Source organism: Streptomyces sp. NPDC002845 (assembly GCF_053591955.1).
The window spans coordinates 1-57,671 of sequence record NZ_JBSFUU010000054.1 but is presented as its reverse complement, the minus strand read 5'-3'; the positions used below and the strand labels follow the sequence as shown (position 1 = coordinate 57,671).

42 protein-coding genes and 4 pseudogenes (1 of these 46 running past the window's edge) are annotated in these 57,671 nt (G+C 71.8%); 21 read left to right on the top strand and 25 right to left on the bottom strand.

The window, feature by feature from the left end:
• The 4 genes and pseudogenes from ACWD3C_RS32090 to purU form a co-directional block, all read left to right on the top strand.
• Nucleotides 1–1,836: pseudogene (locus ACWD3C_RS32090) on the top strand (sarcosine oxidase subunit delta family protein); it begins 1,349 nt to the left of the window's first position.
• Nucleotides 1,826–2,437 (top strand): sarcosine oxidase subunit gamma, encoded by a 612-nt coding sequence (locus ACWD3C_RS32085; protein ID WP_451149682.1) that lies wholly within the window; start codon nucleotides 1,826–1,828, stop codon nucleotides 2,435–2,437. The pseudogene ACWD3C_RS32090 and the gene ACWD3C_RS32085 overlap by 11 nt, the downstream one beginning before the upstream one ends.
• A complete protein-coding gene (locus ACWD3C_RS32080; RefSeq protein ID WP_451149681.1) occupies nucleotides 2,434–3,807 on the top strand; it encodes an L-serine ammonia-lyase in 1,374 nt (457 codons plus the stop codon). Before ACWD3C_RS32085 ends, ACWD3C_RS32080 begins: the two co-directional genes overlap by 4 nt.
• Before the next feature lie 10 nt (nucleotides 3,808–3,817).
• Complete coding sequence (purU, locus tag ACWD3C_RS32075; RefSeq protein ID WP_451149680.1) at nucleotides 3,818–4,672, top strand: formyltetrahydrofolate deformylase; 855 nt, start codon at nucleotides 3,818–3,820, stop codon at nucleotides 4,670–4,672.
• 893 nt (nucleotides 4,673–5,565) lie between these two features.
• On the opposite strand, the pseudogene ACWD3C_RS32070 reads toward purU, so the two are convergent.
• The 7 genes and pseudogenes from ACWD3C_RS32070 to ACWD3C_RS32040 form a co-directional block, all read right to left on the bottom strand.
• Nucleotides 5,566–5,745: pseudogene (locus ACWD3C_RS32070) on the bottom strand (non-reducing end alpha-L-arabinofuranosidase family hydrolase); the annotation flags it as partial.
• A 145-nt stretch (nucleotides 5,746–5,890) separates the two neighbouring features.
• Nucleotides 5,891–7,345 carry a glyceraldehyde-3-phosphate dehydrogenase gene (locus ACWD3C_RS32065; RefSeq protein ID WP_451149679.1) on the bottom strand — a complete coding sequence of 485 codons (1,455 nt, stop codon included), beginning with the start codon at nucleotides 7,343–7,345 and terminating at the stop codon, nucleotides 5,891–5,893.
• 164 nt (nucleotides 7,346–7,509) lie between these two features.
• On the bottom strand, nucleotides 7,510–9,975 hold the full coding sequence (locus tag ACWD3C_RS32060) for a CBM35 domain-containing protein (RefSeq protein ID WP_451149678.1): 2,466 nt from the start codon (nucleotides 9,973–9,975) through the stop codon (nucleotides 7,510–7,512).
• A gap of 88 nt (nucleotides 9,976–10,063) precedes the next feature.
• Nucleotides 10,064–10,891: a carbohydrate ABC transporter permease gene (locus ACWD3C_RS32055; RefSeq protein ID WP_451149692.1), complete on the bottom strand. Its 828-nt coding sequence runs from the start codon at nucleotides 10,889–10,891 to the stop codon at nucleotides 10,064–10,066.
• 175 nt (nucleotides 10,892–11,066) lie between these two features.
• Nucleotides 11,067–11,996, bottom strand: a complete 930-nt coding sequence (locus ACWD3C_RS32050; protein WP_451149677.1) for a carbohydrate ABC transporter permease — start codon at nucleotides 11,994–11,996, stop codon at nucleotides 11,067–11,069.
• Nucleotides 11,997–12,036: 40 nt separating this feature from the next.
• Entirely contained in the window at nucleotides 12,037–13,359 is a 1,323-nt protein-coding gene (locus tag ACWD3C_RS32045; protein WP_451149676.1) for an ABC transporter substrate-binding protein, read from the bottom strand.
• 69 nt (nucleotides 13,360–13,428) lie between these two features.
• The gene (locus ACWD3C_RS32040; protein WP_451149675.1) at nucleotides 13,429–14,460 is read right to left on the bottom strand and encodes a LacI family DNA-binding transcriptional regulator; all 1,032 of its coding nucleotides are present in this window, start codon (nucleotides 14,458–14,460) and stop codon (nucleotides 13,429–13,431) included.
• A gap of 104 nt (nucleotides 14,461–14,564) precedes the next feature.
• Between ACWD3C_RS32040 and ACWD3C_RS32035 the strand changes: the two genes are divergently transcribed.
• Both ACWD3C_RS32035 and ACWD3C_RS32030 read left to right on the top strand, forming a co-directional pair.
• Nucleotides 14,565–16,742, top strand: coding sequence for an alpha-galactosidase (locus ACWD3C_RS32035; protein ID WP_451149674.1), 2,178 nt, complete (start codon nucleotides 14,565–14,567; stop codon nucleotides 16,740–16,742).
• A gap of 31 nt (nucleotides 16,743–16,773) precedes the next feature.
• Entirely contained in the window at nucleotides 16,774–17,208 is a 435-nt protein-coding gene (locus ACWD3C_RS32030; protein WP_451149673.1) for a hypothetical protein, read from the top strand.
• On the opposite strand, the gene ACWD3C_RS32025 is transcribed toward ACWD3C_RS32030, so the two are convergent.
• Both ACWD3C_RS32025 and ACWD3C_RS32020 read right to left on the bottom strand, forming a co-directional pair.
• Nucleotides 17,198–20,971, bottom strand: a complete 3,774-nt coding sequence (locus ACWD3C_RS32025) for a tetratricopeptide repeat protein (protein ID WP_451149672.1) — start codon at nucleotides 20,969–20,971, stop codon at nucleotides 17,198–17,200. The two genes, ACWD3C_RS32030 and ACWD3C_RS32025, sit on opposite strands and share 11 nt — an antisense overlap.
• A 166-nt stretch (nucleotides 20,972–21,137) precedes the next feature.
• On the bottom strand, nucleotides 21,138–23,366 hold the full coding sequence (locus tag ACWD3C_RS32020; protein ID WP_451149671.1) for a WD40/YVTN/BNR-like repeat-containing protein: 2,229 nt from the start codon (nucleotides 23,364–23,366) through the stop codon (nucleotides 21,138–21,140).
• 297 nt (nucleotides 23,367–23,663) lie between these two features.
• Here ACWD3C_RS32020 and ACWD3C_RS32015 point away from each other — a divergent pair.
• A pseudogene (locus ACWD3C_RS32015) lies at nucleotides 23,664–24,793 on the top strand (GNAT family N-acetyltransferase).
• 176 nt (nucleotides 24,794–24,969) lie between these two features.
• Complete coding sequence (locus ACWD3C_RS32010) at nucleotides 24,970–26,442, top strand: DegT/DnrJ/EryC1/StrS family aminotransferase (protein ID WP_451149670.1); 1,473 nt, start codon at nucleotides 24,970–24,972, stop codon at nucleotides 26,440–26,442.
• Here the strand turns inward: ACWD3C_RS32010 and ACWD3C_RS32005 are convergent.
• Both ACWD3C_RS32005 and ACWD3C_RS32000 read right to left on the bottom strand, forming a co-directional pair.
• A pseudogene (locus ACWD3C_RS32005) lies at nucleotides 26,364–26,777 on the bottom strand (hypothetical protein); the annotation flags it as partial. The gene ACWD3C_RS32010 and the pseudogene ACWD3C_RS32005 overlap by 79 nt on opposite strands.
• Before the next feature lie 254 nt (nucleotides 26,778–27,031).
• Nucleotides 27,032–27,811: a DeoR/GlpR family DNA-binding transcription regulator gene (locus ACWD3C_RS32000; protein ID WP_451149669.1), complete on the bottom strand. Its 780-nt coding sequence runs from the start codon at nucleotides 27,809–27,811 to the stop codon at nucleotides 27,032–27,034.
• Nucleotides 27,812–27,980: 169 nt separating this feature from the next.
• On the opposite strand from ACWD3C_RS32000, the gene ACWD3C_RS31995 reads away from it, so the two are divergent.
• The 3 genes from ACWD3C_RS31995 to ACWD3C_RS31985 are packed head-to-tail and all read left to right on the top strand — an operon-like array spanning nucleotide 27,981 to nucleotide 30,565.
• Entirely contained in the window at nucleotides 27,981–28,874 is an 894-nt protein-coding gene (locus ACWD3C_RS31995) for an SIS domain-containing protein (RefSeq protein WP_451149668.1), read from the top strand.
• Between the two features lie 10 nt (nucleotides 28,875–28,884).
• Complete coding sequence (locus ACWD3C_RS31990) at nucleotides 28,885–29,763, top strand: class II fructose-bisphosphate aldolase (protein WP_451149667.1); 879 nt, start codon at nucleotides 28,885–28,887, stop codon at nucleotides 29,761–29,763.
• A 28-nt stretch (nucleotides 29,764–29,791) separates the two neighbouring features.
• Nucleotides 29,792–30,565 carry a helix-turn-helix domain-containing protein gene (locus tag ACWD3C_RS31985; protein ID WP_451149666.1) on the top strand — a complete coding sequence of 258 codons (774 nt, stop codon included), beginning with the start codon at nucleotides 29,792–29,794 and terminating at the stop codon, nucleotides 30,563–30,565.
• On the opposite strand, the gene ACWD3C_RS31980 is transcribed toward ACWD3C_RS31985, so the two are convergent.
• Complete coding sequence (locus tag ACWD3C_RS31980) at nucleotides 30,555–31,697, bottom strand: methyltransferase (protein WP_451149665.1); 1,143 nt, start codon at nucleotides 31,695–31,697, stop codon at nucleotides 30,555–30,557. The two genes, ACWD3C_RS31985 and ACWD3C_RS31980, sit on opposite strands and share 11 nt — an antisense overlap.
• A gap of 47 nt (nucleotides 31,698–31,744) precedes the next feature.
• On the opposite strand from ACWD3C_RS31980, the gene ACWD3C_RS31975 reads away from it, so the two are divergent.
• Both ACWD3C_RS31975 and ACWD3C_RS31970 read left to right on the top strand, forming a co-directional pair.
• A complete protein-coding gene (locus tag ACWD3C_RS31975) occupies nucleotides 31,745–32,404 on the top strand; it encodes an alpha-ketoglutarate-dependent dioxygenase AlkB family protein (protein ID WP_451149664.1) in 660 nt (219 codons plus the stop codon).
• 50 nt (nucleotides 32,405–32,454) lie between these two features.
• Nucleotides 32,455–33,690 carry an ROK family protein gene (locus tag ACWD3C_RS31970; RefSeq protein ID WP_451149663.1) on the top strand — a complete coding sequence of 412 codons (1,236 nt, stop codon included), beginning with the start codon at nucleotides 32,455–32,457 and terminating at the stop codon, nucleotides 33,688–33,690.
• A 332-nt stretch (nucleotides 33,691–34,022) separates the two neighbouring features.
• Here the strand turns inward: ACWD3C_RS31970 and ACWD3C_RS31965 are convergent, their stop codons facing one another.
• From ACWD3C_RS31965 to ACWD3C_RS31955, 3 genes are read right to left on the bottom strand one after another with little or no spacing between them, the layout of a single operon-like run.
• The gene (locus ACWD3C_RS31965) at nucleotides 34,023–34,934 is read right to left on the bottom strand and encodes a phosphotriesterase family protein (RefSeq protein ID WP_451149662.1); all 912 of its coding nucleotides are present in this window, start codon (nucleotides 34,932–34,934) and stop codon (nucleotides 34,023–34,025) included.
• Nucleotides 34,931–35,515 (bottom strand): DUF4865 family protein, encoded by a 585-nt coding sequence (locus ACWD3C_RS31960; protein ID WP_451149661.1) that lies wholly within the window; start codon nucleotides 35,513–35,515, stop codon nucleotides 34,931–34,933. Before ACWD3C_RS31960 ends, ACWD3C_RS31965 begins: the two co-directional genes overlap by 4 nt.
• A 25-nt stretch (nucleotides 35,516–35,540) precedes the next feature.
• Complete coding sequence (locus tag ACWD3C_RS31955; protein WP_451149660.1) at nucleotides 35,541–36,101, bottom strand: TetR/AcrR family transcriptional regulator; 561 nt, start codon at nucleotides 36,099–36,101, stop codon at nucleotides 35,541–35,543.
• A 194-nt stretch (nucleotides 36,102–36,295) separates the two neighbouring features.
• On the opposite strand from ACWD3C_RS31955, the gene ACWD3C_RS31950 reads away from it, so the two are divergent.
• The 3 genes from ACWD3C_RS31950 to ACWD3C_RS31940 are packed head-to-tail and all read left to right on the top strand — an operon-like array spanning nucleotide 36,296 to nucleotide 39,896.
• Complete coding sequence (locus ACWD3C_RS31950) at nucleotides 36,296–36,589, top strand: SHOCT domain-containing protein (RefSeq protein ID WP_451149691.1); 294 nt, start codon at nucleotides 36,296–36,298, stop codon at nucleotides 36,587–36,589.
• A complete protein-coding gene (locus tag ACWD3C_RS31945) occupies nucleotides 36,586–37,338 on the top strand; it encodes an ABC transporter ATP-binding protein (protein WP_451149659.1) in 753 nt (250 codons plus the stop codon). Before ACWD3C_RS31950 ends, ACWD3C_RS31945 begins: the two co-directional genes overlap by 4 nt.
• Entirely contained in the window at nucleotides 37,335–39,896 is a 2,562-nt protein-coding gene (locus ACWD3C_RS31940) for an ABC transporter permease (RefSeq protein ID WP_451149658.1), read from the top strand. Before ACWD3C_RS31945 ends, ACWD3C_RS31940 begins: the two co-directional genes overlap by 4 nt.
• Before the next feature lie 102 nt (nucleotides 39,897–39,998).
• On the opposite strand, the gene ACWD3C_RS31935 is transcribed toward ACWD3C_RS31940, so the two are convergent.
• Both ACWD3C_RS31935 and ACWD3C_RS31930 read right to left on the bottom strand, forming a co-directional pair.
• Nucleotides 39,999–40,496: an ATP-binding protein gene (locus ACWD3C_RS31935; RefSeq protein ID WP_451149657.1), complete on the bottom strand. Its 498-nt coding sequence runs from the start codon at nucleotides 40,494–40,496 to the stop codon at nucleotides 39,999–40,001.
• 251 nt (nucleotides 40,497–40,747) lie between these two features.
• On the bottom strand, nucleotides 40,748–41,071 hold the full coding sequence (locus tag ACWD3C_RS31930) for a hypothetical protein (RefSeq protein ID WP_451149656.1): 324 nt from the start codon (nucleotides 41,069–41,071) through the stop codon (nucleotides 40,748–40,750).
• Nucleotides 41,072–41,401: 330 nt separating this feature from the next.
• Between ACWD3C_RS31930 and ACWD3C_RS31925 the strand changes: the two genes are divergently transcribed.
• Nucleotides 41,402–42,544, top strand: coding sequence for a PLP-dependent cysteine synthase family protein (locus tag ACWD3C_RS31925; RefSeq protein WP_451149655.1), 1,143 nt, complete (start codon nucleotides 41,402–41,404; stop codon nucleotides 42,542–42,544).
• Nucleotides 42,545–42,551: 7 nt separating this feature from the next.
• Here the strand turns inward: ACWD3C_RS31925 and ACWD3C_RS31920 are convergent, their stop codons facing one another.
• Nucleotides 42,552–43,034 carry an SRPBCC family protein gene (locus ACWD3C_RS31920; protein WP_451149654.1) on the bottom strand — a complete coding sequence of 161 codons (483 nt, stop codon included), beginning with the start codon at nucleotides 43,032–43,034 and terminating at the stop codon, nucleotides 42,552–42,554.
• A gap of 95 nt (nucleotides 43,035–43,129) precedes the next feature.
• Nucleotides 43,130–43,960, bottom strand: a complete 831-nt coding sequence (locus ACWD3C_RS31915; RefSeq protein ID WP_451149653.1) for a DeoR/GlpR family DNA-binding transcription regulator — start codon at nucleotides 43,958–43,960, stop codon at nucleotides 43,130–43,132.
• Between the two features lie 413 nt (nucleotides 43,961–44,373).
• Between ACWD3C_RS31915 and ACWD3C_RS31910 the strand changes: the two genes are divergently transcribed.
• Nucleotides 44,374–46,662, top strand: a complete 2,289-nt coding sequence (locus ACWD3C_RS31910; RefSeq protein ID WP_451149690.1) for a hypothetical protein — start codon at nucleotides 44,374–44,376, stop codon at nucleotides 46,660–46,662.
• Between the two features lies 1 nt (nucleotide 46,663).
• Here ACWD3C_RS31910 and ACWD3C_RS31905 read toward each other — a convergent pair whose 3' ends face one another.
• The 5 genes from ACWD3C_RS31905 to ACWD3C_RS31885 form a co-directional block, all read right to left on the bottom strand.
• Complete coding sequence (locus tag ACWD3C_RS31905; RefSeq protein ID WP_451149652.1) at nucleotides 46,664–48,178, bottom strand: alpha/beta hydrolase; 1,515 nt, start codon at nucleotides 48,176–48,178, stop codon at nucleotides 46,664–46,666.
• Between the two features lie 97 nt (nucleotides 48,179–48,275).
• Complete coding sequence (locus ACWD3C_RS31900) at nucleotides 48,276–50,714, bottom strand: right-handed parallel beta-helix repeat-containing protein (protein WP_451149651.1); 2,439 nt, start codon at nucleotides 50,712–50,714, stop codon at nucleotides 48,276–48,278.
• A gap of 106 nt (nucleotides 50,715–50,820) precedes the next feature.
• On the bottom strand, nucleotides 50,821–51,426 hold the full coding sequence (locus ACWD3C_RS31895; protein ID WP_451149650.1) for an Rv1733c family protein: 606 nt from the start codon (nucleotides 51,424–51,426) through the stop codon (nucleotides 50,821–50,823).
• A 222-nt stretch (nucleotides 51,427–51,648) separates the two neighbouring features.
• Entirely contained in the window at nucleotides 51,649–52,473 is an 825-nt protein-coding gene (locus tag ACWD3C_RS31890) for an MOSC domain-containing protein (RefSeq protein ID WP_451149649.1), read from the bottom strand.
• 45 nt (nucleotides 52,474–52,518) lie between these two features.
• Nucleotides 52,519–52,974, bottom strand: coding sequence for a DUF6643 family protein (locus tag ACWD3C_RS31885; RefSeq protein WP_451149648.1), 456 nt, complete (start codon nucleotides 52,972–52,974; stop codon nucleotides 52,519–52,521).
• 294 nt (nucleotides 52,975–53,268) lie between these two features.
• On the opposite strand from ACWD3C_RS31885, the gene ACWD3C_RS31880 reads away from it, so the two are divergent.
• The gene (locus ACWD3C_RS31880) at nucleotides 53,269–54,564 is read left to right on the top strand and encodes a TerD family protein (RefSeq protein ID WP_451149647.1); all 1,296 of its coding nucleotides are present in this window, start codon (nucleotides 53,269–53,271) and stop codon (nucleotides 54,562–54,564) included.
• 4 nt (nucleotides 54,565–54,568) lie between these two features.
• On the opposite strand, the gene ACWD3C_RS31875 is transcribed toward ACWD3C_RS31880, so the two are convergent.
• Nucleotides 54,569–55,738, bottom strand: a complete 1,170-nt coding sequence (locus ACWD3C_RS31875) for a glycosyltransferase (RefSeq protein WP_451149646.1) — start codon at nucleotides 55,736–55,738, stop codon at nucleotides 54,569–54,571.
• Between the two features lie 57 nt (nucleotides 55,739–55,795).
• On the opposite strand from ACWD3C_RS31875, the gene ACWD3C_RS31870 reads away from it, so the two are divergent.
• Both ACWD3C_RS31870 and ACWD3C_RS31865 read left to right on the top strand, forming a co-directional pair.
• Nucleotides 55,796–56,611, top strand: a complete 816-nt coding sequence (locus ACWD3C_RS31870) for a glutamate racemase (RefSeq protein ID WP_451149645.1) — start codon at nucleotides 55,796–55,798, stop codon at nucleotides 56,609–56,611.
• 97 nt (nucleotides 56,612–56,708) lie between these two features.
• A complete protein-coding gene (locus ACWD3C_RS31865; RefSeq protein WP_451149644.1) occupies nucleotides 56,709–57,269 on the top strand; it encodes a hypothetical protein in 561 nt (186 codons plus the stop codon).
• Nucleotides 57,270–57,671: the final 402 nt, after the last annotated feature.

Sequence of the window (57,671 nt, the reverse complement as noted above, 5' to 3'; positions counted from 1 at the left end):
CGCGCCCACGTCGCCGCCCTCAGCCAGGGACGCCCCGGCGACCGGCGGGGAATCGACTGCGATCTGCTGCTCGTCTCCGGCGGCTGGAACCCGGCCGTGGCGCTGTTCAGCCAGGCCCGCGGCACCCTGCGCTACGACGCCGGGATCGGAGCCTTCGTGCCCGACCAGGCGCCGGACACCGTCCGTACGGCGGGAGCGGCCAGCGGTACCTTCACCCTGGCCGGCTGCCTGGCCGACGGCGCGGACGCCGCCCGGCGGGCCCTGTCGGCAATCGGCAGGACCGGCCCGACGACCCCCCTGCCGGCCGCCGCCCCGCTTCCGGACGCGGCACCCGGCCGGGTGCTGTGGCGGGTCCCGAGCCCCCAGGACAGCCCGGACGGCTCGCACCAGTTCGTCGACCTGCAGCGCGACGCCCTCGTCAGCGACGTGCTGCGGGCGACGGGGGCGGGCCTGCGGTCGGTGGAGCACGTCAAGCGCTACACCACGATCGGCACCGCCCACGACCAGGGCCGTACGTCGGGGGTGATGACCTCGGGCATCGTCGCCGAGGCGCTCGGGCTGGACGTCGCCGAGCTGGGCACCACCCGCTTCCGTCCGCCCGCCGTGCCGGTGGCCTTCGCCGCCCTCGCGGGCCGCAACCGCGGCGACCTGTTCGATCCGGTCCGGGTGACCGCGCTGCACCCCTGGCATGTCGAGCACGGCGCCCTGTTCGAGGACGTCGGCCAGTGGAAGCGTCCCTGGTACTACCCGCAGGCCGGCGAGAGCATGGAGGAGGCGGTGCTGCGCGAGTGCCGGGCGGCCCGCACAGGCGTGGCGATGATGGACGGCTCCACGCTCGGCAAGATCAATGTGCAGGGCCCGGATGCCGGCGTGCTCCTTGACCGGCTCTACACGAACATGATGAGCACCCTCAAGGTGGGCCGGGTCCGCTACGGCGTGATGTGCGGCGTCGACGGCATGGCCCTCGACGACGGCACCGTGATCCGGGTGGCCGAGCAGGAGTTCCTGCTGACCACCACCACCGGCAACGCGGCCAAGGTCCTCGAATGGATGGAGGAGTGGCTGCAGACGGAGTGGCCCGACCTGCGCGTGCATCTCACCTCCGTCACCGAGCACTGGGCGACCATTCCCCTGGTCGGCCCGCGCTCCCGCGACGTGCTGGCCCTGGTGGCTCCCGGACTGGACGTCGACAACGACGCCTTCCCGTTCATGTCCTGGCGGGACGCCACCGTCGCCGGCATCCCGGCGCGGGTGTGCCGCATCAGCTTCTCCGGTGAACTCGCCTACGAGATCAACGTGCCCGCCTGGGACGGCATCACTGTGTGGAAGGCCCTGTACGCGACCGGCGGCGCGTTCGGCATCACCCCGTACGGCACCGAGACGATGCACGTGCTGCGCGCCGAGAAGGCGTACCCGATCATCGGGCAGGACACCGACGGCACCGTCACCCCCCAGGACCTGGGCATGTCGTGGGTCGTGTCCAAGAAGAAGCCGGACTTCATCGGCAAGCGGTCCTTCTCCCGCGAAGAGAACCAGCGCGGCGACCGCAAGCAGTTGGTGGGCCTGCTGCCGGCCGACGAGCGGGTCCTCCTGCCCGAAGGCGCCCAGATCATCGCCACCAGCAGCATTCCGGAGCCACCGGTACCCATGCTGGGCCACGTCACCTCCAGCTACCGCAGCGACGCCCTGCAGCGGACGTTCGCCCTGGCCCTGGTGCGCTCGGGAACCCAGCGCATCGGCGAGACCCTCTACGTCCCGCTGGACGGCCGGACCGTCCCGGTGACCGTGACCGAACCCGTGCTCTTCGACAAGGAGGGAACTCGCCGTGACGGTTGAGACGCCCAGCCGCTTCAGCCCGCTCTCCGCGTGGCAGGACACCCTGGCGCAGCTCCCCACCGGACTTGAGGTGCGGGAACTGCCCTTCCTGACCCACCTCACTCTGCGCGTGCCGTCCGGCAGTCCCGCGGCCCAGGCCGTCGAGGCATCCTTGGGTGTCACGCTGCCGGGGCCCCTGCGCGCCGAAATGTCCGGCGACGTCAAGGCGCTGTGGATGGGCCCGGACGAATGGCTGCTGGTGGCCCCCGAGGGCCGACAGGACGACCTCGTCGCGCAGCTGCGGTCGGCCATCGGTGACAAGTTCGCCACGGTCACCGACGTCTCGGCGCAGCGCACCACGCTGGCCCTGTCCGGGCACCTCGCCCGCACGGTGCTGGCCCACGGCTGCGCCATTGACCTGCATCCGCAGGTGACGCCCGTCGGCTCATGCCTGACCACGCTGCTGGCGCAGGCCCCGATCACCCTCGTGGTGCGAGGAGAAGCGGCCTCCAGCGCCTGGCTGCTGGTCCGCTCCTCGTTCGCGTCCTACCTGGCCACCTGGCTCGTCGACGCGTGCACGGAGTACCGGGGAAGCACGGAGTACCGGGGGAGCCCCGGATGAGCATCAGCGTCTTCGACATGTTCAAGGTCGGCATCGGGCCCTCCAGCTCCCACACCGTGGGCCCGATGCGGGCGGCGCACTCCTTCGTGTACGCCCTGGAGCAGGACGGCCTGCTGGAGGAGACGAGCCGCGTCCATGTCGAGTTGTTCGGCTCGCTGGGCGCCACCGGGCACGGCCACGGCAGTGTGAAGGCCGTTGTCCTGGGGCTGGAGGGCGAGGCACCCGAGCTCGTCGACCCCGCCGTCGCGGAGCCGACGATGGACCGCGTCCGGGCGTTGCGGAGCCTGCGGCTGCTGGGCAAGCACACCATCGCTTTCCAACCCGGCGACGACGTGATCCTGCACCGCGGCAAGCGGCTGGCCTTCCACTCCAACGCCATGACCTTCGAGGCCACCGCCCACGACGGGCACCGCCTGGCGTCGCGTACGTACTACTCCGTCGGCGGCGGCTTCGTGGTGGACGACAGTACGGCCGACAGCCCGCAGATCGTCCCGGACAGCACACCGGTGCGCTACCCGTTCACCACCGGCGCCGAGTTGCTGGCGCACACCCGAGCCACCGGACTGCCGATCAGCTCGATCATGATGGAGAACGAACTGGCCCGGCGCAGCGAGGACGAAGTCCGCGCCGGCCTGATGCACATCTGGTCGGTGATGCAGGAGTGCGTGCGCCAGGGCTGCGCGCACGACGGGGTGCTGCCCGGCGGGCTGAAGGTGCGCCGCCGGGCGGCTGCCCTGCAGCGCAAGCTGCTGGCGGCCGATGCCGAGGCCGACTCCCTGCACGCCATGGAGTGGGTCACCCTGTACGCGCTGGCGGTCAATGAGGAGAACGCGGCGGGCGGCAGGGTGGTGACCGCTCCGACCAACGGGGCGGCCGGCATCGTCCCGGCGGTCCTGCACTACTACGAGCGGTTCGTGCGCGGCGCCGGCCCGGACGGCATCGTCCGCTTCCTGTTGACCGCGGCCGCCATCGGGGTGCTGTTCAAGGAGAACGCCTCGATCTCCGGGGCCGAGGTCGGATGCCAGGGCGAGGTCGGCTCCGCCTGCTCGATGGCCGCGGCGGGCCTGGCCGAAGTCCTGGGCGGAACCCCGGAACAGGTGGAGAACGCCGCGGAGATCGGAATCGAGCACAACCTCGGCCTGACGTGCGATCCCGTCGGCGGTCTGGTCCAGATCCCCTGCATCGAACGCAACGCGGTGGCCTCCCTCAAAGCCATCACCGCGGCACGGATGGCCCTGCACGGCGACGGCACTCACCACGTCTCCCTCGACAAGGCGATCAAGACCATGCGGGAAACCGGAGCCGACATGAAGGACAAGTACAAGGAGACCGCCCGCGGCGGTCTCGCCCTCAACGTCGTCGAGTGCTGAGGAGCCGTACATGAACAGCGAATTCGTCCTCACCCTCAGTTGTCCCGAGCGCCCCGGCATCCTCCACGCCGTGACGTCGTTTCTCCTCCGGCACGGGTGCGACATCACCGAGCATCAGCAGTTCGACGACGCCGAGCACGGCAGCGTGTTCCTGCGCACCAGCTTCACCGCTCCCGCCGCCGGGACCACCTTGCACCGTCTGCGGGACACCTTCGCGCCCGTAGCCGCCGACTTCGGGATGGAATGGCAGCTCAGGGACGCTGCTCTCAAGCCGCGCGTGCTGGTGATGGTGTCGAAGTTCGACCACTGCCTGGCCGACCTGCTCTACCGCTGGCGCAGCGGCGCCCTGGACGCCGAGATCGTCCTGGTGGTCTCCAACCATTCCGACCTGGAGCCGCTGGCCGCGGCCGAGGGCGTGCCGTTCGAGCACGTCCCGGTCACGGCCGACACCAAGCCGCAGGCAGAAGCGCGGCTGCTGGCTCTCGTGGAGGAACACCGCATCGATCTCGTCGTCCTCGCCCGCTACATGCAGGTGCTCTCCGACGACCTGTGCAAGCGGCTGGAAGGCCGGGCCATCAACATCCACCACTCCTTCCTGCCGAGCTTCGCCGGAGCCAAGCCGTACCACCAGGCCCACCGCCGCGGCGTGAAACTCGTCGGCGCCACCGCCCACTACGTCACCGCCGACCTGGACGAGGGCCCGATCATCGAGCAGGAAATCATCCGCGTCGATCACCGCGCCTCCCCCGACCAACTCGTCACCGTCGGCCGCGACGCCGAACGCCTGGCGCTGGCCCGGGCCGTCAACTGGCACTGCCAGGGCCGCATCCTGCTCCACGGCAACCGGACGGTGGTCTTCAACTGACGCCGTGGTCTTCAGCTGACCCTGATGCCCCCGAGCGGAGTGCGGCCCCCGGCCGAGACGCCGAGGGTCGCAGCGGGGCGGTCAGCAGGTGGAGTTGGTCTGGGTGAGCAGGCCGAGTCGCCATGGCAGGCTGTTGTAGTCGCCGCCCGCGTTGGGGTCCAGGCCTTGGTACAGGTACTGCAGCGTCTCTGGAACTCTGTGTGTGCCTGAGGGTTGCAGGCTTTTCGGGCGCGGCGTGGCCGTGTGCGGTTGCCGTCGTGGGGTCCGAACCTCGGGGTGAGGGGGTGGACCCGGTGGCGTGCGCGTGGTGGAAGCCGGTCCGCTCGGCGGCGCGGGTGCGTCGTCGACAGGTTCCGCGTGAGAGCCTCGCCCGGCAACCGGCCGGAGGTGGCTCCGGACGGTGGGGGGCGGGTAGTCCATGACCTGGCACCGGCCCGTGAGGTGCTGGTGCCTGGGTGTCATGCCCCTCCGGACGCTTGACCGCCCCGGTGGGGGTGGTGGCGGGGACCGTACGCACGTCGGGCATACGGCGGGAAGTCGGTGGCCGGCGGGCCGGGGAGGGCCGGGCCGGTGTGGGGCGGGTCTTGCCGGGGGTGGTCTTCGGCCTGGGCGGCCTGGCCGGTGGGGCCACCTGGCGGCGGGCGCGGCGCAGGCGTCGGGTGGTCCGCTTCGGGCGGCGCACCGAGTGGACGGTGCCGTCGATGGTGGTGCGGATGGTGCGGGTGCCGGTGGCGCGGTCGGTCGTGGTGTGGGCCTGGGCGAGCAGGCCGCGGGAGACCGGGCACACCCCCGCACCCGATCGGCCTAACGACCGACCACCGCACAAAGACACGCACCCCGGCGGCTATGCCCGATTCATGCAGGAGAACCCGGCAAAACCGCCAACAGTTGAAGACCCTGCAGGAATTGATCGTCAGCGTCTGGTCATTGCTCGCGCGGATCATCTCGCCGTGGCTGATGTCCCTGGTCCAGGCGCCGGAGGGGAAGGCGACGTTGTTGGCCCGCGCGAACGGGTTGCTCTCGGACGCGGCCAGCGGAGTCCACGAGCCGGCGAGGCTGTCGGCGGTCCAGGAGGGGACGGACACGGCCGCCTCCGCGGCCGACGCGACAGGTAGGGCGGCCCGGCGGCCGGCCCGGAGGCAGTGGTCAGCGCCTTGGCGGACGGTGGGGGAGGTCACCAGGTGTGCGCACCTGGTGACTCGGCCGCCCGGCGGGAGGTCAGACCGCCGGCGCAGGGAAGGTCGGGTACTCCACCCCGGACACGTGCTGGACGACGCGGATGACCTGGCAGGAGTAGCCGAACTCGTTGTCGTACCACAGGTAGAGGATTGCGTTGTCGCCCTCGACCTTGGTGGCGCCGGCGTCGACGATCGAGGCGTGGCGCGAGCCGATGAAGTCGCTCGACACCGCGGCGGGGGCGCTGATGAAGTCGATCTGGCGCTTGAGCGGCGAGGTCAGCGACACGTCGCGGAGGTGGTCGAGGACTTCCTCGCGGGTGGCCTCGCGCGCGAGTTGCAGGTTGAGGATCGCGATCGAGACGTCCGGCACCGGCACGCGGATCGAGCTGCCGGTGATCTTCGCCTTGAGGTCGGGCAGCGCCTTGGTGACGGCGGAGGCGGCACCGGTCTCGGTGATCACCATGTTGAGCGGCGCCGAGCGGCCGCGACGCTCGGACTTGTGGTAATTGTCCAGCAGGTTCTGGTCGTTGGTGAACGAGTGGACGGTCTCCACGTGCCCGCGCAGGACGCCGTACTCGTCGGCCATCGCCTTCAGCGGCGGGACGATCGCGTTGGTGGTGCAGGACGCGCAGGACAGGATCTGCTCGTCGGGCTTGAGCATGTCGTGGTTGACGCCGTGGACGATGTTGGGCACGTCGCCCTTGCCCGGCGCGGTGAGGACGACCTTGTCGATCCCGGGGCGCAGATGCTGGGAGAGGCCCTCCCGGTCCCGCCACTTGCCGGTGTTGTCGATGAGGATGGCGTTCTTGATGCCGTACGCCGTGTAATCGATCTCCGACGGGTCGTTGGCGTGGATCACCTTGATCTCGTTGCCGTTGGCGACGATCGTGCCGTTCGTCTCGTCGACCGTGATCGTGCCCTGGAACTGGCCGTGGACGGAGTCGCGGCGCAGCAGCGAGGCCCGCTTGACGAGATCCTCGCCGGCCGCGCCGCCGCCCGGACGGACGACGATGGCGCGCAGCCGCAGGCCGTTGCCGGAACCGGCCTTCTCGATGAGCAGGCGGGTGAGGAGGCGCCCGATGCGGCCGAAGCCGTAGAGGACCACATCGCGCGGCTCGCGGCGCTCGATCTTGTTCGCGCCCGTGGCACCGGCGACGGCCTCGGCGGTGAACTCCGCCACCGTCAGACCGCGGTCGTCGGCCCGGTACGTCGCGGCGAGCATGCCGAGGTCGATCTGGGACGGGCCGAGGTCGAGCGCGGTGAGAGCGTGCAGGAACGGCAGCGTCTCGGTGACGGAGAGTTCCTCACCCGCGATCTGCCGGGCGAAACGGTGGGTCTTCAGGATGCTGACCACCGACTTGTTCACCAGGGAGCGGCTGTGAAGGAGGACGGTGACGTCCCGCTCCCGGTGCAGCTTCCCGATGATCGGAATCATCGACTCCGCGATCTCCTCGCGGGTCTTCCAACTGGTGAACGAGTCTTCATTGACAGTCACAGGTCTATCTTTCGAGCTAGGTGGCGCTCATATGCTAAACCCCTGTCGTTTCGGCCATACGAATGGGGCCACCCTCCCGTACGGCCCGCTCCGGACCGGCTCCTCGCCCCATGCCGGGACAAGCCCCCCCCGCATGGGCCGAGGAGCACGGTTCACCGCACGGCTCAGCCCAGCACGCGGCCCAGCTCGATCCGGTCGATGTCCGGCGCCCACGCGTTCGCGTTGCCGAAGGTCACCTTGTTGGAGCCCTCCTTCAGGTCGACCGGGACGCCCAGCGTCCAGAAGTCGTCCCAGCTCCACGTGTTCTTGAAGGTGACCTTCTGCGGGGCCCCGGTCCCGACTGTGATGTCCGCCGTACGGGACATGATGTCCGTGTTGTAGGCGTGGCCGTTGTCGCGCCGCTCGTTGTGCGCGTAGTGGACGACCAGCAGATAGCGGCCGGCGCGCGGCGCGTCCACCGTGAACTCGGCGGTGCTGTCGGCACTGTTGCCGAGCCAGCCGATGTGGGAACCGGCCGAGGCGTGCGGGGAGTCGACGAGCCGTGCCCCGCCCGCGAGGGTGGCCGAGGCGCCCTCGTAGGACAGCGTGCCGGAGGTTGAGCCGTCGCCCGAGACGTCGAGGGAACGGACGGCGGCGTTCCTGGCCGTCATCGCGACGCGGTTGTTGCCCGCCACCAGGTACAGCCGCAGGGGCCGGCCGGGCGCCGCCGTCACCGTCTCCCCGTGCAGGGCGAGCCGGACCGCCGCCGACGTACGCGGCACCACCGTGTAGTAGGCGTCGCGCGGCGCGTACACGTCGAAGACCGCCTGGTCGCCGGAGCGCAGGACGAGGGAGCCCGTGCCCACCCCGGCCGACGAGGAGTAGTCGTACGACGGCTCGCCGGTGATGTCCGCCAGCGTGGCCTCGTACGACGCCGACGGTGCGCCGGTACGGGCCGTCAGGTCGATGCGGTCGAGGGTGACCTCGGCGTCGCCCTTGGCCAGCGTCAGCGAATGTGCGCCGGCCGACAGCTCAAGGGTGACGTCCTTCTTGGCGCGGTAGGTCCAGTTCTCGGTGGAGGGATAGGTGACCGTGACCGGGTCCCGGCCGTCGATCGACAGCTTCTGTGTGGCCGGTCCGCCGGACTGGTTGCCGTACAGGACCGCCAGGTCGTACGTCCCGTCGCGCGGCACCGTCACCGTGAAGTCGACCTTGCTGGAAGCGGTGTTGAGCGAGCCGACGTCCTTCGTCCCCGAGGCCGCGTAGCCGTTGGCGTTGCTGACCGTGCCCTGGGTGTAGACCTGTCCGCCGGTGATGGCCGCGTCCTCGGCCTCGTACGACGCCGACCAGGGAACGGAAGAAGTGGACGGGGTGCCGGAGCCGCCGGGGGTGAGGACGATCCGGTACGCGGACATCTTCCGCATCCCCCGCAGCGGGACGGTCACCGAACCGTCGGCCGCCACCTCGACCTTCGTCCGGGCGAGGACGCGCGGCGCCGCGTGCTGCCCCTCGTAGCCGGACCAGGCGGCCTCGGCGACGGTCGCGGTGACCGTACGACCGAAGACCGACCGGGAGACGTTCTGCACCACGACGTCGGAGTCGCCCGTGGAGCCGCCGAGCAGGACCTGCGCCTGGCGGCGCGAGGTGTCGAGGGAGGCGAGGCCCTGGAGGGTGTCGACGGTGTTGGGCTGCGGCGGGGTCACCTTGACGGTGTCGCCGGTCATGCCCGCGTACCAACGGAAGAACCACCAGCCGCCGTTGGGGATGTTCGAGCGTACGACGTGGCCGCTGAGGTTACCGGCGGCGTCCCAGTAGGCCATGTTGGCGTACACCTTGTTGCGCTCGAACATCGAGACCCACTGCACGAGTTGCCCCGGCACGGACAGGTCGCGGCGGTTGGCGTACTCATCGATGTTGATCTTCAGGGGTGCGATGCCCAACTCGCGCTCGATCGAGCGGTAGTTGTCGTAGTGTCCCTGGAAGTCCCGCAGTGAGCCGGGGTCCAACTCGTGCCAGGTCATCACCTGGGGCAGGACGTTCTCCCGCTGGGCGAAGGCGAGGAAGTCCCTCAACAGGCGGGTGTGGTAGGCGGCTTCGTTCGGGCCCGCGATCCTCGCGTCGGGGTCGATCGCGCGAATCCGGTGGTACACCGCCTTCCAGTCCCGGAAGAACCGGTCGCGGTTGGCCTCGTACCGCTCCTGGTCGGAGACGCCGAGGTGGTACCAGATCTGGTCGGGCTCGTTGAACGGGATGTAGACGAAGCGGTCGCTGTTCGGGTCCGCCGACACCTCCTTGGCGATCTTGTCGACCTTGGGGAGGTAGTCGTCGATGCCGAGGTCCTCGTACGGCCACTGCGCGTAGATGTCCTGCATCATCACGTTGACCTCGCCGCCGCCGTTGCGGAAGAACGACTTGGAGACGGTCAGCGCGTCGCCGTTGGGGTGCTGGGCGCCGCCCTCCGGCTTCTGCGAGATGCTGGTGATCTTCAGGGGTTCCATCGCGGCGTCGCTGGGCACGCCGTCGTCGCCGAGCCCGTACAGGGAGCCGTTGGCGCCGAGCATCACCGGGCCTTCGGAGGCGCCGAGGTCGACGGTGAGGCGCTGCGGGTCGGCCGCTGCCGCCGGCTCCGCCGAGGGAAGGGTGCCTGCCATGGCAGTTGCTCCAAGTACGGCTGCTGTCAGGGCGGTTCTGATACGGGATCTCGTGCGGGTGGGGGTGATCACGCTGCTGGACCTCCAGTCATTTGACGGCTCCACTGGTGATTCCGGACACGATCTTTCGCTGGCCGACGAGGAACACGGCGACCATGGGCAGGCTCATCACCACGACATACGCGAAGACGAGGTGCCAGTTGTTGAGGTAGAGCTGGGCGCTGGCGACCTGGTAGAGGTTGAGCGGGAGGGTCGCCCGCTCTCCGCCGCCGAGGACGAAGAACGCGTAGAAGATGTCGCTCCAGGCGTACAGCATCACCATGATCGTCGCGGTGGCGATCACCGGCCTGAGCAGCGGAAGGACGATCCGCAGAAAGATCCGCGCCGGCTTCGCGCCGTCCATGCGGGCCGCCTCCTCCAGCTCCATGGGGATGGCGCGGATGAAGCCGGTCATGAAGAAGATCGACGTCGACAGATACATGCCGGTGTAGACGGCGATCATCCCGGGCCGGGTGTTCGCCAGCCCCAGTTGCCGCAGCTCCATCACGATGGTGATGACGGCGGGCGGCAGCAGCAGCCCGCTGATGCACAGCGCGTACGCCGCCGAGACCAGCTTCGACTTCCGGCGCGCGAAGACCCAGGCGGCGCCCGCCCCGAGGATCAGGACGAGGGCCACCGAAGGCACCACGACGAGCAGGGAGTTGAGGAAGCCGCGCAGCATCTCGCCCTGGCTGACGGCGTCCGCGTAGTTGCTGCCGGGCTGCCATCGCCGCGGCAGGTCCAGGTTCGGCTTGATGGCCTCCGCCTGCGGCTTGGCGGAGGTGACGAGGACGAGGCAGAGGGGAATGCCGACAGCCACGGCGGCAACGGTGACGACCAGAGCGGGGCGCCCAATGCGCCACAGGCGTGGGCCGATAGCTGGTACGCTCCCTGCTGTGCTGAGCGAGGACCAAGCCAGCACATCAACCTCCCTTCTTTCGGGGACCGGGCTGGTTCCAACCCGGCTGGTGTTGATCGTGTGAGTCTCGATCGCTCGTCGAGTGATCGAGCAGCGTGAGCCAGGAATCCTCTTCGCCTGCGAGGAGGAGGGTTCAAAGCATCTGCTCCCTTCGGCGCAGGCCGAAGACCAGCGGAACCGCCAGCGCCACCACGATGAGGAAGAGCACCAAACTTATCGTGGAGGCCTGGGCGTACAGGCCCTGTCCGAAGGTCCGGAACATGTAGATGTTGAAGACCTCCGTGGAGGCCGCGGGTCCGCCGCCCGTGGTCGCCTGCACGATGTCGAAGGTGTTCATCGAGCCGATCAGCGCCGTGGTGACGTTGAAGGTGACCGCCGGCGCGAGCATCGGCCAGCGCACCGACCAGAAGGTCCGCCAGGGTCCGGCGCCGTCCATCCGCGCGGCTTCGAGCATGTCGCCGGGGATGCCCTTGAGCCCGGCCAGATAGATCAGCATGGACAGGCCCATCCACTTCCAGCCGTGGATGAGGGTGACCAGGACCAGAGTCCAGGTCGTCGAGCCCAGCCATGGAACGTCCGTGCCGAGAACGGAGTTGACGGCGCCGTCCTGGTCCAGAAGGGCCTGGAAGACATAGCCGGTGGCGAGCGCAGAGATGAGCACCGGCAGGAAGAACACGGCGCGGAAGAACCGGTTGAAGCGGGTGTCCGCCTCCAGCAGCAGCGCCAGCACGAGCCCGAAGCAGTTCTGGAACAGCGCCGCCAGCAGGGCGTACAGCAGGGTCGTACGGATTGCGCGCAGCAGTGAGCCGTCGTCGGCGATGGTCCGGAAGTTGTCGAGCCCGGTGAAGGCGATGTCCGCGTGGTACGAGGACCAGTTGGTGAACGGGTAGTAGAAGTTGAGCAGGTTCGGCACCAGGAAGAAGCCCGCGAAGACGGCGATCGCGGGGAGCGCGAACCACCAGGGGTGGTGCACGGCGGCGCGCGGCAGCCGCCCCACTCCCTTCGGCCCGCCCGTCACCTGCGCGGGTTTCTGCTTGCGCGTACGTATGGCCGTGTCCGCCATCAGAAGTCCCTGTCGAGTCCCTGTCGAGTCCCTGCCGATGTCAGAAGCCGGGCGCGCCCTGAGCCTTGGCCACCTGCGCGAACTGGTCCTGGATCGCCTGGGCGACCTGCTGCGGGTCCTTCTTGTCGAAGATCATGTCGGCGAGGTAGAGGTGCGTGTCCGGGGCGACGATCGCCTTGGCCTGGAAGACCCCGATGGCCGTGGGCAGGGCCGCGACCTGGGCCTTGGACGTCTGCGGCAGACCGTCGGGGGTGGGCACGGACGGCTGCACGGAGGGGATCTTCATCGCCTTGATGTAGTCGGGGTAGTCCGGGCCGAGCCAGAAGGCGAGGAACTGCCGGGCCGCGTTCTGCCGCTTCTCGTCACCGGTCTTGAAGGCGACCACGCCGTTGGTCTGGTCGGGGGAGTACATGCCGGTGGCGGCGGAGTTGGCGATCGGGAACCAGCCGATCTTCTCGTCGATCTCGGCCGTGGAGTACTTGGCCTGCAACTGGCTCTGGAACGAGGTGACGTTGAGGACCATGCCGGCCTCGCCCTGCCACAGCGCGTCGGCCTGCCCTGTGAAAGTGCCTGTCCTGTAGTTCTTCTGCGCGAGCCCGGCGTCGAGCAGTTCCTCCTTGTACTTCTTGATCGCGTCGACGACGACCGGGTCGGTCCACTTCTCCTTGTTCTCGTTCAGGCCGGCCCACCACTGCTCGTCGAGGTCGGTGAGCTGGACCTGCATCTGCCACTGCAGGGGCCACTTGTCGCCGCCGGCTTCGTAGAAGGCGGCCGCGTCGGTCTTGTCGACGACCTCGTGGCCGAGTTCCAGCAGTTCGTCGTAGGACTGGGGGAAGTCCTCCTCGGTGAGCCCGGCGGCCCGGAAGACGTCCTTGTTGTAGTAGACGCCGAGCATGGCGGGACTGGTGACGATCGCCGCGTACCGCTTGCCGTCGATGACGCCGAGGGACCGCTCGGTGTCGCCCAGCTCGGAGACCCACTGCTCCCCGTCGAGGGTGAGAAGGTTCTGCTGGGGCTGGATGAACGGCAGCGTGGAGATGGAGGGCTGCCAGAACATCAGGTCCGGCCGGTCACCGGAGGCGAGCTTGGTCGGCACGTTCTGCTCGTACAGATCCGGGACGGCCTGGGTCTCCACCGTGGCGCCGGTGGCCTCCTCGAAGGCGTCGATGACCTGCCGGGGCGCGTTGACCGTGTTCTGCGCGGTCCACATGGTCAGCTTCACGCCGTCCAGCCGGGCGGTCGGGTCGACCGCCGTCTGCTCGGCGTCCGAACCGGAGTCCCCGGCGGTGGGGTCGCTGCACGCGGTGGCGGCCAGGCCGACGGCGCATATCAGCGCCAGGGCGGGGAGAGCGCTTCTCTTCATCACGTGCCTTTCGAACGGGCGGTTCAGGGGGCAGGACTCGGAACGGCTGTGCTCGTGCGAGGTGTTCGGTCACCGGCGCGGCGGCCCGGAGCTCTCCCGCACTACCAGCTCCGGTACGGAGACGGGGTGCGGGGCGATCCGCGCGGACTCCTCCACCACCCCGTGCAGCAGGGCGAACGCGGCCCGTCCGAGGCCGGTGAAGTCCAGGCGTACGGTCGTCAGGGACGGGGTCAGATAGGCGGAGTGCGGGGCGTCGTCGAACCCGGCCACGCTGACCTCGTCCGGCACCGCGCGGCCCGCCTCGTGCAGGGCGCGGAGCACCCCGAGGGCGAGGTCGTCGTTGCCGCACAGGATCGCGGTGACGGCCGGGTCCCGCGCGAGCCTCCGGCCGGCCGCGTGACCGCCCGCCGGGCCCCAACTGCCCTGCACGGGGCGGGGTTCCGGCGCCCCGGCCTCCCGGAGCGCCTGGCTCCAGCCGCTGGTACGGGCACTCGTGCGCCGGGTGCTGGAGGGGATGGCGACGTAGTGCACGGTCTCGTGGCCGAGGGAGAGCAGATGCCGGGTCGCCTCGTGGGCGGCCTCGCGGTCGTCGGTCCACACCCAGGGGCGGTCTCCGCCGGGGGGACTCGCGGGGGTCTCCACCACGCCGACGACCGGCAGTTCGGCGGGGACGGCGCCCAACGCCCGTACACCGGCCGGATCGTAGGCGATCACGATGAGCCCGCCGCCCGCGTCCGCCGCGCGCTGCACCTCGGCGGCGACGGCGGCCCCCTCGGCCGATTCGAGTACGCCGATCCCGACCGCGTACGACGCGGCACGGGCGGCCTCCTCGATGCCCTGGAGGATGGAGGCGTAGCCGTAGTGGGTGGTGTTGGCGGTGAGCACGGTCACGGCCCTGCTGCGGCCGCTGGCCAGGGCGAGGGCGGTGGCGTTGCGCCGGAAGCCCAGCTCGTCGATGGCGGCGAGCACCCGCTCGCGGGTGGACGGCTTGACGCTGGGATGGCCGTTGATCACCCGGGAGACGGTCTGGTACGAGACCCCGGCAGCGGTCGCGACGTCCCTGATGCTCGCCGGGCGCCTTGTGTGACCGGTCACATTCATGTCAGGATTGTGACCGGTCACACAGAGGTCGTCAAGAGAACGTAACGATGGATTCACGCGACTGACGCGGACCGCCGAGCGGCGGGCTCAGGAGGGGAACCACCTTGACCGGTACGTCGGATGTGGCGCGCACGGCCTTCAACCACCCGCAGAACAAGCTCAACTGGGGTCATTCGGCCCTGGAGACCGAGTTCGCCACCGCCCCCGACGGAACCCTGCGGCTGATCCGGCTCGCCCTCCCCCACTCTCAACTTCGTTCGAGCGGGGGGCCCCCCATCGGCGACCCGGACCGCGCCGCCCCCGAATCCGCCCTCCCGCTCGTCGAGCTGACCGCCCTCGGCCACGGCAGCGGCTGGTCCGGCCCGCGCTTCACCGGCACGGCCCTGGGGACGCGCCTGAAGTACCGGAACCATCGCAGCGGCAACCGCGACGGCTGGGAGTGGCTGAGCCTCGAACTCCACGACTTGGTCACCGGGTTGACGGCCTTCGTCGAGCTCTCCTCTCCCGCCGGGCTGCCCGTACTCCGCTCCCGCGTCCGGCTCCGCAACGAGGGCACGGAGCCCCTGGTCGTCCAGTCCGTCAGCAGCCTGCTGCTCGGCGGCCTGCCCGCCCCGGACACCCTCGACGTCCACCGCGCCCGCAACGACTGGCTCGCGGAGTGCCGTTGGTACACGGAGCCGCTGCGCGACACCGTCGTCGACATCAACGTCCTTGCCCACCAGCACGACAGCCGGGCCGCCCTCGTCCTCACCGGACGCGGCAGCTGGCCCACCGACGGACACCTGCCGATGGGGGCGCTGACGGAACGGGACGGCGGCCGGGCCTGGCTGTGGCAGATCGAGTCCCCGGCCGGCTGGCGCTGGGACCTGGGCGAACGCGCGCACGGCACATATCTGGCGCTGAACGGCCCCACGGACGCGCAGCACCAGTGGCGGGTCCGGCTCGCGCCGGGCGAGGAGTCCACCACCGTGCCGGCGGCGCTGGCCCTCGGCTCCGGATTCGACGAGGCACTGGGTGCGCTCACCTCGTACCGCCGGGCGGTCCGCCGCCCGCACCCGGACCACACCACACTGCCCGTCGTCTTCAACGACTACATGAACACGCTGATGGGCGACCCGACGACCGAGAAGCTGCTGCCGCTGATCGACGCGGCCGCCGAGGCCGGAGCGGAGTACTTCTGTATCGACTCCGGCTGGTACGACGACGACACCGAGGGCTGGTGGGACAGCGTCGGCGAATGGCTGCCGTCCCCGCGCCGCTTCCCCGACGGCGGAATCCGGGCGGTCCTCGACCGGATCCGGGAACGCGGCATGGTGCCCGGGCTGTGGCTGGAGCCGGAAGTCGTCGGAGTACGCAGCCCGGTCGCGTCCGCGCTCCCGCCGGACGCCTTCTTCCAGCGCGACGGCGTACGCCTCACCGAACAGGGCCGCCACCAGCTCGACCTGCGCCACCCGGCCGCCCGCGCGCACCTCGACAAGACGGTGGACCGGATCGTCGGCGACTGGGGCGTGGGCTATCTCAAGCTGGACTACAACATCGTGGTCGATCCGGGCACCTGCGCGCCGGGTCCGGCCGGGGACATCGCACCGGGAGCCGGACTGCTCGGCCATGCCCAGGCCTACCTGGACTGGCTGTCCGGAGTGTTGGACCGCCACCCCGGCCTGGTCATCGAGAACTGCGCCTCGGGCGGCATGCGCATGGACGGGGCCACACTCACCGTCAGCCAGCTCCAGTCCACCAGCGACCAGCAGGACCCGCTGCGTTGCCCGCCGATCGCCGCCGCCGCGCCGACCGCCGTCCCGCCCGAACAGGGCGCGGTCTGGGCCTACCCCCAGCCCGAGTTCGACGACGACCTCATCACCTTCACCCTGGGCGGCGCGCTGCTCGGCCGCATCCATCTGTCGGGCCATCTGAACCGCATGTCCGGGCACCAACTCGCCCTCGTACGCGACGCGGTGACCGTCTACAAGTCGCTCCGCGCGGATCTCGCGCGGGCCGTGCCGTTCTGGCCGCTCGGCCTGCCGGGGTGGACGGACGAATGGCTGGCGCTGGGCCTGCGGGTGGCCGGCGACCGTACCTCGTACGTCTCGGTCTGGCGCCGTGGCGGGGCGGGCGAACTCCGGTTGCCCGTGGGGCACATGGCGGGCCGCGAGGTTCGCGTGGAGGTCCTGCACCCGTCCGGTCCGACGGCCGGCTCGGCCCGCTGGGACGGTGACCGGCTCACGGTGTCGCTGCCGCGCACGCCAGGTGTGCTGCTTGTCCGTCTCACTGCGGATGCGTAGTCGTGTTCCACCAGGGGTACGGGTCAGGCTGATGACGGCGCCGGGTACGAGGGAAGGGGCGGTCCCTCTGGATGCCGACCGGGTCAAGCATCTGGAGTTCATCCAGGCCGTCATCACGCGCATGAGCGGCAACTCATTCCTGATCAAGGGATGGGCGCTCACGCTCGCCGCCGCGCTCTTCGCCGTGTCGGCAGATCGCCGGAGCTGGGCGGTGGCGGTGAGCGGACTGGTGCCGCTGGCCTGCTTCTGGTTCCTCGACGGGTTCTTTCTGCGGCAGGAGAAGCTGTTCCGGCTGCTGTACGAAGACGTCCGGCGGCCCGACCATCCGGTGGAGGTCTTCTCCATGAACGTCCAGCCGTACGCGGGACGGGTTCGTCCACTGGAGGCCACGTTCTCCCATACGTTGACGCTGTTCTACGGTGCCCTCCTCCTCACCGATGTGCTCCTGGTCGTCGTCAACCTGTGACGCGGGGAAGCGGATACCGCTCGGTCGTGAGGTTCCGCCATGCCCGGCGCACGCGGCGCGGACGCCGCCGGTCCAGCTCGCCGAGGACCTCCAGGACGACGTCCACGAGGTCGTCGTCCCGCGCGGTGAGTGCGGCGTGCCAGGCCCGGACCAGGTCCGCGACGGCCGCGGCCTCGTCCCCGCCCGGTACGGACGCCCGCGTGGCGAGGGCGTGGACGAACACCTCCCCGCCGTCCTCCTCCCGCAGGGCGGCCGCCAGTTCCACCGCCTCTCCGGCCGTGGCCAGCGCCTTGTCGTGCCGTTCGAGGTCCTTGAGCGTGTCCGCGAGATTGTTCAGCGACTGGCACAGGGCGACGCGGTTCGCGGGAGCTGCCTGGTCCAGCCCGCGGCGGACGCGTACGGCCTCCTCGACGTGTTCGAGGGCCTCTTCGTGTCTCCCGAGCGTGCTGAGGCTCACGGCGTGGTCGTGCAGCACCATGCCCAGCGTCTCCCGGTCGTAGGACTTGTCGGACTCCCCGACGAGCGCGCGCAGCACCTCGCCCGCCTTCGCGAACGGCTCGACCGCACGGTCCGGCCGGTCGTTGGAGTCGAGGATCCGCGCGTGGCTGTACAGCGCGGTCGCCCACTCGCCCCGCACATCGGGAAGGTCCGGAACATCGGACGCCGCCAGTTCGCCCAGGACATCGGCAGCGCTCGCCGCGCAGTCGAGGGCCTCGGAGCCCCGGCCCATGTCGTCGTGGATCAGGGCGAGCAGGTGCAGGGCCGTGGCCAGCTTGCGGCGCAGCTGCGCCTGACCGCTCTCGGCCAGCCGGCGCAGGAGGGCGGCGGCCTCGGCGGCGAGTGCGAACGCCTCCTCGTACTCCTCCTGGTCGTGCAGCACGCTGGCCAGCGCGTAGAGGGAATCGGCGAGTTCGGGTTCGTTGGTCTCCGGCCGGGGGTCGGAGAGCTTGCGGTAGATGTCGACCGACTCGTCGTACGCGTCGCGTGCCTTGTACAGCTGCCGGGTATCGAGCAGGACGTCCCCGAGGTTGTGGAGGGCGCCGGCGAGTGCGGGGAGCCGGGTTCCGGGCGAGACCGTGGCCAGGGGCCGGTAGAGGGCGACGGCCTCGGTGAGCTGTGCGGCGGCCTCGTCGTGGCGGCCGAGCCTGCGGAGCGCCACCCCGCTGTTGTTCAGCACGTCCGCCATGAGCTGGAGGTGTTCGTCCCCGTGCCGGTCGACCAGGTCGCGCGCGGAGCGTACGGCTTCCGCCGCGGCGTCGGCCGCCTCCTGCGTGTGCCCGAGCTCGGAGTGGGCACCGCTGAGGTTGCCCAGGCCCTGCACCAGGGCGTCACGGAAGCGGTCGCTGCTGACGGTGTCGAGTTCCCGGTACATCCCTACCGCCTCCTCGGCGGCGGTCAGGGCACTGTCGTGCAGACCGGCACCGGCGCGGGCCGCGTAGAGGTCCTGTTGGGTGGTCGCCAGCCGGAACAGTCGCTCCACCCGGTCTTCCGCGAGGGCCTCGTCGTGGAGTTCGGTGGCCAGCCGCACCGCGTGTTCGACCGCGGCGACGGCCTCCGTGTGCCGGGCCACGTCGCCGAGCAGGTTGCCGTACGTGGTGAGCGCGGTGGCGTAGAGCTGCCGGTGGTCGGGGGAGGAGTGGGCGACCGGACTCAGCAGGTCACAGCTCCGGGTGGCCGCCTCGATGCCGTCCTCGGGGAAGCCGGAGTGGGCGTGGGCGCCGGCGAGGGTGCTCAGCGCGGACCCCAGCTCCGGGGTGAAGTCCGGGTCCCGGTCCGCCAGTTCCTCGTACATCTCGACGGCGCGAGCCGCGTGCACGAGTGCCTCGTCGTGCTGGCCCACGGCTCTCAACCGGAGGGACAGATTCTGCGTGAGAGCGGCGAGGGTCTCGTCGTCCGGCTCGTCCTTGCGCCGCTCGGCGTCGAGAGCGGCACGGGTGCTGACCACCATGAACGCGGCCAGGGCCAGACTCTGGTCGGGCAGATGGCCGACGACCGCCTCCTCCAGATCCAGTCCCCGCTCGGCCGCGGTGCCGCTGACCTCGCTCAACACGTCGACCAGTGTCGTGTCCTGCAGCTGGGTGGCGACGGCGATCGCCAGCGGAAGCCGGGTCGCCGGGTCCGCGGTCAGCAGTGCCGTCATCGCCTTGCCGAGGTGGGGGTGGCGCGGTGCCGCCCTGCCCAGGACGGTCAGCGCCCGGGTGACCTGGACGTCGCCCACGACCGGTGCCAGCCACTCGACGAACTCCGGCTGGTCGAGGAGTGTCGCCGCCACGAGGTCCTCGCCCAGCCGGTCCGGGCGCAGCGGGTTGAGGACGGCCGGGCCGGGATAGAGGGCGGTGAGCCAGCGCAGGTGGCGGTCGACGACGTCGTGGCCCTCCTGGTCGAACGTGGGCAGGGCGGCCAGCAGCTTGCGGGCCTCGGCCGGGCTGTGGGCCATGAACAGTGTCGCCGCGGACGCCACCTGGTCGTGGCGCAGGGCGCCGGGCGTCGGCAGGCCGAGCGGCGCGGCCGCCGCTGCCCAGTACCGGCGCTCATGGTCGAGGACCCGGAGCAGCGGGTCGCGCCGTGTCGGCGTCGCGCCGGGGGCGGACTCGTCGAGAAGCGTCGCCAGCGCGGCGGCATGGACGTCCAGCACCCGGTCGTAGCGGGCCGAGGCGAGATCGCCGGGCGGCGGCGCGACAGGCACGGGGCGTTCCAGCCGGGCCGCGAAGGCGCGCAGCGCGCGAGCGTACTCGGCGGGGCGGTCCGCCGCCGTGGCGACCACGGAGGGCAGCGCGTGTTCGGTCAGGTCGGTGAAGAGGAGCGAGACACGGTCGTCGCGGTGGCGGCGGAGCAGATGCGGCCAGGCGCCGGACGACCGGGCGAGCAACAGCAGCCGTGCCGGTCCGTGCGCGGTGGGCCGCGCGATCAGCTCGGACGCGACGACCGCGAGCTGCTCGGTCCGGCCCTCCGCGTAGTCGGCGACGACGAGGACGGGGCCGCGGAATCCGTGGATGCGGGCGAGCACGTGCTCAGGCGCGCTCTCGGCGAGCAGGCCCGCCGCCCAGCCGCCCGCCCGCGCCTGTTCGACGAGCCGGGTCGCGAGCCGGGTCTTGCCCTGGCCGCCGGGCCCGGTCAGCATGCGGGCGGCGAGTCGCTCCGGTGCCGACAGCCAGTCCGTCAGGCGGGGCAGTTCGTCGTCCGCCCGCTGGAAGGGGACCACGCCGTAGTCGGCCTGCAGCAGCATGCTGGGCAGCGGGTCGGCAGGCAGCTGCCGCCGCGGCTCGAAGAGGTCGGGGAGCACCAGCTCCGGTACCAGTTCGACGAGCTGGTCCGTCAGTCTCCGTACGTCGTCGCCGAGCGTCCGGTGGCTGACATGAGCCGCCTGGCAGTGCGCCAACCGTGCGATGTCCGGCGGAAGTTCGGCCGCCTCGACGGGGCCCGTGCCGTCGAGCAGCACCTGCACCACGGGGATGTCCCGTTCGAACGCACGGCGGATCTCCCGCCGTACCCAGTCGTCCTCACGGTCCACCAGCCGTCGGCCGCTCCCCGGCTCCTCGGCGAACCAGTCCGGCCCGATGAGCACCAGCAGGACCCGGGTCTCCTCCAGCGCCTGCCGAATCGCCTCCGGGTAGAGCTGCCCGGGCAGCATCGAGACACAGTCGCGGAAGACGCGACCCTCACCGAAGGCGGGCGAGAGCAGTTCGTAGCAGGCCGCTGCCCCGTGTCCGGCGTCGGCCGTGCGGTAGTTGACGAAGACGTCGACGCCGTCATCGCTCACCATGCTCCAACCCCGCTCCCGTCACTCCCGGGTCCTCCTCACGCACAGCGTTCCGTCCCACCCGCCGGACCAGTGTGCATGGTTGAACGGGTGGACGGGCGCTGGTCCGCGAACAACGCGGCAGCGGGGGTTGTTTCGGTGGGCCGGACGCCCGGAGCCTGCGGCCGTCTCAGGGAGTGGTCAGCTCGTAGAACCCCCTGCCGAACGTCGCCGCCACCAGGCGGTGACGGCCCGCGTCGTACTCGATGTCGTCGACCGGGACCTGCGGCATACCGCGCCCGAGGCGCAGCCAGCGGCCGCCGCCCGTGATGCTGGTGAACACGCCCTGGTCGGTGCCGATGTGGAGGACGCCGCCCCGGGCGACGACCAGGTCGTTGACGGGGGCCGCCGGGAGGTTGCCCGACAGGTTCCGCCAGTGCCTGCCGCCGTCGGTGCTGCCGTACACATGGGCCAGCGGGGAGCCGGAGCGGTAGCCGGAGTGTGTGGTCCAGACGCGGTCGGGGTTCTTCGGGTCGACGACCACGCGGGTCACCCAGGGGAGGTCCTCGGCCAGCTTCGTCCAGGTCGCCCCGAGGTCCTTGGTGACCCAGACACGGCCGTCGTCCGTGCCGACGTACACGGTGCGTCCGTCGGACGCCGGGGCGATCGAGGTGATCGTGCCGTAGTTGGTGTAGAGGGGGTCGGCGCCGGGGCCGCCGGTCAGGTCGGGGCTGATGGCCTGCCAGGTCTCGCCGCCGTCCGTGGAGCGGTTGAGCACCTCGGAGCCGTAGTAGAGGATCTTCGGGTCGCGGGGGTCGAAGGCCATCGGGGTGAACCAGTTGCGGCGCTGGTACGTCGTCCGGTCGGCGAAGTAGGTGAGGGTGTCGCCGCCGTCGGTGGAGCGGAAGCAGTTGCCGTACTGGTAGCAGGCGAAGACGTTGTTCACGTCGGTCGGGTTGATGAGGTTCTCCTCGCCGTCGCCGCCGAGGTACTCGTTGAACGTCGCCCCGCCCCAGGAGCGCAGTGAGCCGTTGTCCTGCGTGCCGCCCGAGATCCTGGTGACGTCCTGCGGGCTGATCGCCGCGCTGTAGAGCTGGGTGTACGGCTGGTGGCGGGACTTGATCCAGCCGCCGTCGCCGTTCGCGTCGGAGCGGTAGACGCCGCCGTCGTTGCCGAGGTAGATGCGGCCGGGGTGGCGCGGGTCCCACACCATGGCGTGGTGGTCGACGTGCATGCTCGTGTCGTCGGCCGTCCAGGTGTCGCCGCCGTCCTTCGTGGTCAGCAGGGCGACCCCGGCCACGTGTACGTGCTCGGTGTCCCGTGGGTCGATCCACACCTTGCCGAACCACCACCCGAAGCTGGACTGCGAGCCCGCGAGGTCGGGGTTGGCGGGGGTGCGGGTCCAGCTGTCGCCGCCGTCGGAGGAGGCGTAGAAGCCCTCGAAGGAGCCACCGGCCTTGATGACGATCGCGTAGAGCCGGTCGCCCGCGACGGCGAGGCCTATGCGTCCCACGTCGGGGCCCCGCTCGGGCAGGCCGCCGCCGAGCCGCTGCCAGGTCTCGCCGCCGTCCGTGGAGCGGAAGACGCCGGAGCCGACACCGCCGTACGTACGCAGACCGGGGCGTCGGCGGTGGTCCCACAGTACGGCGTACAGCCGGTCGCCGTCGACGACGATCTCGGTGGCGCCGGTGAACTCGGTGGCACCGGCGAGGATGCGTTCCCAGGTGGCGCCGCCGTCGTCCGAGCGGTACACGCCGCGGTCGCCGCCGCCGTTGTACAGCGAACCGGCCGCGGCGACATAGATACGGCGGGGGTCGGCGGGGTCGACGGTGATGGCGCTGATGGCACCGGAGTCGCGCAGGCCGAGAGGTGTCCAGCTCCGGCCGCCGTTGGTGCTGCGGTACAACCCCGTTCCCTCGTACGTGATGCTTCCGCCACCCGGATTGGGCTCACCGGTGCCGACGTACAGGGTGCCGTCCGGGGCGGTGGCGACCGCGCCCATGGCCTGGGTCCAGCTGTCGGGCCACACCGAGTGGAACGTCTCCCCGGCGTCGGTGCTGCGCCAGAGGCCGCCGCTCGCGGCCGCCGCGTAGAGGGTGTCGGCGCGCCGGGGGTCGAGTGCGAGGGAGACGACCCGCCCGCCGATGTTGGTGGGTCCGACGCCCTTCCAGCGCCCGCCGACGGTGGGCAGTTCGCGGGCCTGTGCCGCGGCGAGATCGTGGGCGTGACGGGGAATCGACTCTCCCGGCAGGGTCTTCTGGAGGTAGCGGTACTCCGCCGGTGCGGCCGGCCCACGGACCGGCCGGTACACGTCCTCCGGGCCGGGCGGTGCGGCGGCCGCCGGTGCCCCGAGTAACGCGGCACCGGTGACCGCGGCGAGAACCAGCGAAAGCAGACCCCTGCCCATGAAACTGCCCATGAACCCTCCGTCGTCATGGTCGCGTCAACGATCAACGACGTTACGGGAGAAGGGAGTTGAGCATAAGGGTGCCCGTCGGACGGCTTGATGGGAGCGGTCCATCCGAAACGTACTGTTCCTTTACGACCGACACCCTTGACAGCGTGCGTACTGTTTCGCGACGTTTGAGCCCGCAGAACAGTTCGAACCTCGGACGTTGATCGGGGTACGAGCGCGTACCCGGTGTGGATCAGCGGATGGCCTGAAGTGGCAGGACGCGGACAGCGCGTCAGGGGGCAAACAGGGGGGCGATCGCCCATGCGATCCATGAGCAGGGACATCACGATCCACAGACCCGACGAACTGGGCACCCCGCTGCGGGCGGCCTGGCACCGGGCGATGGACGAGTCTCCGGAATACGCCAACCCCTTCCTGGCACCGGAGTTCGCGATCGGTGTCGGCGGGTACCACGCTGGGGCGCGGGTGGCGGTCCTGTGGGAGGGCGGTGAGCCCGTCGGCTTCTTCCCGTACGAGCGGGGCGCCCTCGGTGTCGGCAGGGCCATCGGCCTCGGCCTCTCCGACTGCCAGGCCCTCGTGCACCGTCCCGGGGTCACCTGGGACCCCCGGGAACTGCTGCGGGCCTGCGGGCTGTCCGTCCTGGAGTTCGATCATCTCGTCGAGGAGCAGAAGCCATTCGGCACACATGTCACGGGGACGTTCGCCTCACCGGTGGTCGACCTCAAGCCCGGCGGCGGCGGATACGCGCAGTGGCTGCGCGGCGCGTACCCGGGGCTGGCCAAGACGACACTGAAGAAGGAACGCCGCCTGGGGCGCGAGGTGGGGGAGATGCGGTTCGTCTTCGACGAGCGCGACCCGCGGGTGCTGCGCACGCTCATGCGGTGGAAGTCCGCCCAGTACCGCAGGACAGGACGGATGGACCGGTTCGCGCGGGCGTGGATCGTCGGCCTGGTGACCACCTGTTCCAGGTCCGGGAGGAGCACTTCACCGGCGTGCTGTCCGTGGTGTACGCCGGCGACAGACCGGTGGCCGCGCACTTCGGGCCGAGATCGAGCACTGTGCTCGCCGCCTGGTTCACCGCGTACGACCCCGGCTTCCACCGCTACTCGCCCGGACTGTTGATGCACCTGCGGATCGCCGAGGCGGCGGGGCGGCACGGGCTGAGCGTGATGGATCTGGGGCGCGGCGACAAGGAGTACAAGGACTGGCTCAAGACCCGTGAACTGCGGGTGGGCGAAGGGTTCGTGACCCGCCCCCACCCGGTCGCGGCGGCGCACCGGCTGTGGCGCAGACCGGTGCGCGGCCTGCGGAACACGGTCCTGGCCCACCCCACGCTGCGGGAGCCGGCCGACCGGCTGCTGAAGACGGTCGGCACATTGCGTACGTCGGGCCGGGCGGACTCCGGCAGAGCGTTACCCGGAGCACGCTGAGCGACCTTCCCCACCCCGGCTCTCGGCGGCGCGCTCCCCGCGTCCCGAGCGCCCGTCGCAGCTTCCCCGCACGCCCGGCGGCGGCCCGCCCTGCCGGAAAACCCCGGCCGACTTGGATCGACGCGCGCGAGAGCGCACTGTGCCCCTCGCGTGCCCCTTCGACGGAAGAGGTGACGATGTCGTACGGATCGCGGCTCGCCGCGATGATGACGCGCCGGCTCGGACGCGAATGCGTCTACGCACCCTCGGCACGCCTGGCTCTGTATCTGGCCCTGCGGCGCTGGTGCCGGCCCGGCGCCCGGGTGCTGATGTCACCGGTGAACGACGACGTGATCCTCTTCGTGGTCCTCGCGGCGGGGCTGCGCCCGGTACAGGCCCCCGTGTCCGTGTGGGACGGCAACATCGACCCGGCCGCCGCACCGGAATCGACCTGGCGGAACGTGGACGCCGTCCTGACCACGAACCTGTACGGGATGCCGGACCGCGCCGTCGAACTGCGGCGCCGCTGCGAGGAGTTGGGCATCCCCCTGATCGAGGACGCGGCGCACGCGATCGGTACGCACGTGGACGGGCAGCCGATCGGGACCTTCGGGGAGGCGGCGGCGTTCAGCCTGTCCAAGCACGTGGCCGCGACGGCCGGCGGATTCCTCGCCGTCGAGGACGCCCGCACCCGGCGGGAGCTGGAGCTGCTGCGCGACGATCTCCTGGTGCCGCGCCGGCTGCGCGGGGACCTGGCCGCGACGCTGCGGCCACTGGCCCGTTCCGCCGTACGCGGCATGCACCTGGTGCGCCCTGTGTGGCGGACGATGCAGCGCCTCGGGATGCTGGAACGCGACGACTTCCGCATGGCCCTGCACGCGCCACGGCTCTCCCACTGCGCCCGCGAGGCGTCGAGCCTGATCGCGTACGAGTCGTGGGTCCGCGTCGACCTGCACGACTTCCGGTCCCGCCACGGGGCCCTGGTCCGCGCGCAGTTGATGCTGCGGACGGCCCGGCTCGACAACAACCTCGCCCGGCGCAGGGCCGGCGTCTCCTTGCTGTCGGACACCGCCTGGGCCTCCCCGGCCCTGCGCGACCGGGCGGCCCACGACGGCCCTCCGGCCCTCTTCCGGGTGCCGCTGCTGGTCCACGGCCGCGACACCCTCGTGGATCGTCTGGTGAACCACGGCGTGGTCTCCGGGTACGTCTACGATCCTCCGCTCGACGACTACGCGGGTACGGAGTTCGTCGAACCGTCCCCCGACCCGTGGGCCGCCCGCTGGTTCGCCTCGCATGTGCTTCCGGCCGATCCGCTTCTGGCCCGCAGGATCACCGGCGCCCTGAAGCGAGAACAGGCGACAACCGCGACCCCTCGACCCCCACCCCGGTCCCGGACACCGCACCACCAACCCCCTGGGCCAGTAGACAGCCGCCCTCCGGAGGCTTCCAAAGGCTTCCAAGAGACCTACAGGAACGGTGTGTTGGCGTCGAGCCCGGACAGCAGCCGACCGTACAGCTCCAGGTTGGTGGCCGGGTTCACCAGCGAATGCAGACTCAGGGCGTTCAGGTCGCGGATCGTCCGCTGGATCGGCACCTCCCGATGCAGGGACGAAGCCCCGGACGCGGAGCCGATCAGGTCGACGGCCTCCTTGCAGAGCCGTGTCGCATAGCCGGTCTGCGCCCGGATCCTGGCCCGCTCCTCCGGCGTGCACGGATCGCCACTGGCGGCCCCCGACTCGATCCGCGCGACGAACTCCCCGGTCAGCAACTCGGCGCAGGAGAGCTTCATTGCCGCCTCGGCCGCCTGCAGATGGGTCACCGCCGCTTCGTTCTGGCGCTCGTAGAAGGTGTACGTGACACCACACTGGCGGCCCGCGAGCCGGCCGCACAGCAGGTGTGGGCGACCTGTCGACGCTCCACCGCCGCCCTCAAGGTGCGCGCCGCCCTCGGCCACCTCGACGACGGCGTCTGCGCGGGCGTCATCCGTCCATTGCTCACCCCGCATGACCTCCTGCGTCTGCGCGGGTGCATCCACGACATCCGCACCGACCGGACCACGGCCAAGGTGCTGGGCGAGAGCCAGGCCCGCTCCTGGCGGGGCACACCAGCGGACGGACGTGCGGCCGAAATGGCATTTATGCACCTCACCCGCGACGACAGCGACCAGCCCCCGCCGTCGTCGAGGCGATCAGCCGCTTCCTCGACGCACGGCGCCGCATCAAGGCGTCGCTGTAGCCGGAGCCGACGCCGCTTCCCCGGTCAGACCGCGACGACCCGGACCCCCGCCTCCGCGAACCGCCGCACCGTCTGAGCCTCCACCGCCGAGTCCGTGACCAGCGTGTTCACGGAGTCGACCCCGCAGATGCGCGCGAACGCCCGCTGCCCCAGCTTGCTGGAGTCGGCCGCGACGACCACCCGCTCGGCGCGCTCGCACAGCAGCCGGTTGACGGCCGCCTCGGCCTCGTCGTGGGCCGCCGCGCCGTGGACAACGTCGAGGGCCACGACACCGAGGACGGCGACGTCCAGCGTGATCTGACCGAGCACCCCGTCCGCGAGCGGCCCGATCAGCTCGTACGAGGACGGGCGCGCGACGCCGCCCGTCACCACGATCTTGAACTGCGGGCGGACGGCGAGCTCGTTGGCGATGTTGAGCGCGTTGGTGACGACGGTCAGCGAGGGGGAGCCGGAGGCGAGATCGCCGCGTACGGCGAGCGCCCGCGCCACCTCGGTGGTGGTCGTGCCGCCGGTCAGGCCCACCGCCTCGCCGGGTGCGACGAGGCCGGCGACCGCCTTGGCGATGCGCTGCTTCTCGGAGGCGTGACGGGCGGCCTTGTAGCGCAGGGGCAGTTCGTACGACACGCCGTGCACCACGGCGCCGCCCCGGGTGCGGACGAGCATCTGCTGCTCGGCGAGCCGGTCGAAGTCACGCCGGATCGTCGCGGCCGACACCGCCAGCTCGGCCGCCGCCTCCTCGACCTCCAGCCGGCCCCGCTCGACGAGCAGTTCCAGGAGTGCTTTCCAGCGGGCGTCGCGCGACATCCGCACTCTCCGTCCTTCGAACGTTCCGTTCCGTTCCACGGCCGTTCCGCCACCGTCCGCGATCTTCCGGCGACCCTAACGCAACCCTCTGCCCGTACCAGATTGCTTGAAGATGCTCGAAAGCTCGCTATATCTTGCATGAACGAGCATCTGTCGGGAGGGGAACGGTATGACGCATGTCGAGGACGAGCTGAACAGCCAGCCCGAGTGCTGGACCCGCGCCGCCTCCGAGGCGGTGAAGTGCGGCGGAGCGCTGCCGACGGCGGGGGAGCGGGTCGCGATCGTGGGGTGCGGGACCTCGTACTTCATGGCGCAGTCCGCCGCCGTGCTCCGCGAGTCGGCGGGCCGGGGCGAGACCGACGCCTTCGCCGCCTCGGAGTTCCCGTACGGGCGGGCGTACGACCGGGTCGTCGCCCTCACCCGGTCCGGTACCACCACCGAGGTGCTCGAACTCCTCGCCCGCCTCCGGGGCCGTACCCGCACGAGCGCGATCACCGCGGACCCGCGGACCCCGGTGATGGAGGCCGCTGACGACACCGTGGTGCTGGACTACGCCGACGAACGCTCCGTCGTCCAGACCCGGTTCGCGACGACGGCCCTCACCCTGCTCCGCGCCCACCTCGGCCTGCACTCCGACGCCGTGACCGCCGACGCGCGCACCGCCCTGGAGGCGCCCCTGCCCGAAGAGCTCGTCGCCTGCGCGCAGTTCACCTTCCTGGGGCGCGGCTGGACCGTGGGACTCGCGCACGAGGCCGGGCTCAAGCTGCGCGAGGCCGCGCAGTCGTGGACCGAGGCGTACCCGGCGATGGAGTACCGCCACGGCCCGATCAGCGTCACCACGCGCGGTACGGCGACCTGGATGTTCGGCGAGGCGCCCGCCGGGCTCGCCGAACAGGTGCGGGGGACCGGCGGGTTGTGGGTGGCCGACGGTCTCGATCCGCTCGCCGAACTCGTCCGCGCCCAGCGGCTCGCCGTCGCCGTGGCGGCCGCCCGCGGACTCGACCCGGACCGGCCGCGCCACCTCACCCGCTCGGTGATCCTCGGCTCGACCGCCCAGGGATGAAGGAGAGATTGTGCCCCTCACCACGACCGGTGAACTGATCACCGGGGCCGCGGCCGCGCACACCGCCGTCGCCGCGTTCAACATCATCACCCTGGAGCACATCGAGGCCGTCGTCGCGGGCGCCGAGTCCGTCGAGGCACCCGTCGTTCTCCAAGTCAGCGAGAACGCGGTCAAGTTCCGCCAGGGACGCGTGCTCCCCCTGGCCCGCGCCGCCACCGCGGCCGCCGAGCGAGCCTCCGTGCCCGTCGCCCTCCACCTCGACCACATCCAGAGCGACGACCTGCTGCGCCAGGCGCCCGACGCCGGGTTCAGCTCCGTGATGTACGACGCCTCTCACCTGCCGTACGAGGAGAACCTCGCCGCCACCGCGGCCGCCGTCGACTGGGCCCATGCCCAAGGGCTGTGGATCGAGGCCGAGTTGGGCCGCGTGGGCGGGAAGGACACAGCGCAGGCCGGCGGCACCAGCGCAGCCCCGCCGCTCGACGCGCACGCACCGGGCGCCCGTACCGACCCCGGCGAGGCACGCGCCTTCGTCGCGGCCTCCGGCGTGGACGCGCTGGCCGTCGCGATCGGCAGCTCGCACGCGATGACCACACGCACCGCCGCCCTCGACCACGCCCTGCTGAAACGGCTCGCCGCCGCGCTGGACGTGCCGCTCGTCCTGCACGGTTCCTCCGGCGTTCCCGACGACGAACTGCGGGCGGCCGTCGCGGGCGGCATCACCAAAATCAACATCGGTACGGCGCTCAACCTCGCCCTGACCGGCACGGTACGGGAGTACCTCGTCGCCCGCCCGGACGCGGTGGACTCGCGCCCCTACCTGAGCGCGGGCCGGGAGGCGATGACCCGGACGGCGGCCCGGCTCATCGGGGTGCTGCGGGCCGGGTGAGGTGCCCGGTCACTGGTAGTTTCTCACCATGCGGGAGACGGAGATCCAGCTCGGCGCCCCGCCCGTCGTCGCGGGTGTCGGCGTCGGCGTGCACGGCGTCGCGAGCCGCACGGACGTCTTCCGCCTGCCGGAGCTGTGGCAGCTGCACCTCTACCAGTACGACGCCGAACTGACCGTCGACGGCACGGCCCACGTCATCCGTCCCGGCCGTGTGAGCCTGGTCCCGCCCGGCACCACGGTCCGCTACCGCTACCGGGGCCGCTCGGAGCACCTGTACGCGCACCTGCGCGTCGACGCGGCGGCCGGACCGTCCCGCACCATCCCGGTCGTGCAGGACGCGGGTCCCGAACTCCCCACGCTCACCGGCCTGTTGCAGCAGGCGGTCGCCGCCGCCCCGAGCGAGCCGGAGCGCACCCGGGCCGAGATCTGGACCGCCCTGTGGCGCATCGCCCACCTCACCCCGGCCGCCGCGCAGCCCGGCCCCCACCCGGCCGTCACCACCGCCATCGCCCACATCGAGGCCCACCTGGCCGCCCCGCTGACCATCCCCGGGGTCGCCCGCGCGGCCGGGGTCTCCCACAACCACCTGACCAGGCTCTTCCGCGCCCAGACGGGCACCACGGTCGTCGGCTGGATCCGCCGCCGCAGACTGGAACGCGCCCACCACCTGCTCCGCGCCACGACCCTCTCCATCCCCGCCGTCGCCGCGTCCGTCGGCATCCCCGACCTCCAGGCCTTCAACAAGGCATGCCGCCGGGAGCTGGGCGCCTCGCCGAGAGCCCTGCGGGGAGCTACTTCCTGACGGCCCTCAGGATCACGAACTTCGGGTCACTGGCCATGAGTTCACTGTTGCCGAACAACCGTCGCAGCTTCACGTGGTACCCGAGATGCCGGTTGCCGATCACCCACAGTTCACCGCCGGGCTTCAGCGCACGCCGGGCTCCCGTGAACATCCGCCAGGCCGTGGCGCCGGTCATCGCCTGATGGGAGTGGAACGGCGGATTGCTGAGGACGAGATCGACGCCGCCGGGCGGGAAGCCCTCCATCCCGTCGCCCACGCGGAACTCCGCTGTGCCGTCGGCGTTCGCCCGGTACGTCGCCTCCGCCGAGGCCACCGCCTGGTACGACTCGTCGACGAACACCACCTCGGCGCCCGGACAGGCCAGCGCCGCCGCCGTACCGACGACCCCGTTGCCGCACCCCAGGTCCACGATCCGCCCGGCGCCACGGTCACGCGGGAGGTGCTGGAGGAAGAACCGGGTGCCGATGTCGAGGCGGTCGGCGCAGAAGACGCCCGCGTGGTTGACGACGCTCCGGCCGGACAACGGACCGATGCCGTCGGGGAGTTGATAGGTGTACGGCCACGGATTGGCCCCGTGTGCGAGGCCCGGGTCCGGAGCACAGAAGATCAGCCGGGCTTTCTTCTCGGCGAGCGAGGTACGGGTCGGGCCGAGAATCCGCTCGAACAGCCTCAGCGTCGAGGTGTGGATCTCCTTGACCATCCCGGCACCGACGACGACCGTCCCCTTGTGCACGGCGGGAGCGAGCCGGTGCAGCTGGTCCTCCAGGAGCGCGAGGCTCTTGGGGACGCGGACGAGGAGCACGTCGACCCGGTCCGGGGGCGTGTCCCGGGTGGTGAGGAGCCGTACCGCGTCCGTGCCGATCCCGTTGCGCGCCAGGTTGGCCCGCGTCGCCTCCCGGGTCAGGAACGAGTCGGTGATCTGCGTCGGACGGTGCCCGGCGAGCGCCGTGGTCAGCGCGCCCCAGCGGTCGCCGACGATGACGACCGTCCCGGTCGGCGCCGTATCGCTCTCCGCGAGGTGGCGCAGCAGATACGTGTCGGACGCGTCCCAGGCACGCAGCTGATCGCGGGAGTCTTCGGGGAAACGGGACAGGGCGTATGCGCCCTGGGGCACGGTCATACGGTCGTTCATCGTGAGCCCAGGCTATGCGACGTCGGGGACGCGCGATGATGGGCCGCATGGACGCCGAACTGTTTCCCCGGAGCCGTACGGAGGTCGCGCCGGGTGCGGTGCATGTCCCGGGCTGGCTGGACGCGGGGCAGCAGCGGCGGTTGCTGGAGGCCTGCCGGGAGTGGGCCCGGCCGCCCGCCGGACTGCGAACGGTCCGCACCCCCGACGGCGGGACGATGACCTCCCGACAGGTCTGCCTCGGCTGGCACTGGTACCCGTACGCGTACGCCCGCACGGTCGTCGACGGCGACGGGGCGCCCGTGAAGCCGTTCCCGCAGTGGCTCGGCGAGCTGGGGCGCCGGGCGGTGACCGAGGCCCTCGGACCCGGCACGGCCACCGGCGCCCACGACATCGCCCTGATCAACTTCTACGACGCCGACGCACGCATGGGCATGCACCGCGACAGCGACGAGAAGTCGGACGCCCCCGTGGTGTCCCTGAGCCTCGGCGACACCTGCGTGTTCCGCTTCGGCAACACCGAGTCGCGGACCAAGCCGTACACGGACGTCGAGCTGCGCAGCGGCGACCTGTTCGTGTTCGGCGGGGCGTCCCGGCTGGCGTACCACGGGGTGCCGAAGGTGTACGAGGGCACGGCGCCGCCCGAGCTGGGGCTGACCGGGCGGTTGAACGTGACCTTGCGGGTGAGTGGCTTCGAGGCGGCCTCCTGAGGTCGACCGGCCGGGCCACGCCAACAGCGGATCATGGGAGACTCACCTTCATGGACGGGAAGGCGGCCCCCAAGGTGGCGGGCGGAGGGACCACGCGGACGCGGCTGGACCGGGGGCGGGGCGCGCTCGGCCCCGCGCTCGAACTCGTGCACACGGGACGGGCGCCGACTCGGGCCGTGCTCACCGCCGAGCTCGGCGTCACCCGGGCCACCGCGGGCGCCGTCGCCGCCGAGCTGGAGGCGCTGGGGTTGATCCGGGTCGACGCGCGCCCGGGGGCGGCCGCCGGTTCGCAGGGCCGGCCCTCGCACCGCCTGGAGGTCGCCGAGGACGGGCCCGTCGCGCTCGCCGCACAGGTGCACGCCGACGGCTGGCGGGCGGCGCTGGTCGGGCTCGGCGGACGGATCGTCGCCACCGCGCCCGGCTGCGAGACCGTCGACGCCGACCCGGCCAAGGTGCTCGGCTCGGTCGTCGACGCGGCCGCCGAGCTGCTGCGCGACACCGGGCGGCGCTGTGTGGGCGCCGGACTCGCCGTACCGTCCGCGGTCGCCGAGCCGGAGGGGCTGGCCCTGAACCCGCTGCACCTGGCCTGGCCCGCGGGCGCGCCCGTCCGGGAGATCTTCGCCGAACGGGTGCGCGCGGCCGGGATCGAGGGACCCGCGTTCGCCGCCAACGACGTCAACCTCGCCGCCCTGGCCGAACACCGGCACGGAGCGGGACGTGGCGCCAGGGATCTGCTGTGCGTGGCCACCGGGCACCGGGGCGTCGGCGGTGCGCTGGTCCTCGACGGCCGTCTGCACTCGGGGAGTTCGGGCCTCGCCCTGGAGGTCGGCCACCTCACCGTCAACCCCGAGGGGCGCCCCTGCCACTGCGGCAGCCGCGGCTGCCTCGACGTCGAGGCGGACCCGCTGGCCTTCCTCATGGCGGTAGGCCGAGACCCCGGCCCCGAGGTCTCCCTGCTCCAGCAGGCCAACGACCTCGTCCGCGCCGAGTACGCCGACCCGGCCGTCCGCACGGCCACGGAGACCCTGATCGACCGCCTCGGCCTCGGGCTCGCCGGTCTGGTCAACATCCTCAACCCCGACCGCATCATCCTCGGCGGTCTCCACCGCACGCTGCTCGACGCCGACCCCGACCGGCTGCGGGCTGTTGTCGCCGACCGCAGCCTGTGGGGGCAGAGCGGGGGAGTGCCGATCCTCGCGTGCACGCTGGACCACAACAGCCTGGTGGGGGCGGCGGAGCTGGCGTGGCAGCCGGTGCTGGACGATCCTCTGCGGGCGTTGGTGTGAGCGCCGTAGGGGGGCGGGTGGATTTTTTGGCTGCGGATTCAATGTGACTGGTCGCGTCCAGGCGGCGGAGCCGCATATGTCACAGCCCCGCGCCCCTTACGGGGCGCGGGTTGGCTCCACAGTGCTGCCACCTGCGGCCTGCGTAGATCGGCTCGCCGTAAGCAACCCGATTGGCGCACCCTGCGGACACGAGGCCCTGGCCGCCGTGGCAATCAGCCCCTCCGGCGTTTGAGGAGCGGGGGTTCGGGGGCCGGCCCCCGAAACGGGGTCGAAGGGGCGGAGCCCCTGGGGGGTAGGGGCGGCGGGGGCGAGAACAACACCCGGCCGGAACCTCACGGCCACTCCACAGCGAAGGCCCGACCCGGGTTGACCGAGAAGACGCGCCCCACCAGCTCCTCGCCCAGCACGGGCGTGAGCCGGGGACGCACCCGGCGGAGCAGATACGGCATTCCCGGCCCACCGTTCACAGAGCGCGCCGCCGCGGTCGTCGTGTCGGCGCCGAGGAGAAGACGGTCGGCGAAACCCGAGTCGGCGAGGGCCCGCACGGCGCCCGGCATCCGCCAGTCGGTGGCGTGGTGGGCGCGTGACGGGCCGTCGAAAGCGAGGTAGGCGCCCGCTTCCGCAGCCTCGCGGTGAACGGTGAGGTCGGGGAAGCGATTGAGGTGCCCAAGGACGACACGGTGCGGCGGCACCCCCAACTCCCCGCACAGCAGGTCGAGTACGTCGAGCGCGCCGGTCCCCAGTTCCAGGTGGACGCCGATGGGCGCGCCCGTGGCGTGGTGGGCCTCGGCCGCCGCGGTCATCGTCCAGCGGGCGTGGGCGTCGAGGGCGTGGAAGCCGCCCGCGACCTTGATCAGTCCGGCCCGGACGCCGGAGGTGGCGATGCCCCGGGTCAGCTCGGCGACGAAGACCTCGGCGAGGCCCTCGCGCCGCAGCCGGCCGAGCAACTCCTCGTCGTAGTGGGCGGATTGGTGCAGCCCTGTCGCGGCGATCACGTGTACTCCGGTGTCCCGGGACAGCAGCGGCAGGTCAGCTGCCCGGCGGCCCATGCCGTACGGCGTCCACTGCACCACGCTCCCGCCGCCCGTCTCCCGGAACGCGACCAGCTCCGCCCGCGCGGCGGACGCGTCCCGCAGTTCCTGGCCGGTGAGTCGGGGGCTGCCCAGGAAGAGGTGGTCGTGCGCGTTGCACATGCCGAGAGCCTCGGGGCGCACGTCTCCAAGAACCGTACGGACGGCGCTCACCACTGTCGGCCCCGTGGCAACCGGTCGCGTTCCGGCGCCGACAGGTGCAGCACCCGGAACACCTCACCCGGAGCCTTGGGCGTGTCGTGGTCCCACAGCGAGAAGTGCACCAGCTCCCAGCGCCCCGGATCGACGACGGCCGCCGCGCACACGGCACCGTCCGCCCCGGCCAGCCGCTCGGCCTCCCGCACCGCTTCCCCCATCACCTCGGACAGCTCCACCCCGTCCGCGATCCGCTGACGTCGCCGCACCGCGACCTCGGCGCGCGAACCGGCGGCGGCCCCTTCCTCGTACGAGAGCCCCGTCCACTGCTGTACGGCCGGACGCCCGAAGTCGTCGGCGAGTCCCTGGAAGGGGCCGCCCCAGAGGAAGGAGTTCATGCCCTCGACGGTGTTCCAGAGGTAGAACGGCGCGTACTGGTTGACCGGGGAGCCGTCGACGCCCCGCTCACGTATCAGGTACGTCTTGAAACCGAGCCCGTCCCAGCCGTCGAGCAGATGCCCGATCCGGGACACGCGGTCGCGGATGATCCCCATGTCGTAGTCGGCGGGCAGCGTCAGCTCGTACTGCATGGCGTGCATGGAGTCCCTCCAGAAGGGCGGACGTCTAGCGGGCGGGGTGGAGCAGGGCGAGCAGGCCCCGGACACCGGTGTCGAAGGCCGTCGGTGAACCCGACGCACGCGCCAGCACGTAGCCGCCCTGCACGGTCGCCACGATCGCCGCCGCGATCTCCTCCGCGTCCAGGGAGGGCGCGAACCGGCCCTGTTCCTGGCCCTCCTCGACGATCCCGGCGAGCCGCTCGCGCAGCCAGTCGAGGGTCTCGTCGACGGGCGCACGCAGCTCGTCGTCCGCGATCACGTCCGGGTCCATCGTCAGCCGCCCCACGGGACAGCCGCGCAGCACGTCGCGCTCACGGCGCAGATACGCCTCGATGCGCTCGAACGGCGTGCCCGGGCCGCCGAGTACTCCCTCGGCGGTAGCCCGCAGCTCCTCGGCCGTACGGCGGATCGCGGCCAGGGCCAGGTCGGGCTTGCCCCTGAAGTGGTGGTACATGCTGCCCTGCCCGGCGCCCGCGCGTTGCTGAATCGCTTTGGGGCTGGTGCCTACATAACCGCGCTCCCAGAGCAGTTCGCGGGTGGACTCGATCAGACGCTCCGGAGTGCTCATGAACGAACTGTACATACCAGTAGGTACAGAAGTCCAGAGGCTGGGAGCAGCGCTCCGACACCCCCGTACTCCCGCCGTGGTACGCGCACTGCCGCTGGCCGTACGACGACTTCGACCCCCTCCCGGCGCGAGCCTCGAAGCATCTCGAAAAACGCGACCCAGGAGATGAGTTCGAGATGCAGACCCTTGTTGACATGCAGACCCTCGCGCACTGGGACGGCGGCCCCGGCCCGTGGATCCTGTTCTTCCCGCTGATCTGGGCGGCCGTCATCGTCGGCGTCGTGGTCCTCTTGCGCCGCACCGTCCGGCGCGGCCGGCACGGACCGTGGCGCGCGGCGGAGGACGCCCGCCCGTCGGGCGAATCGCCGATCGCGGTGCTCGGCCGCCGCTTCGCCTCCGGTGAGATCGACGAGGACGAGTACTGGCGCCGGCTGTCCGTCCTGGACGAGCAGTTCGGCCGTACGACGGGCAAGGGAGGAGCGGCGTGAGCACCGTGACCACCACGACCCGTACCGCCGCGCGCGTCGAGAACGCCGTCAAGGTGTACGGCTCCGGGGACACGGCTGTGAGGGCCCTGGACGGGGTGAGCGTCGGCTTTCCGGCCGGCCGCTTCACCGCGATCATGGGGCCCTCGGGCTCCGGCAAATCCACCCTGATGCACTGTGCGGCGGGCCTGGACACCCTCACCTCCGGAGCGGCGTACATCGGTGACACCGAGCTGAGCACGCTCGACGACCGCCGCCTCACCCTGCTGCGCCGCGACCGCGTCGGCTTCGTCTTCCAGGCCTTCAACCTGGTGCCCACACTGACCGTCGCGGAGAACATCACGCTGCCCATGGACCTCGCGGGCGGCAAGGGCCCGCAGGAGTGGATCGACGCGCTCATCGATGTCGTCGGGCTGCGCGACCGGCTCCACCACCGGCCCTCCGAGCTCTCCGGCGGGCAGCAGCAACGTGTCGCCGTGGCGCGGGCGTTCGCCGGGCAGCCCGATGTCGTCTTCGCCGACGAACCGACCGGCAACCTCGACTCGCGTTCGGGTGAGGAGGTGCTGAACCTGCTCGGCCGGGCGGTACGCGTCATGCACCGCACGGTCGTCATGGTCACGCACGACCCGGTCGCGGCGGCCCACGCCGACGAGGTCGTCTTCCTCGCCGACGGACGCCCGGTCGACCGTATGGAGGCCCCGACGGCGGACAAGGTCCTCGACCGCATGAAGGCCTTCGAGGTGACGTCGTGAACGCCTCCGTACGCATCAGCGTGAAGTCCCTGCGCGCCCACAAACGCCGCTTCGCCGGTACGTTCTCCGCGGTGCTCCTCGGCGTCGCCTTCCTGGCGGGCACGCTCGTCATGGGCGACACCCTGCGCGCGAGCTTCGACTCGATGTTCGGCAACGCGGCCGGCGGCACGGACGCCGTCGTCCGCAGCGCCGACACCATCACCACACCGGGGGAGAGTGAGGGCTTCCGCCGGCCCGTCGGCACCGACCTGGTGACGGCCATCAAGGAGGTCCCCGGTGTCGCCGCCGCCGAGCCCAACATCGAGGGCGCGGGCCAGCTCGTCGGCAAGGACGGCGACCCGATCGGCGGACAGGGCCCGCCCACGCTCGCGGGCAACTGGATCCAGGACACCGAGCTCAACCCGTACCGCCTCGCCGAGGGCCGCGCCCCGCGGAAGTCCGGCGAGGTCGTCGTCAACAAAGGCACCGCCGAGATGGGCGGCCTGAAGATCGGCGACACGACGACCCTGCGCACGCCCGACCCCGTCGAGGTGACCGTCGTCGGCCTCGCGACCTTCGGCGGCGAGGACGGCATGGCGCAGGTGACCTTCACCGGCATGACGCGGGCCGACGCCGAGAAGTACCTCACCGCCAGGCCCGGCGAGGCCGCGACCATCCAGGTGCGGGCCGGGCCCGGCGTGGGCGAGCGGGAGCTGGTGGACGCGCTGACTCCCGTACTGCCCGAGGGAGTCGAGGCGATCACCGGTCAGGAGTCGGCCGAGGAGAACACCGAGATGATCTCCAGCCAGTTCCTGGACCTCTTCACCACCTTCCTGCTGGTGTTCTCCGGCGTGGCGCTGCTGGTCGCGACCTTCTCCATCCACAACACCTTCGCGATCGTCGTGGCCCAGCGCACCCGCGAGAACGCGCTGTTGCGCGCGCTCGGCGCCTCACGCCGCCAGGTGACCGTCTCGACCCTCGTCGAGGCGACCGCGGTGGCCGTGTTCGCGTCGGCCGTGGGGCTGGCGGGCGGGATCGGCATCGCGGCCGGGCTGCAGGCGCTGTTCCCGGTGATCGGATTCCCGTTCCCCGAGGGCGACCTGGTGATCAGCGGGGTGTCGATGATGCTGCCGCTCGCGGTCGGCGTCGTGGTCTGCCTCGGCTCCGCCCTGCTGCCCGCCGTACGCGCCGGACGCACCGCGCCGCTGGCCGCGCTGCGGGAGACGGCCGTCGACCAGTCGGGAGCCTCGCGCACCCGTGCCGTGGCCGGTGGCGGTCTGGCCGCGCTGGCCCTCGGCATCACCCTGGCCGGGGTCCTCGCGACCCCGTCGGTCTGGCTGGCGGGGACGGGCGCCGTGCTGGCCCTGGCCGCCTTCGTGGCCCTGGGACCGGTCGCCTCCTCGACGGCTCTACGGTTCCTGGGCGGCCCCCTGGACAGGCTGCGCGGAGTGACCGGCGGACTCGCCCGGCGCAACGCGCTGCGCAGCCCCAAGCGCACCGCCGCCACGGCCGGCGCCCTGATGATCGGCGTGGCCGTCGTGTCCCTGTTCACGGTCTTCGGCGCCTCGCTGAAGGCCACCATGGACCAGACGGTGTCCCGCTCCTTCGCGGGTGACGTCGCCGTCAGCGCCCCGTCGTTCGGCGGGGGCGGCAGCGGACTCAGCCCCCGGCTGGCCCCCGCCGTCGCCGAGCAGCCCGCGGTGGAGGACGCCGTCGGTCTCGGCCGGGGCGTCGCCGAGGTCAACGGCAACGGACGGCAGCTGACCGTCACCGACCCGGTCGCTCTCGGCCGGCTCTTCGATCTGGGCGACGTACGCGGCTCGCTCGACGACCTCGGCACCGACGGCATCGCCATCACCGAGAAGGAGGCCGGCAAGCTGGGCCTGAAGACCGGTGACACGGCCGAACTCGCCTTCACCGACGGCGAGAAGGAGACCTTCACGGTCCGCGCGGTGTACGGCCGGTCCGAGCTCGCGGGCGACTACGTCATCACCCGCGCCGCCTGGGAACCGCACCGCACCCAGGACTCCGACACCCTGGTCGCCGTCTCCTTCAAGGACGGTGTGAGCACGGCGGAGGGCACGGCCGAGGTGGAGGAGGTCGCGGCCCGGTACGGCAATCCGGAGGTGCAGACCCGCGACGAGTACGCGCAGTCGGCGGCCGGCGCCATCGACATGATGCTCACGCTCGTCTACGCACTGCTGGCGCTCGCCGTGCTGATCGCGCTGCTCGGCATCGCCAACACGCTGACGCTCGCGATCCACGAACGCACCCGGGAACTCGGCCTGCTGAGGGCGGTCGGGCAGACCCGGCCCCAGCTGCGGGCCATGGTCCGCTGGGAGTCGGTGCTCGTCGCCGCGTTCGGGACGGCCGGCGGGCTGGGCCTCGGCGCCTTCCTCGGCTGGGTCCTCGTCAAGGCCTCCGACGGCGCCAGTGACAGTGCCTTCGCCTTCGCGATGCCGCCCCTGCAACTCGCCGTGGTGGCCCTGGTGGGGCTCGCGGCCGGCGCCCTCGCGGGCCTGCGCCCGGCCCGGCGGGCGGCGCGCCTGGACGTGCTGCGCGCCATCGCCACCGAGTGACAAGGGCGAAGGGCCCTCCAACGTCCACTGTCCCCAACGCGTCGGCCGCGAGAGAGCCGCGCCCTGTAGGCGAACGAGCCATTCAAAGGGGTCACCGCCCGGTCAGCCGGCAACGGCCGACCGGGCGGGAGCGCGTTCGGACCTGAGCCTGCGCACGGCGGGCTGGTGTCCGGTGTCGTACGGCAGATGCTTCGGCACCGCTTCCGCGCATGCCGGGAGCGTGAACCACACGACCTTGCCCGACTCGCCGTCCGGCCGTGCACCCCAGCTCTCGCTGACCGCGGCGACCATCGCGAGGCCGCGTCCGCAGGTGGCGAAGGCCTCGGCGTCCCCGACGACAGGGAGACGCGGGTCGTGGTCGTGCACCGACACGGTGAGCCGGTCGAGCAGCAGCTCGATCTCCACGGTGCACGTCTTGTCCGGCTCGGCGTGCCGGTGGACGTTGGTCAGCAACTCGGTCACACCGAGTGCCGCCCGGTCGATGAGGGCGTCCAGATGCCAGTAGCGCAATTGCGCAGATACGATTCTGCGGACCTGGCCGATCCGCGACGGCAGGGCTTGGAGCTCCACCGTGCAGTGCCTGCTTGGCTGGCTGATCACGGCTGCGACTCCCCGAATTGAGGTCCGGAAGACAACGGAGATCGGATCCAGCGAGGTGGCTGCGGGAAGACGCCGCCTGCTGTGGGGCGACGGCCTGTGAAGGCCGACGGCTCGTGTTCGTGCGGTGGCTGCGTACGGCGGCCGCCCGCGGTCGTGCCCGGCGGGCTGGTTCGCAGCGTTATCGCCGGTAAACCCAGAGTGACGTGAGACCAGCGTGACGCAGGGGATGCCGTACCGCAACTCGCGGTGACTCAGCCGCTACGGCCCGCGGCCTTGCGTACCGCCTCGATGAACCGGCGAGCCGAGGGCGGACCCGGCTTGCCCGGGGCGGGATCGTGCTCGCCGAGCGTCAGCGTGTACCGCGTGCCGTTCACATCCGCGAGCGCCTGGTCATCCTGTGCGAACCAGGGCTTCGACGCCCGCACCGCCTGCACGGGGGCGCTGTCGATCTCGCTGCCGTAGCTCGTCAGCAACTGCAGCCTGCCGTCCTCGATGCGGACCTGTCCGGCCCGCGTGAGCGAGCGCAGCCTCTTCCCGATCCGCACGCCCGTGGCCCTGAACTCCGGCTCCGCCATGATGCCCCGCCCCCTTGTGCGCGTCGGCCGTGTTCCGCGGTGACCCCCTGCGGGTCCTGATCCAGTGTGCATCCCCGTACGGGGGCCTGGTCCCGCGGTGCAGTCTGCCCGCACCCGGCATCGAGCACCAGTGCGCATGGCGGCACCGGCGGCGCGTATCCGGAGCATGCGCCGGATGCGCCCCCACGCGCCCGCGCACCGCTGGCACAGGGGTGCCTTTGGGGTACTCAAAGGAGTGTTTATGCAGGTGAGAAGGGTGCGGAAGGTGTTTATGATCGAGGCGTCCGACCGCGCGACCCGCCGTCGGTGAGACGCGGAAGGAGCCCCGCCGTGAGCACTCCCCGGACCACCGGGACCACCGGGACCACCAGAACCGGTACGACCCTGGACGTCGACCACAGCGACGCCGAATACCGGGCCTGGCTCAAAGAAGCCGTCCGCAAGGTCCAGGCCGACGCCAACCGCTCGGCCGACACGCATCTGCTCCGCTTCCCCCTGCCCGAGAGCTGGGGCATCGACCTCTACCTCAAGGACGAGTCCACCCACCCCACCGGCAGCCTCAAGCACCGCCTGGCCCGCTCCCTCTTCCTCTACGGCCTGTGCAATGGCTGGATCCGGCCGGGCCGCCCGGTGATCGAGGCGTCCAGCGGGTCGACGGCCGTGTCCGAGGCGTACTTCGCCAAGCTGATCGGCGTGCCCTTCATCGCCGTCATGCCCCGCACGACCAGTGCCGAGAAGTGCCGACTGATCGAATTCCACGGCGGGCAGTGCTATTTCGTAGACGACTCGCGCACGATGTACGAGGAGTCCGCCCGCCTCGCGGACGAGACCGGCGGTCACTACATGGACCAGTTCACCTACGCGGAACGGGCCACGGACTGGCGCGGCAACAACAACATCGCCGAATCCATCTTCCGTCAGCTGGAGTTGGAGCGTTTCCCCGGGCCGGCGTGGATCGTCGCCACGGCCGGTACCGGCGGCACCTCGGCGACCATCGCGCGCTACGTCCACTACATGCAGCACGACACCCGCATCTGCGTCGCCGACCCGGAGAACTCCTGCTTCTTCGAGGGCTGGACCACCGGCGATCCGGACGTCACCTGCTGCTCCGGCTCCCGCATCGAGGGCATCGGCAGACCTCGCATGGAGCCCAGCTTCGTCCCGGGCGCCGTCGACCGCATGATGAAGGTCCCGGACGCGGCCAGCGTCGCCGCCGTACGCGCCCTGGAGCACGCCATCGGCCGCAAGGCGGGCGGCTCCACCGGCACCGGCCTGTGGAGCGCCCTGAAGATCATCGCCGAGATGGTCGCCGAGGGGCGCCAGGGGAGCGTGGTGACACTGTTGTGCGACCCGGGGGACCGCTACCTCGACAAGTACTACTCGGACGATTGGCTCGCGCAGCAGGGGCTGGACATCGGGCCGTACACGGCGGCGATCGAGTCCTTGCTGGAGACAGGGGTGTGGCCGGACTGAAGGCGGCTCACGGGCGAGGGGACGCCAGGCGCCGGTCCAGCGCCATGACCGCGTCACGGAACGCACGCCCCAGCCCCGGCCGCGCCACCTTCAGGGCGAAGCGGTAGGCCGCGGGCCCGTCCGTGGCCCAGGTCCACTGGATCCGGGTGCCCTTGCCGACGACCGGGGTCAGCTGCCACTCCTCCAGCAGCGCACGCATCCCGGGGGCGTTGGTCTCGTCCACGCGGTACGCGTACACCGTGGCCGGCTCGGCCGCGACGACCGTCTCCAGGAAACGGACCCCGCCCTTCAGCCGTACCTCCCGCCCGCCGCCGTCGCCGGTCGGCCGCGCATACGTCACCGCCGAGAACCACGCGCTCCAGCCCGGCACGTCCTCGGCCAGCGACCGGAACACCACGTCCGGAGGCGCGCTCATCTCACGCGCGAACGTCAGCCGTACGGGAGCGGTCCCGGCGAAGTCGAGTTCCACCGGGCGCAGACGGCGAGCCATGGACGTAACCTCCTCGCGGACCGCGGCAACAGGCAGGTGACGGACGGCGTCACCCTAGTTGGCGGACCGTCAGATGTCTGTATGGCCCCCGGACTTCACGCGCCCGTGCGCTGAGCCGGCTCACCGGCCACGATCAGCCGCCGCAGCTGCTCGGAGACCTCCGCGCGCGCCTCGGCCGGCAGCCCGGCGTCGGTGACCAGCGTGTCGATCTGGTCCAGTCCGGCGAATGAACTCAGGCCCACCGTGCCCCACTTGGTGTGGTCGGCCACCACGACGACCCGCCGGGCGGACTGCACCAGCCGCCGGTTCGTCTCGGCCTCTGCCAGGTTCGGCGTCGACAGGCCCGCCTCGACGGATATCCCGTGCACGCCCAGGAACAGCATGTCGAAGTGGAGCGCGGCGATGGCCTGGTCGGCCACGGGCCCCACGAGGGAGTCCGACGGCGTCCGCACCCCGCCCGTCAGCACCACCGTGGCGGCACCCTGCCGGGGACCCGACGTACGCTGCGCCGCGTGGAAGACGTCGGCCACACGCACCGAGTTGGTGACCACGGTCAGGTCCGGCACCTCCAGGAGCCGGTGCGCCAGCGCGTACGTCGTCGTACCGCCCGACAGGGCGATCGCCGTGCCCGGCGCGACCAGCTCCGCCGCCGCCCGCGCGATGTCCTCCTTGGCGGTCAGCTCCAGCCCCGACTTGGCCTCGAAGCCCGGCTCGTGGGTGCTCGCCTCGACCACCGGCACCGCGCCGCCGTGCACCTTCTCCAGCACGCCCTGGCGGGCCAGCGCGTCCAGGTCGCGGCGGACCGTCATGTCGGACACGCCGAGCTTCCGCGTCAGCTCGTTGACACGGACCCCGCCACGCCGCCGCACCTCATCGAGGATGAGCGCGCGGCGCTGCTCCGCGAGGAGGTTCTGGTTCTCACTCACGCCCGCTCCGGTCCTTTCGCCTCACGCCCGACATGCCTCCTGTACCCCCTCCGACGAGGACATTCTCCTCGCGCCCGGTCCTGAGGACGTCCCATCCTCGCATGGCCCGACGGGGACCGCGCCACTGCCTGTGCCGACGCGGACACGACACGCCGCGCGTCGCCGCTCGTCACGGTCGCACACGGATCGGGGAGATTCGGTGACCAGAGGTGTAGGCGGCGCGCTGACGGGAGAACATGTGCCTGCACATCACACCTGCCATGGGCGCAGCACGGGGGAAGAGCAGAACAGTGACGCGTGCGACGGAACATGTCCCGACGGGCGAGGGCGTCTGCCCCGCCCCGCAGCCCGAAGCGGCCGGAGCGGCCCTGGAACTCCTGGTTCACGGAGTCGGCGGCACCACGCCGGAAGAGATGCTGGACGATCCACGGACGGTCCGGATCACCGGCGACGACACCGCGGCCGTCTTCCGCCGGATCGACGACGCGGACGCGGAGAAGCGGCCGGAGGACTACCGGGGCAAACCGGTGCCCGAGGCCTACGTCTGGTGCAACCTGACCTCGGGCAACGGCTCGCGCGCCCTGTGGCTGCTGCTGGTGCCGTTCATGGTGGTCAACCTCGCCCACTGGATGCGCCCCAACACCCGCGGTCGGCAGCGGACGGTGCGCTTCTACGGGTTACTGGTGCGGCTGGCGGGACTGACCCTGACCGTGCTGCTGGTCGCCGCGGCCTGTGAGGTCGCCCTCGACCTGACGGCCTGGCAGTGCGCGGGCACACGCGCGTGCGCCGAGGACCACTCCTGGCTGGGCTTCCTGTCGCCCGAGATCTCCGGCGGCGGCTGGTGGAGCCAGCCCGGCCGCCGCCTCGCCCTGGCCTCCCTGGTGCCCACCGCGCTCACCGGACTCCTCTGGTATCTGTCGCACCGCACCTGGAGCGCGTACGAATCCCAGAAGCCGGTCGGCCCGCAGGCCGAGCGCGACGAGGACACCGAACGCACCGCTCTCGGCAGCCCCGGCTTCTGGTACGGCCGCCGCCTGGTGGCCCGGCTGCGGGCCGCGCACACGGCCGCGGGCTTCCTCACGGTCGCGGCGGCGGTCGGCACGTCCGCGGCGCGTGAGGACCGCCGCGCCGGCGGGTCCGTGCCGCTGGAGAGCCTCGGCTGGCTGCTGAACGCCGGGCTCGTGGCGGGTGCGCTCGTGGTGCTGTGGGTGGTGTGCCGCCGGGGCCGCAGCGAGCAGCGCCTGGACAGTGAGCTGGACGGCCACCTCGTGCGCCGGCTGCCGGTCGGTTCGATCGTGCTGCTGGTGCTGTCCATGCTGTACGCGGGGTGGTCGCGTCCCGAGTGGAACTCGGTGAACGGGCTGCCGGGCGACATGACGTTCGGCGGGATCGCCCTGATGCAGGGCCTCCTTGTCATCGTGCTCGGTGTGGTGTCCCGCCTGCTGTACCGCTCCCACCGCGACACACGCACCGCGATGCGCGGTCTGGCCGGACCGGCCGTGGCGATGCTGGCCTGCGCGCTGGGCGGCGCGATGTCCGGCGGTGTGGCCCAGCGTGTCGCCGACTGGCTCAACGGCACCCCGGACGTCCGGATCGCCCCGCCGGTGATGCTGACCTGGCAGGCGTCCGTGATCCCACCGCTGCTGCTCGTCCTGCTGGCCCTGCTGGGCTGGCTGGCCGGCCGCACCTGGGCGCTGCGGCGCCGCGGGATGACGGCGGTCGAGCGCGAGTACGCCCTCAAGGCCGAAGAAGGCCGTGAGGGCGAGGCGAAGGGCGACGAGGAGCACGGCGAGGAGACAGACGGCGCGAAGGACGACGAGGAGCGCGAGCCGAAGGACGAGGACCGTACCCGCCACATCGCGCGCACCCGCGCCATGGCCTCCCTCACCGACCAGGCCCCCCTCGTCATCGGCATCATCTCCACCGTCACCCTGCTCCTCGGCACCGCGGCCCTCGTGGGCACCCTGGCGACGGACAAGACACCGGCCAACGCCGCGCACGGCACGCACGACTTCGTGGAGGGCGCCGCCCAGACCGCGCAGACCCTCGGCTCCTGGCTGATCGGCTTCGGCTTCATACTGTTCGTCACCTGGGGCCGCCGCGCCTACAAGGACGCCTCAGCGCGGCGCACCATAGGCATCCTGTGGGACGTCGGCACGTTCTGGCCGCGCGCCGCGCACCCCTTCGCCCCGCCCTGTTACGCCGAGCGCGCCGTGCCCGACCTGAGCTGGCGCATCAACACCTGGACGGGCGCCACGGGCGGGCGGCTGGTCATCTCCGGGCACTCCCAGGGCAGCGTCCTCGCGGCGGCCGCCGCCTGGCAGCTGAAGCCGTCGGTGCGCAAGCGGATCGCCTTGCTCACGTACGGTTCACCGCTGGAGCGGCTGTACGGGCGCTGGTTCCCGGCCCACTTCGGTCCGGCCGCGCTCGCCTCGCTGCACCGCGAGGTCGACTGCTGGCGCAACCTGCACCGGGCCACCGACCCCATCGGCGGCCCCGTACGCCTGCCGGGCGACTGCGGACCGCAGGTCGACGCCGAGCCCTTCAAGGACCCGCTCGCCTACGGCCGCACCGCCGAGCACCCGCTGCCCGCCCCGATCCTGGGCCACTCCGACTACCAGGCGGACCCGGCCTTCGCCGAGGAGCGGGAGCGGCTGCTGGAGCGAATCGGACCGGAGGTGCCGCGCCCCCGGCAGGCCTAGGTCAGGTCTCGTCCGGGCAGGAGACGTCCTGCCGCGGCCGTTCTCCCGTGGTGAGGAACGTCGTCACCGCGCGGTCGCCGCAGGCGTTGCCGGTGCCCAGGTACGCGCCGTGGCCGCCGTTCTCGACCGTGACGAGCCGGGCCCGGTCGCCGAGGGCCTGACGCATCTTCAGGGTGCCGGAGTACGGGGTGGCGGGGTCACGCCGGTTCTGGATCATGAGGATGTTGGACGGGCCCCGGTCGGTGATCCGGGTGGGCCTGTCGACGGGCGCGTCCTTCCAGAAGGAGCACGGAGTGATGTTCGCGGGCATCCCGGCCGTGAGCGGATACCGGGCGCGGTTCGCGGCCACCGCCCGCTCGTACGCGGCCACCGGCCTCGGCCAGCGCACGTCGTTGCACACCACCGCCATGGTGACCGCCGCGTCCTCGTCGCTCAGCGGTCCGGCCACGTCCGGCGTCAGGACCGGTGTCGCCTCCGGGTCCCCGGCCTGCCGTATCAGCCGGGCGAGTCGAGGGAAGGCGGCGTCGTTGTACAGGGCGTTCTGCATGGCCTGCCGCAGCCGGTTGCCGGTGAGCGGGACGCCCGGCGTGGTCGTCTCCCGCGGGGCACGGTCCAGCTCGGCCGCCAGGGCGAGGAACAAAGGCCGTACGTCCTCGGGACGCCCCGCGAGCCGCAGCCCCTCTTCCTCCCGGGCCGGGTCGGCGGCCCAGGCCGCGAAGTCCGGGAACCGGTCCTCCGCGCCCACCGCCATGTTCGCCAGCCAGCCGCGCGCGACCCGCCGCGGATCGGGGTCGCCGATGCTGTCCAGCACCCAACGGTCCGTGCGCCGCGGGTACTTCTGCGCGTACACGGCGCCCACATAGGACCCGTAGGACACGCCCAGCGCCGACAGGCGTTCCTCGCCCAGTGCCTGCCGGAAGCGGTCGATGTCGCGGACCTCGTTGGCGGTGCTCAGGCTGCGGAGCACCGCGCCGCCGCCTCGGGCACAGGCCTCGGCGGTACGGCGGGAGCGGGCGACGTTCTCGGCGATGGAGCCGTCCGGTGCGGGCCAGGACCGCAGCGTGACCAAGTTCCGGTCCTCCGCGGGGAGTTCGCAGGACGCACGCGAACTGGCGCCCACGCCCCGAGGATCGAAGCTGACGATGTCGTACACGCCGCCGAGCTCCCGGCGCAGCGCCTCCCCCTGCTGGGCCAGTCGCCGCAGGCCGGAGCCGCCCGGACCGCCGGGGATCACCAGCAGCGTGCCGCGTCGCGCCTCGGGGCGCTCGCTGGGCAACCGGGAGACCGCGAGGGTGAGTTGGGGACCGTCGGGGTCGCGGTGGTCGAGCGGTACGGGCAGTTCGGCGCACTCCTGACCGGCGAGACTGCCGGGCTGGGTGCAGGGCCCCCAGGTGAGCGAGGGTGGGGCGGAGCCCGGGGAAGCGGCGGCCCCGGAGCCGGTGACGGCGGTCAGCGCGGTGGCCGCGGCCGCGACGGAGACGGTGAGGGCAACAACGTTTCGCGTGCGTGATGTCATGGCAACCATGCTGGCCGTCACGCCACTTGCGTCCCATCCGGCAGCCCGGCCACCCGTGGTGGGGCTTGCCCCAGGTGGCAGGCCCCCGGGCCCGGGTCTACGACAGCTCCGGCAGGTCCTCCGGGTAGAGCAGCGTCAGGTCGTCCGTGCTCGGCTCGTCGACCTGCGCGACCCGGCCCGCGTGGCGCTCCACCATGGCTTCGAAGGTCTGGCGCGCGGTGCGGCCGTTGCCGAACGTGGGCCCCTTGGGGATCGCCGTGAAGTACTTCAGGAGGGCCTCGCTGGCGCCCGGAGCGAGCCGGTACTCGTGCTCCTCGGCCTGCTGCTCCACGATCCGCAGCAGTTCCTCGGGGCCGTAGTCGCCGAAGGTGATGGTCCGTGAGAAACGGGATGCCACACCGGGGTTGACGGAAAGGAACCGTTCCATCTCGGCCGTGTAGCCCGCGACGATCACCACCACCGCCTCCCGGTGGTCCTCCATCAGCTTCACGAGTGTGTCGATGGCCTCGCGGCCGAAGTCACGGCCCGAGTCCTCCGGGGACAGCGCGTACGCCTCGTCGATGAACAGCACTCCGCCGCGCGCCCGGTCGAACGCCTCCTGGGTGCGGATCGCCGTGGAGCCGATGTGCTCGCCGACCAGGTCGACCCGGGACACCTCGACCAGGTGGCCCTTCTCCAGGACCCCGAGCGAGGCCAGGATCTCGCCGTACAGGCGTGCGACGGTCGTCTTGCCGGTGCCGGGGGAGCCCGTGAAGACCAGATGACGGCGGGCGGATGCCGCCTTGAGGCCCGCCTGCTGGCGGCGGCGGCCCACCTCGATCATGTCGGTGAGGGCGCGCACCTCGCGCTTGACGCTCTCCAGGCCCACCAGCGCGTCGAGTTCACCGAGTACGGCCTTCGAGGTCCGGGCGGGCTGCTCGGGCTCCGGGGCGGGAGTGCTGAGGGGTTCCTGCTCGGTGGTGCGCTGGCCCGGGATCGCGCCGAGCAGGCCGGCGGACTGGCTCGCGGTCTGTACGGCGGTCTCCTGCGCCGCCGGGGGCCGCACTCCGGCGCTCTCGTCGCTGGTGCACTCCTCGACCACGGGCCCCCCGCCCGCGGCGCCGGGGCCGCCGTCGGCGAACTCGTAGCCACCGCGCGCGCAGCGCTCCGTACGGCACTTGCGCAGCGTCGCACGGCAGCCGTCGATCACATGGAAGCCGTAGCCGCCGCTGCCCGTGACCCGGCAGTCGAGGAAGCTGCCCCGGCCCTCCGCCGATACGTAGAAGCCGGCCTCGGCGGGCGAGGTGACCGTGCAGCGCTCGATGACGGGATCGGCGCCCTTGGTGACGATCACGCCGGTCTGCGTGCCGTCCACGGTGCAGCCGTTGAGCGTGCCGCCGCTGCCGTGGTCGCGGAACCAGGCGCCTGTCCCGGCCTCCCGGATGCGGCAGTCGTCGAGCTGGGCGGTCGCGCCGTCACTGACCGACACGGCCGTGTTCCGCACCTGGGAGAGGTCGCTGTCGACGACGTCCGCGCGCGAGCCTCGGTCGAGGACGAACAGCGCGTCCGGCACGTCGTGCACCCGGCAGGAGTCCAGCACCGCCGTCGCGCCGTCGCTGACCCAGACCGCGGGATAGTCGCCCGTGCTGTCGAAGATCTCGCACTGGTTGGCGTCCACGCGTGTGCCCGGGTCCCAGACGGACAGACCGTTGCGCCCGAACTGCCGTACCGTCGTGCGGGTCAGCGTGAGGACCGAGCGCGAGCGCAGGTCGACCGCGTTCTCGGGGATGTCGTGGATGCGGCAGTCGGCGAGGGTGAGCACGGCGTCCGTGTCCAGCGTGACGCCGTCCGCGCTCGTACGGTGCACATCGCAGTCGGTGAGGTGCGCGGTGGCCCGCCCGGTGATCTGCACCCCGGAGCCGCGGACCTCGTACACCTCGCAGCCGACGGCCTCCAGCGAGGAGTTCTCCCCGGTCGCGGACAGGCCGACGCCGGAGGTGTGGTGCACCCGGCACCGGTCCAGGCGCGGGTGGGCGCCTCCGCGGACGGCGACCCCGGCCTGCCCGGCGGCGACGATCTCGCACTCCTCGAACACCCCACCGCCGCCGTCGACCACGGCGATGCCGATCCCGGCCGGGTTGTCGACCGTGCAGCGGCGCACGGTCGGGCGGGCGCCGTCGCGCACCTCGATGCCGACCGCGGAGCGTGTCACGATCCGCAGGTCCAGCAGCTCCGGCACACCGTCCTCGACGAGCAGCGCGGGCGCGGCCGAGTCCTGGCCCTCCACGTGCAGGTCCTGGACCACGGCGGAGGCGCGCACGGTCAGCGGCACTCCGTCCATCGGGGCGATGCGCACGGACCCGGCGGAGCCCTCGGGGCCGCGCAGCGTCACCGCCCGCTCGACGACGAGGTTCTCCCTGTAGGTCCCGGGGGCGATGGTGAGCACATCGCCTTCGCCCGCGGCCTCCAGGGCCGCGGCGAGCGATGCGTACTCACCTGTGCGGCGCCGCCACCGCGACGTACCGGTGTGCGTCACCTGGACCGTGCCCTGTGCCATGCGCTGCTGTGCCCCCACCTCGTAGAACGCGGGTTGATGCCGAACAGTTCGGCTGGTCCACCGTAGCGTGCGCGGGCAGGGGGAGTTGACCGGAGCCGGAAGGCGGTCAACTGCCTGCGCCGGTCCTGCCCCAGTCCGGGCCCGCCTTCTCCCATGCCTGGTCCAGGCGGGCGTACCGGCGGCGGACCATGCGCCGGACGATCAGCCGCCTGCCGCCCTCGACGAGTCCCGCGGCGACGGCCGTCGCGCCGAAGCCGGCCAGCACGGCGTGCGTCGCCGCCGTGGCGGAGTCCAGCGGGCGGCCGACCACGTTGCCCTGTCGGTCGGTCCACAGCGTGAACCGGTCGCCGGGGCTCGGGTCGCCGAGGTTCGCCAGGGCCGTGTCGCGGTGCGTGGTGCCGTCCGGTGCGGTCCAGTCGGCGAGCACCCGGGTGTGCCGGTCGCGTCCCGTGGCGGCCTCGGGGTCCGGGCTCAGGGGGGACTGGTCGAGTTTCCTGACGACGGTGGCCGTCACCAGGTGCCGGGCCTGGTGCTGTTGTCGTACGGACTGCTGCAGGGCGTCCTGGACGGCGGTTCCGACGACGGCGCCGATCAGTGGCGCGGCGACGAGGATCAGCACCAGGGCCGCCAGCGCCAGCCAGGCCTCCAGGAGATCGGTCGTCCGGCGCAGGGGGTTGCCCCGCCAGCGCCAGAGGCCGCCGATTGCTCGCACCGTCCCGCACCCCCTTCCGCGTCCGTGGTAACCCCGGGCGGAGCCGTTCACGCGCGAACCCGGCGAAGAGAGAGCGAAGTCACCCTCCCCGGAGGCCTCTCATGAACTTCTCACACAGGCTCAACGAGCCTGCCCGGGACCTGTGTTCCCCGTACACGGATCTGATTCGGGCCGCCCCGGGACGGCGGCCGAGGGTGACCGGGCGGTCCTGAGCGGGCGGTCCTATTCGAGGATCTCCACCGGGTCGCCGACGCGTATCGTGCCGACGGATTCCGGCACCAGGTTCTGGCCGAAGACCAGCTTGTCGCCGAAGCGGCGATGGCGGCCCAGGGTGCGCAGCGGCTCCCGGCCGCGCTCGGCGGTGCCCTGGTCGGTGGTGGTCACGACGCACCGTCCGCACATCTTGGCGACGCGGAAGGCGACCTCGCCGATGGCGATCCGGCGCCAGCCGTCCTCGGCCCAGGCGTCCGTGCCCGCCACCACCACGTTCGGCCGGAAGCGGTTCATCGGCAGCGGGCCCTCGTCGGGGTGGTCGCCCCGTGCGATCAGGGAGTTGAGGGCGTCGAGCGACGCCGCCGTCGTGAGCAGCAGCGGGTAGCCGTCGGCGAAGCTGACGGTCTCCCCCTCGCGCGCGTATTCCGGGTCGACGGGACGGCGCGTGGCCGGATCGTCGAGGTGCACCAGACGCACCTCGGTGCCCAGATAGCCGCTGCACCAGGCGTGCGCCTCGGCGTCGGCGAGGACCCCCTCCACCTTGTCCCGCCAGATCTCGACGACCGTCGTGCCGGTCGGCTCGGGCACGCCGACAGCGAGCGGCTCCCGGCCCGGCGCGGACAGCACGATGCCGCCGCCGGCCAGTGGCTCGGCGGCGGCCAACGCCATGCGCGGATGCGGACGTTGCGTGATGACCTTGCCCGTGTCGTCGATCAGCACCCAGCGCCGGTCGCCCGCCGGCCCCCAGGGCTCCACCACGGCCTCGTCGGGGGCGAAGCCCCGGGCCGCCTTCAGCGGGTGAACGTGAATCGAGTGCAGCGACGCGTTGACCATGAGGTCATCCTGCCAGCAGGCACCGACAACCTCATGGGAGACGACTCAGTACCCGCGGTACTGCTGCCCGTTGTTGTACGGGTCCTGGTACGGCGCCGGGGCGGCCGGGGCCGGACGCGGAGCCGCCGGGCGCATCGCCTCGTAGCCGGTGCCGCCCGCCATCGGACGCGGCGGCTGCGGCTGGGCGCCCGGGTAACCGCGCGGGCCGCCCGCGGACTGCTGCGGGATGTACGCGGTCGGGGCCTGCTGCAGCGGCGAGGGCTGCTGGGCCTGCGGGTAGCCGTAGGAGGGAGCCTGCGGGGACGGGCCCGCGGGCAGGGCGGGCAGCGCCGACGGGAGTGCGGGCAGGTTGCCGCCCGGGGTGTCGTACGCGGCCGGGACCCGGATCGGGGCGATCTGCGGGGTGCCCCGCTCAGCCACGAGGGAGTCGTAGATGGGGGTGTCCGGGAAGGACGAGGCGGAGTAGTAACCGCCGCCATAGGTGGAGCGGGGGGAGGTCATGGCACATAAGTTAAGCCCACGATGTGCTGGTTGGGGAGACCGATAAGAGGGTTGTTTTCCGTGTCGGCCGTGACGCTGGATCCCCAATGCGAGCGAACTCGGTGAAAAAGGGCAGCAGATCGCGTTCGCATCATGTAGAGGGGGAGTTCCCGGCGGGTTACCGGCGGTTGGACAGGGATCTTTCGGTACGGCTCCTGGGGGTTCACGGCCTCGGGGGAATAGGTTTGGCGACGACGGATCGAAACGGACCGCCCGGGACGCTGGCCTGGCGGTGACCTTGTGATGGGGGCGGACATGTCAATGTCGAAAGGGTCGAATGTCGCGGTGCCGACGGGCGCACTGCGCGTCGAATTGGGCTGGCGCTCCGGAGCGGGAGTGCCCGACGCGGACGCCTCGGCGCTCCTGCTGGCCGCCGGAAAGGTGCGCTCCGACGCCGACTTCGTGTTCTACAACCAGCCCGCGCACTCCTCCGGCGCGGTCCGCCACGAGGGCAAGCGGAGCGCGGGCGGCCAGGTGACCGACGCGCTGGTCGTCGACCTCGCGCGCGTGGAGCCCGGGATCGAGACCGTGGTGCTCGCCGCCTCGGCGGACGGCGGCCCCTTCGGGCAGGTGCCGGGGCTGTACATCCGTGTGGTCGACGCGGGGTCGGGCAACGAGGTCGCGCGCTACGACAGCGCCGACGCGAGTGTGGAGACGGCCTTCGTCCTGGGCGAGTTCTACCGCCGTCAGGGCGCCTGGAAGTTCCGCGCCGTCGGCCAGGGGTACAGCAGCGGGCTCGAAGGGCTGGCCACGGACTTCGGGATCACGGTGGACGAGCCGCAGCAGGCGGCGCCGCCCGCGCCCGTGGCTCCGCCGGTCACGGCCCCGCCCCCGGTGACCCCGCCCTCCACCCCGACCCCGCCCGCACCCCCGGCCCCGCCCACGGCACCCCCGCCTCCGACCCCGGCCCCGGTCCGCCTGACCAAGGTCACGCTCACCAAGGAGGCCCCCTCGGTCTCACTGACCAAGCAGGGCGGCACGTCCGGTGCCCTGCGCGTGAACCTCAACTGGGAGGTGCGCAAGCAGTTCTCGGGGTGGGGCAGCAAGCTCGGCCGGGCCGTGGCGATGCACGCGGACCTCGACCTCGACCTGTGCGCCCTGTACGAGCTGTCCGACGGCAGGAAGGGAGTCGTCCAGGCGCTCGGCAACGCCTTCGGGGCGCTGCACCAGCCGCCGTACATCCACCTCGACGGCGACGACCGCACCGGCGCCGTCGCGAGCGGTGAGAACCTCACCGTCAACCTCGACCACAAGCAGGCCTTCCGGCGCATCCTGATCTTCGTGACCATCTACCAGGGCGCCCGCTCGTTCGCCGACCTGCACGCGAGGGTCACCCTCCAGCCGCAGCACGGCGCGGCCATCGACTTCTCCCTCGACGAGTGCACCGTCCCCTCCACCGTCTGCGCGCTCGCCCTGATCACCAGCCAGGGCGGCGACCTGCTCGTCCAGCGCGAGGCCCGCTACCTGGTCCCCGAGCGAGGCGTGAGCCCGCAGCGCACGGTCGACTACGCCTACGGGTGGGGCATGAACTGGACTCCGGGCCGGAAGTGACCGCTCAGCGCTGCTCGGGGGCGGGGCGCGCGTAGGTGCGGCCCTTCCAGGCCGCACCCCGTCCCCGGTAGTGCCGCACCGCCGAATCGACCGTCATGAGGAGATAGAGGAACGCGGTGAACGGCAGCAGCGGAGCGAGCCACAGCGGCTGGCGGTAGTAGCGCAGCATCGGCACGTACGTCGACGTCATCACCAGCCAGGCGAGCCCGCCGGCGAGCGCGGCCGTCGTGCTGCCCGCCGCGAGACCCATGACGAGCGCCGCGGGCGGCACGAGATAGACCAGCGCCAGCCCGAGGACCGTACCGACGAGCAGCAGCGGGTTGTGCCGCAGTTGGGCGTAGGCGCTGCGCGCGACCATGTGCCACAGGTCGTGCAGCCGGGGATAGGGCCGCACGCTGTCCACGCGCTCCGCGAGCCCCAGCCAGATGTGGCCGCCGCCGCCCTTGACCGCCCGCGCGAGCGCCACGTCGTCGATGACGGCCTGCCGGATGGCGTCCGGAATCCCGGCCCGCTCGGCGGCGTCCGTGCGCAGCAGCACACAGCCGCCCGCCGCGGCCGCCGTGCGCGAGCCGTTCACCCCGATCCGGCGGAACGGGTAGAGCTGAGTGAAGAAGTAGACGAAGGCGGGCACCACCAGCCGCTCCCACGCGCTCTCCACCCGCAGCCGGGCCATCTGCGACACGAGGTCGAAACCGCCGGTCCGTGCCGCCGCCACCAACTCCCGCAGACTGTCCGGCCGATGAGCGATGTCCGCGTCCGTCAGCAGCAGATACTCGGGCCCACGCGCGCGTGCCCGCTCGATTCCGTGCCGTACGGCCCAGAGCTTGCCCGTCCAGCCTGCCGGCGGCTCCCCGGGCGCGGAGACGGTGAGCGGCAGCCCGCCGTGCCGCCGCGCCAGCTCGTGGGCCGCTTCCCCGGTGCCGTCCGTACTGCCGTCGTCGACGAGGAAGACCTCCGCGCGGCCCGGGTAGTCCTGCGCCAGCAGAGAGGGCAGGCTTCGCGGCAGTACGGCGGCCTCGTCGCGCGCCGGGACGACGACACAGACGTACGGCCAGGAGTCCGGTTCCCGGCGTGCGGGAAGACGTACGTCCGTACGCCAGAAGAAGCCCTGGCCGAGCAGCAGCCACAGCCAGGCGGCCAGTGATCCGACGGCGGTCCACACAACGGCGCTCACCCGCGCAGTGTGCCCCACAGCGGCGGCCCGCCGGGGCGGATCGTCTATGGTGACCGGGTGAAGATCGCGCTCATGGATTCGGGAATCGGACTGCTGCCCGCCGCCTCCGCGGTACGCCGTCTGCGGCCGGACGCGGATCTGGTGCTCTCCCTGGATCCCGACGGCATGCCCTGGGGACCGCGCACTCCTCAGGACCTCACCCGGCGCGCCCTGGCCGTCGCGGAGGCGGCCGCCGAGCGGCGGCCCGACGCCCTGATCGTCGGCTGCAACACCGCGTCCGTGCACGCCCTGCCCGCCCTGCGGGCCCTCCTCGAACCCGGACTGCCGGTCATCGGCACGGTCCCGGCGATCAAGCCGGCCGCCGCGGGCGGCGGGCCCGTCGCGATCTGGGCGACGCCGGCCACCACCGGAAGCCCCTACCAGCAGGGTCTGATCCGGGAGTTCGCCGACGGTGTGGCGGTCACCGAGGTGCCGTGCTGGGGGCTCGCCGAGGCCGTGGAGCAGGCGGACCAGGCGGCGATCGACGCCGCGGTCACCGCGGCCGCCGTGCTGACCCCCGACGATGTAAGGACCGTCGTCCTGGGCTGCACCCATTACGAGCTGGTCGCCGAGCGTATCCGCGCGGCCGTGCAGCAGCCGGGCCTGCCGCCCCTCGTCCTGCACGGCTCCGCCGGAGCCGTCGCCGCCCAGGCGCTGCGCCGGGTCGGTCAGCTCCCGGCCGTCGAGGCCTGCGCCGACGGCACGCTCACGGTGCTCCTCAGCGGACGCGAGGCCGCGCTGCCCGTGCCCGCGCTGGCGTACGACGAAGGCAGGCTCCTGCAGGCGATTGGCTCCGCGTCCGCCGAACCCCAGGCCGCCAGGGGTGTGCGCTGACCGCCGGTCGCGCACTGCGCCCAGGACAGGCGCCCCCTGAGCGGTAACGCTCCGCAACCCGGTGCCCGTGCTGCGGAACCTGAGTAGGCTCGTAGCCATGAGGGACCATCCCCACGGCGACGAGGGCACCCCCGAAGCCCCTGAGCAGCCTGAGGTCTGGACCGGGCGCGCGACCAACCGCGTGCAGTGGCTGCCGGCCCTCGGCGGTGCCGCCTGCATGGCGCTCGGCATCGAACTGGCGGTCGACTCTGCGTGGACGTCGGGCACCGCCCCGCTCGTCATGTCGGTCGTCGGCTGCATCGCGGCCGGAGTGCTGGTGCTCTTCGGCACGCTCGCGTTCGTGCACCTCACCGTGAAGGTCGACAAGGACTCCCTCGAAGTGCGCTGTGGCCACATCGGTGTGCCGCGCCGCCGTATCCCCCTCTCCGAGGTGGCAGGCGCCGACTTCGCCCCCAGGGTCACTCCGCGCCACTGGGGCGGCTGGGGCTACCGCTGGCGGCCCGAGAAGGGCACCGCCTTCGTCGTCCGGCGCGGCGAGGGCGTGGTGCTGCGCCTGTGGGACGGCCGTACGTTCACGATCACGGTGGACGACGCGGAGGCGGCCGTACGGATCATCCGCGACCGCCTGAACCCGACGGCGTCCGGCGCCGCGCGCTGAAACCGACGGCTCTCCGAGCCTCCGACACGTCTTACGGCTCCTGACAGTCGCCACGCGCACGTGCGTCAGCCGAATCCCGCGGTACGCCGTCCATGAGCGGCCGGGCCGTCGCGATGCCCGCCAGTGTCCGTCGACAGTGAACCCAGTCCGCAGCCGCTCCTTGCCACCCAATCCAGTCGGCGCAGGTCAAAGGGTTCGGAAGGGGCGGGCGACGACACGCGACCGCATTGACAGCAAGGTTAGTCCGCGCAGGTCAGCGCCTTTCGTCGGACTGACTTCGCTGTCAACGGACAGCCAGCACGCCCGCACCGTTCCTATCGTGATTGGCCAGTGTTGGCCGAATCGACGTAAACCGGATCGATGATCCGGTGACCCTCCGAACGGTCTTGAGGGCCGGGGAAC

Coding starts and splice junctions, on each gene's coding strand:
- ACWD3C_RS32040 (WP_451149675.1), bottom strand. CDS start 14,460: ATGAATGTGACCGGTCACACAAGGCGCCCGGCGAGCATCAGGGACGTC.
- ACWD3C_RS31955 (WP_451149660.1), bottom strand. CDS start 36,101: ATGAGCACTCCGGAGCGTCTGATCGAGTCCACCCGCGAACTGCTCTGG.
- ACWD3C_RS31905 (WP_451149652.1), bottom strand. CDS start 48,178: ATGACATCACGCACGCGAAACGTTGTTGCCCTCACCGTCTCCGTCGCG.
- ACWD3C_RS31930 (WP_451149656.1), bottom strand. CDS start 41,071: ATGGCGGAGCCGGAGTTCAGGGCCACGGGCGTGCGGATCGGGAAGAGG.
- ACWD3C_RS32025 (WP_451149672.1), bottom strand. CDS start 20,971: ATGGTGAGCGATGACGGCGTCGACGTCTTCGTCAACTACCGCACGGCC.
- ACWD3C_RS31890 (WP_451149649.1), bottom strand. CDS start 52,473: ATGGTCAACGCGTCGCTGCACTCGATTCACGTTCACCCGCTGAAGGCG.
- ACWD3C_RS31910 (WP_451149690.1), top strand. CDS start 44,374: ATGCTGGACGATCCACGGACGGTCCGGATCACCGGCGACGACACCGCG.
- ACWD3C_RS32030 (WP_451149673.1), top strand. CDS start 16,774: ATGACGGCGCCGGGTACGAGGGAAGGGGCGGTCCCTCTGGATGCCGAC.
- ACWD3C_RS32060 (WP_451149678.1), bottom strand. CDS start 9,975: ATGGCAGGCACCCTTCCCTCGGCGGAGCCGGCGGCAGCGGCCGACCCG.
- ACWD3C_RS31880 (WP_451149647.1), top strand. CDS start 53,269: ATGTCAATGTCGAAAGGGTCGAATGTCGCGGTGCCGACGGGCGCACTG.
- ACWD3C_RS31975 (WP_451149664.1), top strand. CDS start 31,745: ATGGACGCCGAACTGTTTCCCCGGAGCCGTACGGAGGTCGCGCCGGGT.
- ACWD3C_RS32000 (WP_451149669.1), bottom strand. CDS start 27,811: ATGTCGCGCGACGCCCGCTGGAAAGCACTCCTGGAACTGCTCGTCGAG.
- ACWD3C_RS31985 (WP_451149666.1), top strand. CDS start 29,792: ATGCGGGAGACGGAGATCCAGCTCGGCGCCCCGCCCGTCGTCGCGGGT.
- ACWD3C_RS31970 (WP_451149663.1), top strand. CDS start 32,455: ATGGACGGGAAGGCGGCCCCCAAGGTGGCGGGCGGAGGGACCACGCGG.
- ACWD3C_RS31950 (WP_451149691.1), top strand. CDS start 36,296: ATGCAGACCCTCGCGCACTGGGACGGCGGCCCCGGCCCGTGGATCCTG.
- ACWD3C_RS32020 (WP_451149671.1), bottom strand. CDS start 23,366: ATGGGCAGTTTCATGGGCAGGGGTCTGCTTTCGCTGGTTCTCGCCGCG.
- ACWD3C_RS31885 (WP_451149648.1), bottom strand. CDS start 52,974: ATGACCTCCCCCCGCTCCACCTATGGCGGCGGTTACTACTCCGCCTCG.
- purU (WP_451149680.1), top strand. CDS start 3,818: ATGAACAGCGAATTCGTCCTCACCCTCAGTTGTCCCGAGCGCCCCGGC.
- ACWD3C_RS31995 (WP_451149668.1), top strand. CDS start 27,981: ATGACGCATGTCGAGGACGAGCTGAACAGCCAGCCCGAGTGCTGGACC.
- ACWD3C_RS32010 (WP_451149670.1), top strand. CDS start 24,970: ATGTCGTACGGATCGCGGCTCGCCGCGATGATGACGCGCCGGCTCGGA.
- ACWD3C_RS32080 (WP_451149681.1), top strand. CDS start 2,434: ATGAGCATCAGCGTCTTCGACATGTTCAAGGTCGGCATCGGGCCCTCC.
- ACWD3C_RS32045 (WP_451149676.1), bottom strand. CDS start 13,359: ATGAAGAGAAGCGCTCTCCCCGCCCTGGCGCTGATATGCGCCGTCGGC.
- ACWD3C_RS31980 (WP_451149665.1), bottom strand. CDS start 31,697: ATGAACGACCGTATGACCGTGCCCCAGGGCGCATACGCCCTGTCCCGT.
- ACWD3C_RS32050 (WP_451149677.1), bottom strand. CDS start 11,996: ATGGCGGACACGGCCATACGTACGCGCAAGCAGAAACCCGCGCAGGTG.
- ACWD3C_RS31865 (WP_451149644.1), top strand. CDS start 56,709: ATGAGGGACCATCCCCACGGCGACGAGGGCACCCCCGAAGCCCCTGAG.
- ACWD3C_RS31920 (WP_451149654.1), bottom strand. CDS start 43,034: ATGGCTCGCCGTCTGCGCCCGGTGGAACTCGACTTCGCCGGGACCGCT.
- ACWD3C_RS31960 (WP_451149661.1), bottom strand. CDS start 35,515: ATGCACGCCATGCAGTACGAGCTGACGCTGCCCGCCGACTACGACATG.
- ACWD3C_RS31900 (WP_451149651.1), bottom strand. CDS start 50,714: ATGGCACAGGGCACGGTCCAGGTGACGCACACCGGTACGTCGCGGTGG.